The sequence below is a fragment of the Streptomyces sp. MMCC 100 genome (assembly GCF_041538145.2).
Taxonomy (GTDB): domain Bacteria; phylum Actinomycetota; class Actinomycetes; order Streptomycetales; family Streptomycetaceae; genus Streptomyces.
This window is the reverse complement of sequence record NZ_JBGORK020000001.1, coordinates 8,189,232-8,245,703: the sequence shown is the minus strand read 5'-3', so window position 1 is coordinate 8,245,703 and position 56,472 is coordinate 8,189,232. Positions and strand designations below refer to the sequence as shown.

Annotated in this window: 52 protein-coding genes and 2 pseudogenes (2 of these 54 running past the window's edge); 28 read left to right on the top strand and 26 right to left on the bottom strand. The window is 74.0% G+C overall.

From position 1 onward, the window contains the following. Both ABS735_RS38280 and ABS735_RS38275 read left to right on the top strand, forming a co-directional pair. Window positions 1-875 carry the 3' portion of a DEAD/DEAH box helicase gene (locus ABS735_RS38280; protein WP_373904847.1) on the top strand. It extends 712 nt beyond the left edge of the window, so only the last 875 of its 1,587 coding nucleotides appear in the window; the start codon falls outside the window, past its left edge; the stop codon is at window positions 873-875. A gap of 63 nt (window positions 876-938) precedes the next feature. Beyond that, a complete protein-coding gene (locus ABS735_RS38275) occupies window positions 939-1,268 on the top strand; it encodes an SCO5918 family protein (protein WP_373904846.1) in 330 nt (109 codons plus the stop codon). 2 nt (window positions 1,269-1,270) lie between these two features. Here ABS735_RS38275 and ABS735_RS38270 read toward each other — a convergent pair. From ABS735_RS38270 to ABS735_RS38250, 5 genes and pseudogenes are all read right to left on the bottom strand, one after another. After that, window positions 1,271-1,412: pseudogene (locus tag ABS735_RS38270) on the bottom strand (DUF952 domain-containing protein); the annotation flags it as partial. 302 nt (window positions 1,413-1,714) lie between these two features. Next, the gene (locus ABS735_RS38265; RefSeq protein WP_373904845.1) at window positions 1,715-2,266 is read right to left on the bottom strand and encodes a hypothetical protein; all 552 of its coding nucleotides are present in this window, start codon (window positions 2,264-2,266) and stop codon (window positions 1,715-1,717) included. Next, window positions 2,250-2,741, bottom strand: a complete 492-nt coding sequence (locus ABS735_RS38260) for an RNA polymerase sigma factor (protein ID WP_003975205.1) — start codon at window positions 2,739-2,741, stop codon at window positions 2,250-2,252. Before ABS735_RS38260 ends, ABS735_RS38265 begins: the two co-directional genes overlap by 17 nt. Before the next feature lie 53 nt (window positions 2,742-2,794). Then, complete coding sequence (locus ABS735_RS38255; RefSeq protein ID WP_373904844.1) at window positions 2,795-3,415, bottom strand: class F sortase; 621 nt, start codon at window positions 3,413-3,415, stop codon at window positions 2,795-2,797. Next, window positions 3,412-3,801 (bottom strand): LPXTG cell wall anchor domain-containing protein, encoded by a 390-nt coding sequence (locus ABS735_RS38250; RefSeq protein WP_373904843.1) that lies wholly within the window; start codon window positions 3,799-3,801, stop codon window positions 3,412-3,414. Before ABS735_RS38250 ends, ABS735_RS38255 begins: the two co-directional genes overlap by 4 nt. A gap of 203 nt (window positions 3,802-4,004) precedes the next feature. Between ABS735_RS38250 and ABS735_RS38245 the strand changes: the two genes are divergently transcribed. After that, the gene (locus ABS735_RS38245) at window positions 4,005-5,009 is read left to right on the top strand and encodes an NAD-dependent epimerase/dehydratase family protein (protein WP_373904842.1); all 1,005 of its coding nucleotides are present in this window, start codon (window positions 4,005-4,007) and stop codon (window positions 5,007-5,009) included. A 216-nt stretch (window positions 5,010-5,225) separates the two neighbouring features. Here the strand turns inward: ABS735_RS38245 and ABS735_RS38240 are convergent, their stop codons facing one another. Together ABS735_RS38240 and ABS735_RS38235 are read right to left on the bottom strand one after the other, a co-directional pair. Then, on the bottom strand, window positions 5,226-6,338 hold the full coding sequence (locus tag ABS735_RS38240; RefSeq protein ID WP_373904841.1) for a sensor histidine kinase: 1,113 nt from the start codon (window positions 6,336-6,338) through the stop codon (window positions 5,226-5,228). 2 nt (window positions 6,339-6,340) lie between these two features. Next, on the bottom strand, window positions 6,341-7,021 hold the full coding sequence (locus ABS735_RS38235; RefSeq protein ID WP_373905151.1) for a response regulator transcription factor: 681 nt from the start codon (window positions 7,019-7,021) through the stop codon (window positions 6,341-6,343). A gap of 522 nt (window positions 7,022-7,543) precedes the next feature. Here ABS735_RS38235 and ABS735_RS38230 point away from each other — a divergent pair. From ABS735_RS38230 to ABS735_RS38220, 3 genes are read left to right on the top strand one after another with little or no spacing between them, the layout of a single operon-like run. Further along, window positions 7,544-8,266, top strand: coding sequence for a glycosyltransferase family 2 protein (locus ABS735_RS38230; protein ID WP_373904840.1), 723 nt, complete (start codon window positions 7,544-7,546; stop codon window positions 8,264-8,266). Then, window positions 8,263-8,901 (top strand): TIGR04282 family arsenosugar biosynthesis glycosyltransferase, encoded by a 639-nt coding sequence (locus ABS735_RS38225; RefSeq protein ID WP_373904839.1) that lies wholly within the window; start codon window positions 8,263-8,265, stop codon window positions 8,899-8,901. The genes ABS735_RS38230 and ABS735_RS38225 overlap by 4 nt, the downstream gene beginning before the upstream one ends. Continuing rightward, complete coding sequence (locus tag ABS735_RS38220; RefSeq protein WP_373904838.1) at window positions 8,898-9,686, top strand: class I SAM-dependent methyltransferase; 789 nt, start codon at window positions 8,898-8,900, stop codon at window positions 9,684-9,686. The genes ABS735_RS38225 and ABS735_RS38220 overlap by 4 nt, the downstream gene beginning before the upstream one ends. A 334-nt stretch (window positions 9,687-10,020) precedes the next feature. Here the strand turns inward: ABS735_RS38220 and ABS735_RS38215 are convergent, their stop codons facing one another. Then, entirely contained in the window at window positions 10,021-11,274 is a 1,254-nt protein-coding gene (locus ABS735_RS38215) for a molybdopterin-dependent oxidoreductase (RefSeq protein ID WP_373904837.1), read from the bottom strand. Between the two features lie 113 nt (window positions 11,275-11,387). On the opposite strand from ABS735_RS38215, the gene ABS735_RS38210 reads away from it, so the two are divergent. Then, entirely contained in the window at window positions 11,388-12,854 is a 1,467-nt protein-coding gene (locus ABS735_RS38210) for a hypothetical protein (protein WP_373904836.1), read from the top strand. A gap of 29 nt (window positions 12,855-12,883) precedes the next feature. On the opposite strand, the gene ABS735_RS38205 is transcribed toward ABS735_RS38210, so the two are convergent. Then, window positions 12,884-14,134 carry a sensor histidine kinase gene (locus ABS735_RS38205; protein ID WP_373904835.1) on the bottom strand — a complete coding sequence of 417 codons (1,251 nt, stop codon included), beginning with the start codon at window positions 14,132-14,134 and terminating at the stop codon, window positions 12,884-12,886. 207 nt (window positions 14,135-14,341) lie between these two features. Here ABS735_RS38205 and ABS735_RS38200 point away from each other — a divergent pair, with 207 nt between their 5' ends. Genes ABS735_RS38200 through ABS735_RS38190 form a run of 3 tightly spaced genes read left to right on the top strand, consistent with a single transcriptional unit; the run spans window position 14,342 to window position 17,897 of the window. Next, window positions 14,342-14,608 carry a hypothetical protein gene (locus tag ABS735_RS38200; protein WP_373904834.1) on the top strand — a complete coding sequence of 89 codons (267 nt, stop codon included), beginning with the start codon at window positions 14,342-14,344 and terminating at the stop codon, window positions 14,606-14,608. Next, entirely contained in the window at window positions 14,605-15,360 is a 756-nt protein-coding gene (locus ABS735_RS38195) for an ABC transporter ATP-binding protein (RefSeq protein ID WP_373904833.1), read from the top strand. Before ABS735_RS38200 ends, ABS735_RS38195 begins: the two co-directional genes overlap by 4 nt. A 2-nt stretch (window positions 15,361-15,362) precedes the next feature. Beyond that, the gene (locus ABS735_RS38190; protein ID WP_373904832.1) at window positions 15,363-17,897 is read left to right on the top strand and encodes an FtsX-like permease family protein; all 2,535 of its coding nucleotides are present in this window, start codon (window positions 15,363-15,365) and stop codon (window positions 17,895-17,897) included. Between the two features lie 22 nt (window positions 17,898-17,919). Here ABS735_RS38190 and ABS735_RS38185 read toward each other — a convergent pair. From ABS735_RS38185 to ABS735_RS38155, 7 genes and pseudogenes are all read right to left on the bottom strand, one after another. Next, a pseudogene (locus tag ABS735_RS38185) lies at window positions 17,920-18,357 on the bottom strand (ABC transporter permease); the annotation flags it as partial. Next, a complete protein-coding gene (locus ABS735_RS38180; protein ID WP_373904831.1) occupies window positions 18,354-19,250 on the bottom strand; it encodes an ABC transporter ATP-binding protein in 897 nt (298 codons plus the stop codon). The pseudogene ABS735_RS38185 and the gene ABS735_RS38180, both read right to left, overlap by 4 nt. A 151-nt stretch (window positions 19,251-19,401) precedes the next feature. Beyond that, window positions 19,402-20,109, bottom strand: a complete 708-nt coding sequence (locus tag ABS735_RS38175) for a response regulator (protein ID WP_373904830.1) — start codon at window positions 20,107-20,109, stop codon at window positions 19,402-19,404. Next, complete coding sequence (locus tag ABS735_RS38170; protein ID WP_373904829.1) at window positions 20,106-21,347, bottom strand: sensor histidine kinase; 1,242 nt, start codon at window positions 21,345-21,347, stop codon at window positions 20,106-20,108. Before ABS735_RS38170 ends, ABS735_RS38175 begins: the two co-directional genes overlap by 4 nt. 141 nt (window positions 21,348-21,488) lie before the next feature. Next, window positions 21,489-21,722, bottom strand: coding sequence for a hypothetical protein (locus ABS735_RS38165; RefSeq protein ID WP_373904828.1), 234 nt, complete (start codon window positions 21,720-21,722; stop codon window positions 21,489-21,491). Between the two features lie 152 nt (window positions 21,723-21,874). After that, on the bottom strand, window positions 21,875-22,900 hold the full coding sequence (locus ABS735_RS38160; RefSeq protein WP_373904827.1) for a hemolysin family protein: 1,026 nt from the start codon (window positions 22,898-22,900) through the stop codon (window positions 21,875-21,877). Next, on the bottom strand, window positions 22,897-24,288 hold the full coding sequence (locus ABS735_RS38155; protein WP_373904826.1) for a hemolysin family protein: 1,392 nt from the start codon (window positions 24,286-24,288) through the stop codon (window positions 22,897-22,899). The genes ABS735_RS38160 and ABS735_RS38155 overlap by 4 nt, the downstream gene beginning before the upstream one ends. 312 nt (window positions 24,289-24,600) lie before the next feature. Between ABS735_RS38155 and ABS735_RS38150 the strand changes: the two genes are divergently transcribed. The 3 genes from ABS735_RS38150 to ABS735_RS38140 all read left to right on the top strand — a co-directional run bounded on the left by ABS735_RS38150 (window position 24,601) and on the right by ABS735_RS38140 (window position 26,486). Beyond that, window positions 24,601-25,629: a sporulation protein gene (locus ABS735_RS38150; RefSeq protein ID WP_373904825.1), complete on the top strand. Its 1,029-nt coding sequence runs from the start codon at window positions 24,601-24,603 to the stop codon at window positions 25,627-25,629. A 72-nt stretch (window positions 25,630-25,701) separates the two neighbouring features. Then, window positions 25,702-26,157 carry a tellurite resistance TerB family protein gene (locus ABS735_RS38145; protein WP_153178834.1) on the top strand — a complete coding sequence of 152 codons (456 nt, stop codon included), beginning with the start codon at window positions 25,702-25,704 and terminating at the stop codon, window positions 26,155-26,157. Window positions 26,158-26,255: 98 nt separating this feature from the next. Beyond that, a complete protein-coding gene (locus tag ABS735_RS38140) occupies window positions 26,256-26,486 on the top strand; it encodes a twin-arginine translocase TatA/TatE family subunit (protein WP_373904824.1) in 231 nt (76 codons plus the stop codon). Between the two features lie 18 nt (window positions 26,487-26,504). On the opposite strand, the gene ABS735_RS38135 is transcribed toward ABS735_RS38140, so the two are convergent. Together ABS735_RS38135 and ABS735_RS38130 are read right to left on the bottom strand one after the other, a co-directional pair. Next, window positions 26,505-28,142, bottom strand: coding sequence for a penicillin-binding transpeptidase domain-containing protein (locus ABS735_RS38135; RefSeq protein WP_373904823.1), 1,638 nt, complete (start codon window positions 28,140-28,142; stop codon window positions 26,505-26,507). Between the two features lie 66 nt (window positions 28,143-28,208). Further along, entirely contained in the window at window positions 28,209-29,264 is a 1,056-nt protein-coding gene (locus tag ABS735_RS38130) for a CE1 family esterase (RefSeq protein WP_373904822.1), read from the bottom strand. A gap of 623 nt (window positions 29,265-29,887) precedes the next feature. Between ABS735_RS38130 and ABS735_RS38125 the strand changes: the two genes are divergently transcribed. Further along, entirely contained in the window at window positions 29,888-31,111 is a 1,224-nt protein-coding gene (locus ABS735_RS38125; protein ID WP_373904821.1) for an RNA-guided endonuclease InsQ/TnpB family protein, read from the top strand. 282 nt (window positions 31,112-31,393) lie between these two features. On the opposite strand, the gene ABS735_RS38120 is transcribed toward ABS735_RS38125, so the two are convergent. Beyond that, on the bottom strand, window positions 31,394-33,244 hold the full coding sequence (locus tag ABS735_RS38120; protein WP_476755874.1) for a right-handed parallel beta-helix repeat-containing protein: 1,851 nt from the start codon (window positions 33,242-33,244) through the stop codon (window positions 31,394-31,396). A gap of 180 nt (window positions 33,245-33,424) precedes the next feature. Between ABS735_RS38120 and ABS735_RS38115 the strand changes: the two genes are divergently transcribed. The 5 genes from ABS735_RS38115 to ABS735_RS38095 all read left to right on the top strand — a co-directional run bounded on the left by ABS735_RS38115 (window position 33,425) and on the right by ABS735_RS38095 (window position 39,311). After that, entirely contained in the window at window positions 33,425-33,796 is a 372-nt protein-coding gene (locus ABS735_RS38115) for a DUF6479 family protein (RefSeq protein WP_373904819.1), read from the top strand. Window positions 33,797-34,071: 275 nt separating this feature from the next. After that, window positions 34,072-35,148: a M24 family metallopeptidase gene (locus ABS735_RS38110; RefSeq protein WP_373905150.1), complete on the top strand. Its 1,077-nt coding sequence runs from the start codon at window positions 34,072-34,074 to the stop codon at window positions 35,146-35,148. Between the two features lie 288 nt (window positions 35,149-35,436). Then, entirely contained in the window at window positions 35,437-36,417 is a 981-nt protein-coding gene (locus tag ABS735_RS38105) for a nucleoside hydrolase (RefSeq protein WP_373904818.1), read from the top strand. A gap of 216 nt (window positions 36,418-36,633) precedes the next feature. Continuing rightward, window positions 36,634-38,304: a glycoside hydrolase family 13 protein gene (locus ABS735_RS38100; protein ID WP_373904817.1), complete on the top strand. Its 1,671-nt coding sequence runs from the start codon at window positions 36,634-36,636 to the stop codon at window positions 38,302-38,304. A 137-nt stretch (window positions 38,305-38,441) separates the two neighbouring features. Next, window positions 38,442-39,311, top strand: coding sequence for a hypothetical protein (locus tag ABS735_RS38095; protein WP_373904816.1), 870 nt, complete (start codon window positions 38,442-38,444; stop codon window positions 39,309-39,311). A 28-nt stretch (window positions 39,312-39,339) separates the two neighbouring features. Here the strand turns inward: ABS735_RS38095 and ABS735_RS38090 are convergent, their stop codons facing one another. Continuing rightward, window positions 39,340-40,689 (bottom strand): helix-turn-helix domain-containing protein, encoded by a 1,350-nt coding sequence (locus ABS735_RS38090; RefSeq protein WP_373904815.1) that lies wholly within the window; start codon window positions 40,687-40,689, stop codon window positions 39,340-39,342. Window positions 40,690-40,801: 112 nt separating this feature from the next. Here ABS735_RS38090 and ABS735_RS38085 point away from each other — a divergent pair, with 112 nt between their 5' ends. Beyond that, window positions 40,802-41,011, top strand: a complete 210-nt coding sequence (locus tag ABS735_RS38085) for a hypothetical protein (protein ID WP_373904814.1) — start codon at window positions 40,802-40,804, stop codon at window positions 41,009-41,011. 211 nt (window positions 41,012-41,222) lie between these two features. Here the strand turns inward: ABS735_RS38085 and ABS735_RS38080 are convergent, their stop codons facing one another. Both ABS735_RS38080 and ABS735_RS38075 read right to left on the bottom strand, forming a co-directional pair. Then, window positions 41,223-42,302, bottom strand: coding sequence for a hypothetical protein (locus tag ABS735_RS38080; RefSeq protein ID WP_373904813.1), 1,080 nt, complete (start codon window positions 42,300-42,302; stop codon window positions 41,223-41,225). Between the two features lie 94 nt (window positions 42,303-42,396). Beyond that, complete coding sequence (locus tag ABS735_RS38075; protein WP_373905149.1) at window positions 42,397-43,593, bottom strand: PP2C family protein-serine/threonine phosphatase; 1,197 nt, start codon at window positions 43,591-43,593, stop codon at window positions 42,397-42,399. A gap of 140 nt (window positions 43,594-43,733) precedes the next feature. On the opposite strand from ABS735_RS38075, the gene ABS735_RS38070 reads away from it, so the two are divergent. From ABS735_RS38070 to ABS735_RS38060, 3 genes are all read left to right on the top strand, one after another. Then, window positions 43,734-44,219, top strand: coding sequence for a hypothetical protein (locus ABS735_RS38070; protein WP_373904812.1), 486 nt, complete (start codon window positions 43,734-43,736; stop codon window positions 44,217-44,219). A gap of 72 nt (window positions 44,220-44,291) precedes the next feature. Continuing rightward, window positions 44,292-45,212, top strand: coding sequence for a hypothetical protein (locus ABS735_RS38065; RefSeq protein WP_373904811.1), 921 nt, complete (start codon window positions 44,292-44,294; stop codon window positions 45,210-45,212). A 45-nt stretch (window positions 45,213-45,257) separates the two neighbouring features. Further along, window positions 45,258-45,635: an ADP-ribosylation/crystallin J1 gene (locus ABS735_RS38060; protein WP_373904810.1), complete on the top strand. Its 378-nt coding sequence runs from the start codon at window positions 45,258-45,260 to the stop codon at window positions 45,633-45,635. 70 nt (window positions 45,636-45,705) lie between these two features. On the opposite strand, the gene ABS735_RS38055 is transcribed toward ABS735_RS38060, so the two are convergent. Then, the gene (locus ABS735_RS38055; protein WP_373904809.1) at window positions 45,706-47,784 is read right to left on the bottom strand and encodes a PhoX family protein; all 2,079 of its coding nucleotides are present in this window, start codon (window positions 47,782-47,784) and stop codon (window positions 45,706-45,708) included. A gap of 263 nt (window positions 47,785-48,047) precedes the next feature. On the opposite strand from ABS735_RS38055, the gene ABS735_RS38050 reads away from it, so the two are divergent. From ABS735_RS38050 to ABS735_RS38040, 3 genes are all read left to right on the top strand, one after another. Further along, window positions 48,048-49,469 (top strand): VWA domain-containing protein, encoded by a 1,422-nt coding sequence (locus ABS735_RS38050; RefSeq protein WP_373904808.1) that lies wholly within the window; start codon window positions 48,048-48,050, stop codon window positions 49,467-49,469. Window positions 49,470-49,584: 115 nt separating this feature from the next. Beyond that, window positions 49,585-51,201 (top strand): methionine--tRNA ligase, encoded by a 1,617-nt coding sequence (gene metG, locus ABS735_RS38045; RefSeq protein ID WP_373904807.1) that lies wholly within the window; start codon window positions 49,585-49,587, stop codon window positions 51,199-51,201. A 102-nt stretch (window positions 51,202-51,303) separates the two neighbouring features. Continuing rightward, window positions 51,304-51,669: a PH domain-containing protein gene (locus ABS735_RS38040; protein ID WP_373904806.1), complete on the top strand. Its 366-nt coding sequence runs from the start codon at window positions 51,304-51,306 to the stop codon at window positions 51,667-51,669. Between the two features lie 15 nt (window positions 51,670-51,684). On the opposite strand, the gene ABS735_RS38035 is transcribed toward ABS735_RS38040, so the two are convergent. Further along, window positions 51,685-51,897 (bottom strand): DUF397 domain-containing protein, encoded by a 213-nt coding sequence (locus tag ABS735_RS38035; protein WP_373904805.1) that lies wholly within the window; start codon window positions 51,895-51,897, stop codon window positions 51,685-51,687. Further along, window positions 51,894-52,769 (bottom strand): helix-turn-helix domain-containing protein, encoded by an 876-nt coding sequence (locus ABS735_RS38030; RefSeq protein ID WP_373904804.1) that lies wholly within the window; start codon window positions 52,767-52,769, stop codon window positions 51,894-51,896. The genes ABS735_RS38035 and ABS735_RS38030 overlap by 4 nt, the downstream gene beginning before the upstream one ends. A gap of 354 nt (window positions 52,770-53,123) precedes the next feature. On the opposite strand from ABS735_RS38030, the gene ABS735_RS38025 reads away from it, so the two are divergent. Both ABS735_RS38025 and ABS735_RS38020 read left to right on the top strand, forming a co-directional pair. After that, a complete protein-coding gene (locus ABS735_RS38025; protein ID WP_373904803.1) occupies window positions 53,124-53,999 on the top strand; it encodes a helix-turn-helix domain-containing protein in 876 nt (291 codons plus the stop codon). 58 nt (window positions 54,000-54,057) lie between these two features. Then, window positions 54,058-54,663 carry a Uma2 family endonuclease gene (locus tag ABS735_RS38020; RefSeq protein ID WP_373904802.1) on the top strand — a complete coding sequence of 202 codons (606 nt, stop codon included), beginning with the start codon at window positions 54,058-54,060 and terminating at the stop codon, window positions 54,661-54,663. Window positions 54,664-54,729: 66 nt separating this feature from the next. Here the strand turns inward: ABS735_RS38020 and aspS are convergent, their stop codons facing one another. Continuing rightward, window positions 54,730-56,472, bottom strand: partial view of an aspartate--tRNA ligase gene (aspS, locus tag ABS735_RS38015; RefSeq protein ID WP_373904801.1) — the 3' portion only. Its footprint extends 21 nt past the window's final position; 1,743 of the gene's 1,764 nt are visible here — the last part of the coding sequence; the start codon falls outside the window, past its right edge — the gene reads right to left on this strand; the stop codon is at window positions 54,730-54,732.

Here is a 56,472-nt window from a genome sequence, read left to right as displayed (position 1 = left end):
CGGCCACCCTGGACCGCAACGTCGACCGGCTGGTCCGCCGCTACCTGACGGACCCGGTGGTGCACTCCGTCGACCCGTCGGCCGGTGCCGTCACCACGATGGAGCACCACGTGCTGCACGTGCAGGACGAGGACAAGCAGCGCGCGACCGTCGAGATCGCCGCGCGCGACGGCCGGGTCATCATGTTCCTGGACACCAAGCACCGGGTGGACCGGCTGGTGAAGCAGCTGCTGAAGAGCGGCGTGCGCGCCGCCGGGCTGCACGGCGGCAAGTCCCAGCCGCAGCGCACCCGGACCCTCGCCCAGTTCAAGGACGGGCAGGTGACGGCGCTGGTGGCGACCAACGTCGCGGCCCGCGGCATCCACGTCGACAACCTCGACCTGGTCGTCAACGTGGACCCGCCCGGCGACCACAAGGACTACCTGCACCGGGGCGGCCGTACCGCCCGCGCCGGCGAGTCCGGCAGCGTCGTCACCCTGGTGACGCCGGACCAGCGGCGCGAGATGACCCGGCTGATGTCCTTGGCCGGTATCACCCCGCAGGTCACCCCGATCCGCTCGGGCGAGGCGGAGCTGGCCCGCATCACCGGTGCGCAGGCCCCCTCCGGAGTCCCCGTCGTCATCGCCGTACCGGTGGTGGAGCGCCCCCGTCGTGCCGCCTCCGGCGCGGGCTCCGCGTCCCGCGGCCGCCGCGGCCGTTCCTCGGGACGCGGCGGCGGGCAGGGTACCGGCGCGTCGAGCCGCACCGGCGCCGCACAGCCCCGCACCGGCCAGGGGCGCGCCGCCCAGGGCCGGCCCGCCGGTGAGGCACCGCGCCGCCGACCGCGCCGCCAGTCCGCCGGCGGCTCGACCGGCGCGACCGGTTCGGCGGCCTAGGACACCCCTGCGACACCCCCCGGGAACGGACCCCACCCGCCCCAACCCCCTTGTGGAGGCATCATGCGCTGTGTCATCGCCCGGTACCCGTTCGACCTCACCAAGGGTGGGGTGCTGGACTCGATGAAGGGCGTCACGCCCGAGCCCGTCACGGGTGAGTCCGTGACGATCGGCCGTCGCCGCTACCCCGTCAAGCAGGTGGGTGAGGTCATCACCCGGCAGGACCGCCGCGACTTCTCCGGCGGCGAGGTGACCCGGGCGATGGCCCGCCTCGGCTTCACCTGCCACCCCGCCCCGGGCGCCGAACCCACGCCGTCGGCGCCCGCGGCCACTCCGGTCGAGACGGCGTCAGCGCTGCTCGGCGGCGCCACCGCCACGCGCCAGGACGTCTGAGGTCAGAGCAGGCCCGTGGCCCGGCCCCCGTCGTCCCAGCGAACCTCCAGCACGCTGGACGGCCTCGCGGTCGAGGGGGCCGAACACGTGGGGGAACGGGGTGCCCGCGGCCATGCCGGGGGGTGGGACGGGTGCGGCCGCCTCCTACCGGCACCTCACGGTGAGCCGGTGGGAGGCGACCGAGCAACGCCACCGAGTGATAGATCATCGCCCTGTTTTGACATCCTCGTCTGCGTCAACGCAGGCGATTCCGGTCCGCACCGCTACACGGTGCCACCGCGGGTTCCTGCTTCATCGACCTCTGCCGCCCCGTGAGGGGTGGTCTTACATGGTCTCCACAGGCTTGACGTCCCGCCTGTCCGGCGGTAGGTCCGACGACTCCGTTGTCAGACAAGGCGATCCTGTCATGAATCCGCGCCCCTCCGGGCCGCCACGGCAAGGAAGCCCTATACCTCCGCCCTGAAGGGTGGAGCGCTGGACAAGCGTTCGATAGCAGCTGTGCCGGGCACGCTCGACGGTGCCTGCCGCACGGGCGGGTCGCTCGGCTCGGCCGACGGCTGGGACGGCGACGGCGTGGCGGCGGACGGGCCCGATTCCTCGGTCGGCAGTGCGGGGCCGGGGCCCGGCGCCCGCGTGGAGTCGCTCGGCGCCTCCAAGCTCGGCGTGGCCTGCGGGGTGGGATCGACGAGGGCCGGGGCCATGGGCGGCGCCGGTCGCGTGGGCGTGGCGGGGGATGACATGTGCAGCGGCAGCGCGATCAGGGCGGCGGCGGCAGCGGTCGCGGCGGCCCCGGCGGCGGCACGCAGCAGGCGCCGCCGGGACGCCGCCCGCCGGATCGCCTCGTAGCGGCCCGGGGGCGGGCCGAGGAAGCCGGCGTCCGGACGCAGGACGACCAGCAGCGGATCGTCGTCGTCCCGCACGAACCCCGGCTCGTCCCGGTCGTCCCGGTCGTCCCGGTCGTCCCGGTCGTCCTGGCCGTCCTCAAGGCGTGTGGTCAAGGCTTCTCCTCAGGTGGACGCGGAGCAGTTCGCGGGCCGCGTGCAGATCGGCCTTGACGGTTCCTTCCTTGCGCCCGGTCAGCACGGACACCTCCCGGATCGGCATGTCGGCGTAGTAGTGCAGCAGGATCGGCACGCGCAGCCGCTCCGGCAGGGACTGTACGAGCAGCCGCACCGACGGGTCGGCCTGTTCGGGGTGCGGACGTACGGCGACCTCCGCGGTGACCCGGCGCACCGCCCGGCGCTCGCGCTCCAGCTTGCGCCAGTGGTCCCGGACGAGGTTGGCGGCGGTGACGTAGAGGAAACCGCGGGGCTCCTCCACGGACGTCCAGCGGGCCCAGAGCCGGGTGAACGCCTCCGAGGCGATCTCGTGGGCCGTCTCGTCGTCGTCGACGAGCCGACGGCACCAGCCGGCGAGGCGCGGATACAGGGCGGCGAACAACTCGGACGCCGCCCTGTCACGGGACCGTTTCAACGCTCTCCATGGTCGTGAGGGTATGCGGTGCGCAGGGCGTGGGGCGCGGGGCGCTACGCGCCCTTGGTGGCGCTCAGTTCGGCGAAGACGATCACGTTGTCCCGGTACTCCTCACCGTCGCGCGGGCCGCCGCAGGTGATGAGCCGCAACTCCGGTCCCGCCACGTCCCCGTAGACGTCGTCCGTCGGGAAGTCGGCCTTGGCCACCGTCCGTACGGCCGTGACCGTGAACTGTGCCGCCGTGCCGTTCTCCAGGCGGGCCTCGATCCGGTCGCCGCGGTGCAGCCGCGCGAGGTGCCGGAAGACCCCGTCGCCGTACCTGCCCACCGTGACGTGCCCCAGGAGGACCGACGGCCCCGCCTGGCCCGGGGTCGGCGAGTGCCGGTACCAGCCGGCGCGGTCGTCGTCCGTGACAGGCGGGACCTCCACCGTGCCGTCCGATGCCAGCCCCAGGCCCATCACCGGGGTGTCGACCCCGATGGCGGGGATGCGCAGCCCCACCGGGACCGAACGCGCCAGGGGCCGTACCGACTTGGCCGGTGCCTGCGCGTGCGGCGCCGTGCTCGTCGCGGTCGCCGAGGGGGCGGCGTCGCCGCCCCCTTGGCCGCCGCCGCAGCCGACGAGCAGCGCGGCCAGCGCGGCGATGGCGAGGACGCGACCGGGGCGCGGGGTCATGCGCCGGTCGCCGCCGCCCGTCGACGGCGTACGACGAAGAGGACCGCGCCGCCCGCGAGGAGCACCCCGCCGGCACCGGCGCCGACGAGCCCCTGGTCGGTCCCCGACGTGTCCGCGGGACCCGCCACCCCAGTATCGGCCGCACCCTCGGGTACGACGGAGACCTGGCCGTCGGCGGGCGCGGGGGCCGGTGCCTGGGTCGGCTCCTCCGCCGGGACGCTGACGGACGGCACGGGGGTCGCCTCGGTCGGTTCGGCGCCGGGGCTCGGGGCGCTCTCGGCGGGGGCGGAGGGGACCGGGGTCGGGTCGTCGGCGAATGCGGGCGCGGTGCCCGCCAGTACGGCGGTGCAGGCCAGGGCCACGGCACTGAGGATGGTTCGGCGCATCGGGTCGCTCTCTCTCGTCGTCGGCGCGTCGGCGCACCGCGTGGGTGCGGGACGGATCGGACGGAGAGACGAGGCGGGGGCCGAGCGGGTTGTAAAGGAACGGCAAAGCCGCCTGGGGCCGCGACCGCCACGCCTCTTACGAACCCGTGACGTGCCGGTCGGGGCGCCCGGTCCGGCGCCCTCGCGGGCCTAGCGTGTGGCGCATGCGCGTACTGGTCACCGGCAGTGCCGGTTTCATCGGGTCCCACGTCGTGGAGTCCCTGCGGGAGCACGGGCACGAGCCCGTCGGCTACGACGTCCGCGAGGACCCCGGCGCCGACGTGCGCGACCCGGTGGCGGTCGCGCGGGCGCTGGCCGGCGTGGACGCCGTGTGCCACCAGGCGGCGATGGTCGGCCTCGGCAACGGCTTCGCCGACGCGGCGGAGTACGTCTCCCGCAACGACCTCGGCACCGCCGTCCTGCTCGCCGCGATGGCCGGGGCTGGCGTCCGGCGGCTGGTGCTGGCCGGGTCGATGGTCGTGTACGGGGAGGGGCGGTACGCGTGCCCCCGGCACGGGGTGATGCGGCCGGGGCCGCGCGCCGTCACCGACCTGGACGCGGGCCGGTTCGAGCCCGTGTGCCCGCGGTGCGGCGCGGATCTCTCCCCGGGGCTGGTCGGCGAGGACGCCCCGGCCGACCCGCGCAACGTGTACGCCACGACCAAGCTGGCCCAGGAGCACCTGGCCGCCGCCTGGGCCCGGACGACCGGCGCGACGGCGGTGTCGTTGCGCTACCACAACGTGTACGGCCCCCGGATGCCCCGCGACACCCCGTACGCCGGGGTCGCCTCCTTCTTCCGTTCCGCGCTGGCCCGCGGCGAGGCCCCGCGCGTCTTCGAGGACGGCCGCCAGCGCCGGGACTTCGTGCACGTGCGGGACGTGGCCGCGGCGAACGTCGCCGCGCTGGAGGCCGCCCGGCCGCCGGAGGGCGGCCTCAGCGCCTACAACACCGGCAGCGGTGAGCCCCACACGGTGGGCGAGATGGCCACCGCCCTGGCCGCCGCCCACGGCGGACCCGAGCCCGTCGTCACCGGCGAGTACCGTCTCGGCGACGTCCGCCACATCACCGCCGACTCCGCACGCCTGCGGACCGAACTGGGCTGGCGGCCACGGGTGGGGTTCGCGGAGGGCATGCGGGAGTTCGCCCGGGCGGGTCTGCGGGGGGAGTGACCCGCCGGGGACTCCCGTCCGGCGACCGCTTCGGCCGCACGGTGCACCTCGCGCGCCAGGGTGACGAAGCGATGCACCTTCTCGTCGACATCCCGCAGGTCGGGGTGGTCGGGGCCGTCCGCCTTCAGCACGTCAAGAGGGCATTCTGCCGTCGCCTCACCGGGGGGCGTGCCGGGGCAGCAGACACGCGGCGCCCGGCGCACCCACCGTCCCCGGTCAGGCGTCCGCCAGCGGCAGGGTCACCTCGAAGCGGCAGCCGCCGGGGATGTTGCGGACCGAGGCCCGGCCGCGGTGGGCCTCGACGATGCCCCGGACGATGGCGAGGCCGAGGCCCGCTCCGGCCGGAGGCGTACGGGCGTGGGTGCCGCGCCAGCCGGTGTCGAAGACCCGCGGCAGGTCCTCCTCGGGGATGCCGCCGCAGCCGTCCGTCACGGAGACCACCACGCCGTCGGCGGACCGCTCGGCGGCGACCGCGACCGTGCCGTCGGCGGGGGTGCGGCGGATCGCGTTGACCAGCAGGTTGCCCAGGACCCGGCTCATCTCCTTGCCGTCCACCTCGACCGGCACGGCCGCCACGGCGTCGCCGACCAGCCGTACGCCCTGCTCGCGCGCGAGCGGGTCCGCGCCCGCGAGGGCGTCGCCGACCAGGTCGTAGAGCGAGATGCGGGCCGGGGTGAGGGCGAGCGTGCCGGCGTGGATGCGGGAGAGTTCGAAGAGGTCGCCGACCATGTCGTTGAGGCGTTCCACCTCGGCGCGGATCTGCCGCAGGTAGCGGTCGGGGTCGGCGGCGACGCCGTCCTCCAGCGCCTCGGACATGGCCCGCAGACCGGCCAGCGGGGTACGCAGGTCGTGCGAGATCCAGGCGACCAGCTCGCGCCGGGAGGTCTCCAGGGCGCGTTCCCGCTCCCGGGACTGAGCGAGCCGGGCGCTGGTGGCCGCCAACTCGCGGCTGAGCGCGTCCAGTTCGGCGGTCGCCGGGGTGGTGGGGGCCGCGTAGCCGCCGTCGTCGCCGAACGACCGTGCAGCGGCGGCCAGTTCGCGGCTGCGGGCGACCACCCAGCGGCCCAGCAGCAGCGCGGTGGCCAGGGAGACGACGGCCGCCATCGCCACGACGGTCGTGACGACGGACAGGTCGTGCGGGGACAGGAACATCGCCCACGCGACGGCCAGCGTGCCCGCGAGCATCGCGAGGACGGCGACCGCCGCCACCACGGCGAGCGACGCCGTCAGCGAGCGACGCCGGATCAGCCGCAGCACGGACGCGCCGGCCAGTCCGGTGGCGGCGGCGCCGGCGAAGGCGTACAGGGCGATGAGGAGGGTGTCGTGCACGGTCAGTCCGCCTCCCGGCCGGCGGGGTCGAAGCGGTAGCCCACGCCCCACACCGTCTGGATCAGCCGGGGCCGGGCCGGATCGTCCTCGACCTTGCCGCGCAGCCGCCGGACGTGGACGGTCACCGTGGACAGGTCGCCGAAGTCCCAGCCCCACACCTCGCGCATCAGTTCCTCCCGGGAGAACGCCCGCCCCGGGTGCCGCAGGAAGAAGGCCAGGAGATCGAACTCACGGAGGGTCAACGCCAGTTCGGTGCCGTCCTTGGTGGCCCTGCGGGCGGCCGGGTCGACGGTGAGACCGGCGGCGGACGGCGGGCGCGGCGCCGGGGCCGGCCGGGTGCGGCGCAGGACGGACTCCACCCGCAGCACCAGCTCCCGCGGGCTGAACGGCTTGGTCACGTAGTCGTCGGCACCGACCTCCAGGCCGAGAACCCGGTCGTCCTCGTCGCCCCGGGCGGTCAGCATGATGACCGGCACGGGCCCCTGTCCGCGCAGCCGCCGGCACACCTCCAGGCCGTCCATGCCGGGCAGCATGAGGTCGAGCACCACCAGGTCGGGACGGTGCACGGCCGCCCGGGCGAGCGCGGCCGGACCGTCGCCGGCCCGGTCGACGCGGTAACCGGCGCGGTCGAGGTACCCGGCCACGACCTCCGCGACGGTGGGGTCGTCGTCGACGACGAGGATCCGGGCGGGGGCCGACGTGGGCTCGACCGCCGGTCCGGCTGGAGGCTCGGTCGTGGGACTGGCCGCCGGACCGGCTGGAAGCTCGGTCGTGGGCTCGGCCGCCGGACCGGCTGGAAGCTCGGTCGCGGCACTGGCCGCCGGACCGGCTGGAAGCTCAGCCACCGGCCCGGCCGCCACCTCGGCCACGGGCTCGGTCGTGGGCTCGGCCGCCCGCTCAGCCACGGATTCAGCCGTGGGCTCGGTCGTGACCTCGGCCGCAGGTTCGGCCGCAGGCTCGGTCGTGACCTCGGCCGCAGGTTCGGCCGCGGGCTCGGCCGGGGGCCCGCCGGGGGACGGTGCGGGGGATCCGCCCGGGGTCCCGCCCGGGGACACGTCCGCCGGGGCGGGCTCGTAGGGCTGCTGGTGCATGCCCCCACCCTCGCACCGCCCTGTCGCCGGCGTCCTTCCGCAGCGCGTCCGGGCCCGCGACGTCCGTGTTTCGTAAGGAGTGAAAGCCCGATTCGTCCGGTTCCGGTTCGTAGGGTGAAGGCCGTGACCACCTCGCCCGCTCCGGACGTCGACGTCGTACTCCCCTGCCTGAACGAGGCCGCGGCCCTCCCCTGGGTCCTGTCCCGCGTCCCGGCCGGCTGGCGTGCGCTCGTCGTCGACAACGGCTCCACCGACGGCTCGGCGGACCTCGCCCGCTCGCTCGGCGCCACGGTCGTGACCGAGCCGCGCCGCGGTTTCGGCGCCGCCTGCCACGCCGGGCTGAGAGCCGCGACCGCCGACGTCGTCTGCTTCTGCGACTGCGACGCCTCCCTCGACCCGGGCCTGCTGACGCCCTTCGTGCGCGAGATCCGCGCAGGCACCTCCGACCTGGTGCTCGGCCGCCGACGACCGCAGGCCAGGGGCGCGTGGCCGGTGCACGCCCGCGCGGGCAACCTCGCCCTCGCCCGGATGCTGCGCCGCCGCACCGGCCTGCGGCTGCACGACCTCGGCCCGCTGCGCGCCGCCCGCCGCGAGCGGCTGCTCTCCCTCGGCCTCACCGACCGGCGCAGCGGCTACCCGCTGCAGATGGTGGTGCGGGCCGCCGACGCGGGCTGGCGGGTCACCGAGCACGACGTCCCGTACCTGCCCCGCACCGGTGCCTCGAAGGTGACGGGGACCTGGCGCGGCACCTGGCACGCGGTACGGGACATGCGCCGCGTCCTGGCCGAGCCACCGGCCGTCCGCGCAGGGAACAGTGAGAGGAGCGGCACCCGGTGACCGCCACGACCACCCTCCTCGTCATCGCCAAGGAGCCGCGCCCCGGCCGGGTCAAGACCCGGCTCACCCCGCCCTTCACCCCCGTCGAGGCGGCCGCGCTGGCCGAGGCGGCCCTCGCCGACACCCTGAGCGCCGTGGCCGCGACGCCCGCGCGGCGCCGGGTCCTGGTGCTCGACGGTGCACCAGGGCCCTGGCTGCCGCCCGGCTTCGACGTCGTCCCGCAGTGCGCGGGCGGCCTCGACGCCCGGCTCGCGGACGCGTTCGGCGGGTGCGCGGGTCCGGCCCTGCTGATCGGCATGGACACCCCGCAGGTCACGCCCGACCTGCTCGACGTGGACTTCCGCGACTGCGACGCGTACTTCGGCCCGGCCGAGGACGGCGGCTTCTGGGCCCTGGGCCTGGCCCGGCCCGAACCCGCCCTGCTGCGGGGCGTGCCCATGTCGACGCCGGTGACCGGGGCCGTGCAGCGCGAGCGGCTCCTGACGGCGGGACTGCGGGTGCGGGACCTGCCGCCGCTGCGTGACGTCGACACCGCCGCCGACGCCCGCGCCGTGGCCGCCCTGGCCCCGCAGGGCCGGTTCGCCGCCCGGCTGGCGGCCTGCGCACCGGCCGCGGACCGGCGGGCGAGCCGGTGAAGGGGGCCGCGCGTCTCGCCCCCGGCCTGCCGTCCGCCGCCGCCCGTGCCTGGGAGGCCTCCGACCCCTACGCCGCCGCCCTGCGCTCGGGACGCGGGCCGCTGTTCCTGCGCCGCACCGACGGATGGCTCCTGCCGCTGGACGTGGAGCGCTGGTGCGCGCGGGCCGACGCGGTCGACCTGGAGGTGCTCGACCGGTGCGAGGGCGCCGTGCTCGACGTGGGCTGCGGACCGGGACGGCTGGTGGCGGAACTCGTCTCCCGTGGGCGGACCGTCCTCGGCATCGACGTCAGCGAGGCCGCCGTGACCCGCACCGTGGGGCTCGGGGGCCAGTCGCTGCGGCGCTCCGTCTTCGAGCCGCTGCCCGGCGAGGGGCGCTGGGACACCGTGCTCCTCATGGACGGCAACGTCGGCATCGGCGGCGACCCCCACGCCCTGCTCACCCGCGTCGCCGCCCTGCTCGCCCCCGGCGGCCTCCTGATCGCCGAGACGGCCCCGGTCGAGGTCGACGAACGCGCCCACGTACAGGTCGTCGACGTCACCGAGGGCCACGCGGCCGGCAGCCCCTTCCCCTGGGCACGGATCGGCACCCGCGCCCTGCTGCGCCGCGCGGGCGCCACCGGCTGGCGGAGCGCCGGTCAGTGGACGTCGGGGGAGCGCCGTTTCGTCGCGCTGCGCAGCAGCCGCCAGGCGAGCAGCAGCGCCGAGCCGCCGAACAGCACCGCCGTGATCAGCAGCCAGCGGGTGAGGAAGCCCTCCGGCGACAGCGCGGCCACCGACCGGTAACTCGCGTCCACCCGCCCGCCGATCAGCGGGAACCACACCAGCAGAAGCAGCCCGGAGAAAGCGGCCGGGACACGGACGTACAGGGCCCACCCGCGGTGGCGCACCGCCCCCAGCCCGCGTACGACGACCCGGTCGGCCACCGCGTACAGCGGCAGCAGCACGAAGTCGTGCACCAGCGCCGCCCCCACGAACCACAGCACCACGCCGAACCAGTCACCGGCGAGCAGCCGCACCCCCGCGTACCCCGCCGGCGCGAACGAGCAGACGAGCAGCAGGATCTGGAACGGGCTGCCCATCACGGGCCGAGGCGACAGCCGCAGCTTGCGTACGCGGTTCATCCCAGGTCTCCGAACGTCATCCGGGCCACCCACTTGGTGTTCAGCACGCCGGGCGCGGCGGGCACGATGATCCGCGCCGGACGGCCGTGGTCCGGGCTCAGCGCCTCCCCATTGACGTACAGGGCGAGCAGGGAGCGCGGGTCGGCCACCTGGTTGGCGCGCAGGGCCCCGCGGCGGAAGGCGCCGCGCCGCTGGAGGGACTCGACGAGGACGTCCGGCGGGTCGCCCTCGAAGCCCACGAGCGCGGCGAGGTCCCGCAGCCGCACCCCGCGCCACCACTGATCGGAGGTCGACCAGCCCTCGACGCAGGCGATGGGCAGCGCGGCGCTGTGCAGCGGCAGCCGGAGCAGGTCGGCACGGCCGAGGCGGACCGTTCCGGTGCGGCCCACGACCACGAGCCGCCACGCGTCCTCGCGTGTCTCGGCCACGTCGATGCCGGCGTAGGCGGCGGTCTTGTTGACCTGGAAGCCGCCCGGGCCACCGCCCGGTTCGGCCCCGCCGTGCGGCGCGAGCAGGGCCGTGGCCCGGGCCGGCCCGTCGAAGGAACGCCCGGCGCTGGTCGCGAACAGGAGCAGCGAGCCCCCGCCGACCGTCCACAGCGCCCCGCGCCGCGACACGGTCGGCGCGTCGGGCCGCGGCGACCGCAGGCCGTCGTCCGGCTCCCGTACGGTCCCCGCGCGCATGCGCCGTACGTTGCGCAGCGCGGCGGGCGCCTTCAGCGCGGCGTGCGCGACGAACGCGGCGAAGAAGACCCACGCGCCGTAGAAGTGCAGCGGGTAGAAGGAGCCGGGGAAGAGGTAGTCCAGCTGGATGTTGAGCACGCCGGTGACGAACTCGAACAGCGCGCCCCCGACCAGCAGCAGCAGCGAGAGCCGCTCCAGCGCGTGGGCGAGCGAGCGGGCCGGCGGCAGCGTGAACAGCCTCGGCACCACCGACCACAGCTTGGCCAGCAGCACCGGGATCAGAACCAGCCCGAGGGTGACGTGGACGCCCTGCGTGAGGCGGTACAGCCAGGGCGGGTCGGTCGGCCACGCGAAGAGGTAGAAACCGAGGATCCCCTTGTCCGGGGTCTTGTCGTTGACCGGCGCCAGATCCGGGTTGTAGGCGGCGTACGACAGCAGCCCGGTCACGAACAGCACGGTGATGCCGACGAGCAGGACGAGGCCGAGCACCGACGTGAACCAGGGCCCGCGCAGCGGGCTGCGCCAGAAACCCGGGGAGGAGGGAAGCCGTGGGGCGAGGTCGCGCATGACCCGACCGTAGGCCCGGGCCGGCCGCCGGAACGGTCCGCGACCCATGACGAAACGCTGACGTCCGCCGTGCGCACCACCCGCCGCGTGATCTCCCGGCCTACGGTGCCGAGGTGACCGAGAACCGCCCGCACCCCGTCCCCCGCGACCTGTACGCCGTAGCGGCCGCCGTGCTGCTCGTGACGGCCGCCGTCCTGGTCGGCCGGTACCGGTACACCTACGACGACCTGATCGTCGGCTGGCCGCCCCTGCTGGGCCGCTGGGACCCGCACCTGGGCCCCGGCACCCCGGCGGCCGTCCTGGTGGCGGTGGCCACCGTGGCGTACGGCCCGGCCGTCGCCGCCCGGCTGCGGTGGCGGGCGCTGCTGCCCGCGGCCTGGGGCGCGGCCCTGGCCTGGATCTGGTCGCTGGCCCTGATCGACGGCTGGCGGCGGGGCGTCGCCGGCCGGCTCACCACCCGTCAGGAGTACCTGTCGGTCGTCGACCGCTGGCACGACGTTCCCGCGACGCTGCGGGACTTCACCGGGCACATCCTCCTGCACTCCCGCGACAACTGGCCCGCCCACGTCGCCGGTCATCCCCCGGCGTCCACGCTCACCTACGTGCTGCTCGACCGGATCGGGCTCGGCGGCGGGGGCTGGGCCGGGGCGTTCACCATCACCGTGGGCGCGACGGCGGGCGTGGCGGTGCTGGTGGCGGTGCGGGCGCTGGCGGGCGAGCGGCTCGCCCGGCGGGCGGCACCCTTCCTGGTCCTGGCACCGGCCGCGGTGTGGACGGGCACGTCCGCCGACGGCTACTTCGCGGCGGTCGCCGCGTGGGCGGTGGCGCTGCTGGCCCTCGCGGTCACCGGGCGCTCGCTGTGGTGGGCGGCGGGCTCGGGGCTGCTGTTCGGGCTGGCCTGCTACCTCTCGTACGGCCTGACGCTGTTCGCGGTGGTCGCGGCGGCGGTGCTGCTGCTCGGCCGGCACGGGGTGCGGGAGCGGCCGGTGCTGTTCGTGCCGCTGCTGGTGGGGGCGGCAGTGGTGCCGGTGGCGTTCACGGTGACGGGATTCGACTGGTGGGAGGCGTACCGCCTGCTGGTCACCCGCTACTACGAGGGCGCGGCCGGTGTCCGCCCCTACGGCTACTGGGTATGGGCCAACCTCGCCTGCACGGTGCTCATCACGGGCCTGGCGACGGCGGCCGGCCTGCGCCGGGCCGGGGTCGTGCTGGTCCGGCGGCGCGCCGGGAGCGGGCGCGCCGGGAGCGGGAGGGCGCAGGACGTGCGGGCGCAGGACGTGCGGGCGCAGGACGTGCGGGCGCAGGACGTGCGGGCGCAGGACGTCCGGGTGGAGGACGTCCGGGTGGAGGACGTCCGGGTGGAGGACGTCCGTCTGGCGTTCCTCGTGGCCGCCGGGCTGCTCGCCCTGCTGGTCGCCGACCTGTCCGGCATGAGCAAGGCGGAGACCGAACGCATCTGGCTGCCCTTCGCGCTGTGGCTCCTTCCGGCCTGCGCGTTCCTCAGCCGTCCGCGCGGTTGGCTGACGGCGCAGGCGGTGCTGGCCCTCCTCCTCAACCATCTCCTGGCGACGGGCTGGTGAGTGCGCGGACAGCGTGAACAGCCGGCCGGTCAGCCCCCGCAGGGCAGGTCCGCCTCCAGGGTGGTCGGGCCGCCGGGCGGGCTGATCAGGCGGAGGGTGCCGTCCAGCGCCGCCACGCGGCGGCGGATGCCGGTCAGGCCCGAACCGCCGTCCTCGTCGGCGCCGCCCCTGCCGTCGTCCTCGACCAGCAGCCGCAGCCGGCCGCCCCTGGCCCGTGCCGTGACCGAGGCCCGTCCGGCACCGCTGTGCTTGGCGATGTTGGTGAGCGCCTCGGCGACCACGAAGTACGCCGTCGCCTCGACCGAGGCCGCACACCGCTCCGGCACGTCCGCCTCGACGCGGCACGGCACCCCGCAGTCCGCCGCGAGGCCCGACAACGCGCCGGCCAGCCCGCGGTCGGCCAGGACCGGCGGCAGGATGCCCCGCGCCACCGCACGCAGCTCCGCCAGCGCCTGCTCGGCCGCCGACTGGGCCCGCTCCAGCAACTCGTCCGCACCGGCCGGGTCCCGCGCCGCCATCCGCCGCGCGGCACCCAGCAGCACCGTGACCGACACGAGCCGGTTCTGTGCGCCGTCGTGCAGGGAGCGTTCGATCCGGCGCAGCTCCGTGGCGTGCGCGTCCAGTGCGGCGGCCCGGGTCGCGGTCAGTTCCGCCACCCGCAACGACAGGTCCGTGTCCGGGCCCGCCGCGAGCAGCCGCCGGGCCGGGGCTGCCTGGAGCCGCGCCATGCCCGGGCCCAGGCCCAGGAGGATCGCGGTCCAGCCCACACCCAGCAGCATCGCCGCGACCGCGTCCAGCCAGGTGTGCGCGGTGCCGATGCCGACGGACGTGGTCGTCGCCTCCTCGGGCACGAGCCACCACCACAGCGGGAAACTGGTGTCCCGGACGGCGCAGAGCGGCAACAGGAGACCGAGCAGGCCCAGCAGCAACCCCAGGGTGCTGTGCCGCACCAGCCAGCCCAGTTCCCGCCGGGTGGTGGGGTCGGCCGGCCCGGACCGCAGCCGGGCGGGCGGCGGGTCGGGCGGCACGATGTCGACGCCCCGGCGGGCGAGGCGTGCGCGTTCCCGGCGGGCCAGCGCGTGCAGGGCGCGCAGCACGAGCGGCGCGAGCAGCAGCCCCACCCCGGCCGGTGCGGTCACGGCGGCCACGGCCGACAGCAGCAGCACGCCCAGCCCCAGGAACGCCGTCCCGAGCCCGCCGACGAGCTGCCCCGTCGCCGCACCGGCGGCGCGCAGGGTCCGTACGGCGGTCTCCCGCACGGACGTGGCCCGGACCGTCATCCGCCTGCCTCCCTCCGGGCCGTACGCCCCACTCGGGCGTGCTCGGCGTGCCCGACCCTATGCCGCCGGACGGGCCGGCGGCGGGTGCGGAGCCGGAAAGTACAGCCTGCTGTACCTCGGACCGGGCGGCCCGCGGGATCGGCCGCCGGGGGTCTTGCTCCATAGCGTCGAGGACGACCGAGAGCGACGCCGACGGAGGCCGCAGCCATGACGCACCAGGACCACCAGGACCCGTACCACCTGGGGACACCCCAGGCCGCCCCCACCGCCCCCGCTCCCGGCGGCGGCCCGGACGCCGTCTCCCGCGGGGACGTCCTGCGTACGCTGCTGTGGGCCGTCGTGGTGCTCAGCGCGGTCGCCAACATGGCCCTCTCCTTCGCCGGTGCCGCCGCCCCGCTCCACCTGGCCAGCGGCGTGGTCACCGTGCTCGCCGCCGGTGCCCTCGTCGTACGCGGTCTGCGGGGGCGGCGATGAGCACCGCCGCCCTCACGGCCGTCACCGCGCGCAGGGCACCCGCCATCGCGCTGGACCGCGTCGCCCGGGCCTACCCGGGTGGCGTCCGGGCCCTCGACGACGTGTCGCTGACCGTGGAGCACGGCACGTTCCTCGCGGTGATGGGGCCCTCGGGCTCCGGCAAGAGCACCCTGATGCACTGCGCCGCCGGGCTGGACTCCCCCACGTCGGGCAGTGTCCGCGTCGACGGGCAGGAGATCTCCGGCCTGAACGAGACCCGCCGCACCGAACTGCGCCGCGAGCGCGTCGGTTTCGTGTTCCAGGCGTACAACCTGATCCCCTCGCTCAGCGTCGAGGACAACATCACGCTGCCGCTGCGCCTGGCCGGGCGGCGCCCGGACCGGGACTGGCTGCGCACGCTGACCGAGCGGGTCGGGCTGGCCGACCGGCTGTCGCACCGCCCCGCCGAACTGTCCGGCGGCCAGCAGCAACGGGCCGCCGTCGTACGGGCGCTGGCGGCGAAGCCCGCCGTCGTCTTCGCGGACGAGCCCACCGGCGCGCTGGACCTGCGCAGCGCCCACCAGGTCCTCGACCTGCTGCGCGCACTCGTCGACGACCTCGGCCAGACGGTGGTCATGGTCACCCACGACCCGGCCGCCGCGGCCCGCGCCCACCGGGCCCTGGTGATGGCCGACGGCCGGGTGGTCGAGGCCCTGGAACGGCCGACCGCGCCGCAACTGGCCGAGCGCCTCGTCGCGTTGGGGGAGCGGTAGACATGCTGCACCTCGCCCTGCGGGTGGCCGCGCACCGGATCACCGCACTGCTCGCCGTGGCGTGCGCGGTGCTGGGCGGCGCGGCCCTGATCACCACCACCGGCGTACTCGCCGAGTCCGGGCTGCGTTCGCAGCTGCCGCCCGGACGGCTCGGCGGCGCGGACGTCGTCGTCGCCGCCGACCAGGAGTTCCACCCGAGCGGGGACCTGCCCCTCGCGCTGCCCGAACGCGCGACGGTCCCGGCCCGGCTCGTCGGCCGGCTGGGCGCCCTGCCCGGCGTCAGCGCGGCCGTCGGCGACATCGGCTTCCCGGCCGCGCTGGTCGACGCCCGCGGAGGGATCACCCCCGTCGCGGAGGACCCGAAGACCGCGGGACACGGCTGGTCCTCGACCGAACTGCTGGCACACCCGCGGGTGGAGGGGCGGGCGCCGTCCGGCGCGCACGAGGTCGCCGTGGACGCGGGTACGGGTCTGGCCGTCGGCGAGCGGGTCGAGGTCGTGGCCAACGGGCGCCCCTCGGCGGCCTACCGGGTCTCCGGCCTGGTCGACGCCCCGGGCGCGGGTGTCTACTTCGCGGACGGTACGGCCGCCGGGCTGGCCGCACGCGCGGCGGGAGGCGAGGGCCCGCGTGCCGGGAGCGTGGACCTGATCGGCCTGCGGGCCGACGACGGTGCCGAGCAGCGGGTCGCCGCCGCCGTCCGCGAGGCGGTGGAAGGCACGGGCCTCGAGGTGACCACCGGTGCGGACCGGGGCGAGGCGGTGGCGCCCGGCGTGGGGTCGGCGCGCTCGCTGCTGATCCTGCTCGCCGGTTCGCTCGGCGGGATCGTGCTGCTGATCACCGGGTTCGTCGTCGCGGGCGCGCTGGGCGTGACCATCGCCGGGCAGCGCCGCGACCTGGCGCTGATGCGGGCCGTCGGCGCGACGCCGAAACAGATCCGCCGCCTGGCCGCCGCGCAGTCGACGGTCGTCGCCGCGGTCGCCCTGGTACCGGGCGTGGCCGCCGGCTACCTGCTGGCGGGCCGCTTCCGGGAACTGCTGGCCGACCGCGACGTGCTCCCGGCCGAACTCCCCCTCACCGTCAGCCCCTTGCCCGCGATCGCCACACTGCTCCTGGTGGTGGCGGCCGTACGGCTCTCGGCCCGGTGCGCGGCCTGGAGCACCTCCCGCATGCCGGCCACCGAGGCGGTCGCCGAGTCCCGCAGCGAGCCGCGCACACCGTCGCGGGTGCGGACCCGGGCCGGTCTGTTGCTGATCCTCGGCGCGTGCGCGCTCTCGGTGGTGCCGCTGCTGTCCCGGACGGTCCTCGGGGCCTCGGTCACGTCCATCGCGGGCATCCTCGCCGCGATCGGCCTGGCGCTGTCCGGCCCGGCGCTGGTCAGGAGCGCGGGCGAGGCCGTCGTACGGCGGCTGCGGCCCGGGGTGGCGGCCCCGACGTGGCTCGCGCTGTCCAACGTACGGGCCTACGCCCTGCGCCTGGCGGGTGTGGTCAGCCCGCTGGCCATGGGCATCGTCTTCGTCCTGACCTACACCCTCACCCAGACCACGGTGCTGGCCGCCACCTCCGACGACACCCGCACCGGCACGCTCGCCCAGTACGCGCTGACGGCACCGGCCCTGGGCGGGCTGCCCGGCGGCACTCTGTCCGCCGTACGGGACGTGCCCGGCGTACGGGCGGCGGCACCGGCCGGGACGACGACGGTGGTGTGGGAGTACGAGGAGCTCGGCGACCCCGTGGCCGAGTCGGCCTCGGCGACGATCCTCGCGCCGGACGCGGGGAACGTCCTCGACCTCGGTGTGACGGAGGGCGGCCTGGACCGGCTGACCGGGGCGACGGTCGCCGTGAGCGGCGAGGCCGCCCGCACGCGCGACGCCGGGCTCGGGAAGCGGGTGCGCCTGGTGCTCGGCGACGGGGCGCGCGTCGACGCCCGGGTCGTCGCCGTGTACGACCGGGGGCTGGGCTTCGGCCCGGTCGTCCTCTCCCGCGAACTGGCCGCCGGACACACCACGACCGACCTCGACCAGCGGGTCCTGGTCCGCACCGACGGCACGGAGGAGGCAGGGCGGGAGCTCGCCACCCTGGCCGCCGGCCGTCCCGGCCTCACCCTCGCGAGCACCGCTCCGGACGCAGGCGGCGCGGACACGCCGCCCGAGGTGTGGATCAACCTGGTGGTGGTCGTGGTGCTCCTCGGCTACCTGCTGCTGAGCATCGCCAACAAGCTGGTCGCCGCCACCGCGCAGCGCCGGACCGAGATCGCCGCGCTGCGTCTGGTCGGTACGACCCCGCGGCAGATCCGCGCGATGATGCGCCGCGAGGCCGCGGTGATCGCCGCCGCGTCCCTGCTCTGCGGCCTCCTGCTGTCCGCCGTCCCCCTGGCCCTCCTCGGCCAGGGCTTCCTCGGCCGCCCCTGGCCGGCCGGCCCCGCCTGGCTCCTCCCGGCGGTGGCGGCGACGGTGGCGCTGACGTCGTACCTCACGACCGAACTCCCCACCCGCCACGCCCTGCGAACACCTCCGACGGACGGCCTGCGAACGGGCTGACCCGGCCCCCGAGCAAGCCCCCCGGCGCGGCGCCCTGGGACAGCTCGGTGCCGGTGAAGGCGTGCGAACCCCAGCCGTGCCCGGTGAGCGCGTCCGACGGGGCGGCGCCGCCGTGCACCGGGAAGGTGAAGTCCGGTACGGCGGCGGCCGCACCCGGCGCCTCGGCGGCCTCCGCCACCAGTCCCACATCCACGCGGGCGGTGTCCGGCAGCGGGAACGCGGTCTCCTCGGGACCGTCGACGGTGTCGGCGACGACCCGCGCGGACTGGTCGGCCGCCGCGACGACCGGCGCGTTCGCGTACCGCTCCGCCGGCACCGAGGCGCGGATACCGGTCTCCAGCAGGACACCGCAGGCGGCGACGATCAGCGCCGACATCATCAGCGCGACGAACGTGCCCACGAACGAGGCGGGCTTGAAACGCACGGCCGCGCGAGCGAGACCGTTGGGCTTGAAGCTCATGCCGCCACCCCCGCCCCGGTCCCGGTCCCGGCACCGGCACCGGCACCGGCACCGGCCATCGTCCGCGCACGACCGGTCAGCGCGGTCATCCGCGCCGCGATCTGCTCCGCCGAACCCCGTTCGAGACGGTCGGCGAAGGCGCCCTCGGCGAGGAACAGCACGCGGTCGGCCCAGGCGGCCGCGGCCGGGTCGTGGGTGACCATGACGACGGTGGCGCCGAGGGTGTCCACCGCGTGCCGGAGCAGCCCGAGGACCTCGGCGGCGGTACCGGTGTCGAGGGCGCCGGTGGGCTCGTCCGCGAAGATCACGTCGGGGGCGGTGACCAGGGCGCGGGCGACGGCCACCCGCTGCTGCTGGCCGCCGGACAGCTCGCCGGGCCGGCGCCGCGCCTTCTCGGCGAGCCCGACCTGCGCGAGCACCTCGGCCGCCCGGCCGCGGTCCTGGCGCTGCCCGGCCAGGCGCATGGGCAGCAGGACGTTCTGCTCCACGGTCAGCGAGGGCAGCAGGTTGAACGCCTGGAAGACGAAGCCGAGGCGGCTGCGGCGCAGCTCGGTGAGCTCGTTCTCGCTCATGCCGGTGATCTCCGTACCGCCGAGCCGGACCGATCCCGCCGACGGCCGGTCGAGCCCGGCGGCGCACTGCAGGAAGGTGGACTTGCCCGACCCGGACGGTCCCATGACGGCGGTGAAGGTGCCGCGGGGGAGGGCGAGGTCGACGCCCGCCAGCGCGTGCACGGCGCCGGCACCGCGGCCGTACTGCCGCCGCACTCCGCGCAGCTCGACGGCGAGGCCGGGCGTGGCGGCCGGAGCCTCGGCGCGGTTGTCCGTCCCCGGCCGGTCGTCCGTCCCCGGCCGGTTGCCGGCCTTCTGCCTCTTGCCCCTGCGTAGCCTCATGGTCCCGTCTCCCTCATCCGTACGTCGTGCGTCTCGTGACGGGGTGAAGAGTGCGGGGCCGACTGGGCGCCGGGCGTCATACCCGGGAGCCAATGCGCGACTGATACCCCCGTAGGGGAGGGGGCAGGCGGGGAGCGGCCGGGGGACCGGGCTACTCCCCCGGGGCCACGAGCCCCGACTCGTACGCGAAGACCACCGCCTGGGCGCGGTCGCGCAGGTCGAGCTTGGTGAGGACGCGGCTCACGTGCGTCTTCACGGTCTGCTCGGCCAGCACCAGGGCCTGGGCGATCTCCGAGTTGGACCGGCCGCGGGCCACGAGGGTGAGGACCTCGGTCTCGCGTTCCGTCAGGCCCTTGAGCCGCAGCGCGGGCTTGCCCCGTGCCACGGGGCGCTGCTTGGCGAAGTCCGCGATGAGGCGGCGCGTCACGGAGGGGGCGAGCAGCGCGTCGCCCGAGGCCACGACCCGTACCGCGGCGATGAGGTCGGCGGGCGGCGCGTCCTTCAGCAGGAAACCGCTCGCGCCCGCCCGCAGCGCCTCGTAGACGTAGTCGTCGACGTCGAACGTGGTGAGCATCAGGACCCGCGGCCGGTGCTCCCCCACTGCCTGAAGGGCGTGGGAGGTGCCCCCGCCCCCGGGTGGCGGCGCGAGCAGCCGGCGCGCGGCCTCCAGACCGTCCATCTCGGGCATCCGCACGTCCATCAGCACGACGTCCGGATGAGTACGCCGGCTCAGCTCGACGCCCTGCGCGCCGTCGGGGGCCTCGCCCACCACGTCGATGTCGCTCTGGGCGGCCAGCAGCGCGGCGAAGCCGGCCCGCACCATGGCCTGGTCGTCGACGATGATGACGCGCGTCGTCACATGAAGTCCTTTTCGCTCAGGGGAAGTTGTGCGGCGACCCGGAAGCCTCCGTCCGGCAGCGGCCCCACGTCGAGGGCGCCGCCGACGAGCCGCACCCGCTCGCGCATGCCGACGAGGCCGTGCCCGGTGCCGCCCACTTCGAGCGGCCCGGCGGGGGGCTCGGGCGGCGGGTCGTTGACGACCAGGACGGTGAGCCGTGCACCGCCCTCGTCGTCCACGGGCTCCGACACCGACAGCGACACGTGCGTCCGGGCACCCGGCGCGTGCCGTACGACGTTCGCGAGGGCCTCCTGGACGATCCGGTACGCCGAGAGCCCCACCGCCTCGGGCGCCTCGACGTCGCAGGGGGTGAAGTCCACCGGCCCACCCGTCCTCGCCGTCGCCTCCACCAGCTGCCCGATCTGCCCGAGGCCAGGCTGGGGCACGAGCTCGCCCTGCGCCTCCTCGTTGCGCAGTACGCCGAGGAGCCGCCGCATCTCGCCGAGCGACTCCCGGGCGGTCGACGCGATGGACGTGAACTCCTGCCGCACGTCCGGCGGCAGCGTCGTGAGGCGGTACTCCGCGGTGTCCGCCTGGACCGTGATGACGGACATGTGGTGCGCCACCACGTCGTGCAGCTCGCGCGCGATGCGGGCGCGTTCCTCCAGCAGCGTCCGCCTGCTCCGCTCCGCCTCGCTGATCGTCTCCTGCTCGACCAGCCTGCGCTGCACCTCGTACCGCTCGCGCAGCGCCCCGCCCAGCAGGAGCGCGATGCCCCCGAGGATGGTGAACAGCAGGCCCTTGGCGCCGGTGTCGTGGGGCGCGACGAATCCCAGGCCGACGTTGGCGCCCGCCGACGCCAGCCACACCAGCACCAGCGTCCGGCGCCGCTCGCGCAGGCCGAGCGCGAGGCAGAGGGCGACGTACCCGACGAGCTCCATCGGCGGGAAGGGCCACAGGAGCCGCTCCTGGAAGTCGACGGTGAGCAGGACGAGCGCCCCGGCCACGTCCGCGACGAAGACCACGTACCAGGCGTGCAGCGGGCGTACGACGGCGAGCAGCAGCGGTGCCGCCTGCGCGACGGCCAGCGCGCTCGCGAGGCCGTCGTTCAGGCCGTAGTCGGCGGTGAGGACCACGATGGTGGTGGGCAGCAGTGCGACACACAGCACGAACGCCACGGCCCACGGCAGCATCCGCACCCACCGCCGCGAAGCCCCCGCGAGCAGCGCGCGCGGGCGCTCCTCCTCCACTGAGGTCATGGGCACCAGACTAGGTGCCCGGCGAAGCCACGCCGTCACCCTGGAGAACCAAGCCGGGGTGATACCCCGGTAGGGGGTCGGGCCCCGGGGTGGGGATCGGTGGGTGGAGCCGACCCGGCACCGCCGGAGCGCGGCAACCGGTCAGACGGAGGCCGCCGTCCACTCCCGCAGGAGCGCCACGCGCTGGTCCTTGGTGGGGGCGACGTCCGCGGGCTCGTCCCGGCGCCGGCCGAGCAGTTCCCCGACGGTGGTGGTGCCGTCGGCGAGGCGGGCGAGAAGGGTGCGGGAGAGGGCGTACTCGTCCGGGGTGTGGATGCCACCGGTGACGGCGGCCATGGCGTCCGCCTCGACCGTGCCGTCGTCCTCCGTCTCCACTCGCACCGTGAAGAGACGCCGAAGCGGGACCAGGATGAACCACCGGCTTGCGTGCGGTGCCCCGGCCGACCGTGCCGCCGGGGCCCCTCACCATCACTCGGTCATCACCGGCGCGCGGCCGGCCGGAGGTGCGCCGGCCGCGTCGCGTCGTGTTACGGCGCCACCGGCGTCGTCGGGCCCACCAGTTCCGTCAGGACGTCCTCCATCGTCACGAAGCCCAGGACCGCGCCCGTCTCGCCGGTGACGGCGGCCAGGTGGCTGTCCTCGGTGCGCAGGGCGGTGAGGGTGTCGTCCAAGGGGGTGTCGATGCGGACGCGGGTGACGCGGTGCAGGGCCGTGCGCGGGAAGGGGCTCTCGCGGTCGGTCAGGCCCAGGGTGTCCTTGATGTGCAGGTAGCCGAGGACGGTGCCGCCGGGGCCGGTGACCGGGAAGCGGGAGTAGCCCGCGTCGGCGGCCATGCGTTCCAGCTCGGACGGGGTGACCGTGTGGGGGACCGTGCGCATCCTCTGGGCCGGGACCAGGATCTCGCCGACCGGGCGGGTGCCCAGTTCCAGCGCGTCGCGCAGGCGCTCGCCGTCGGCCGGGGTGAGCAGTCCGGCCTCGCTGGCGTCGACCACCATGCGGGCCAGCTGGTCGTCGGTGAAGACGGCCTCGACCTCGTCCTTCGGCTCCACCCGCAGCAGCTTGAGGAGCGTGTTGGCGAAGGCGTTGATGCCGAACACGACCGGCTTCAGGGCGCGGGTGAGGGCGACCAGCGGCGGGCCGAGGAGCAGCGCGGTGGTCGCCGGGGCGGCCAGCGCGATGTTCTTCGGGATCATCTCGCCGATCAGCATGTGGAGATACGTCGCCAGGGCCAGGGCGATCGCGAAGGCGACCGGGTGGACCAGGGCGTGCGGCATCCGGACCGCCTCGAACACCGGCTCCATCAGGTGTGCGATGGCCGGCTCCGCGACCGCGCCGAGCACCAGGGAGGAGACGGTGATGCCGAGCTGGGCCGTGGCCATCATCTGGGAGATGTGCTGCAGGCCCCACAGGGTCATCCGGGCGCGCTTGTCGCCCGTCTTCGCGCGCGGCTCGATCTGGCTGCGGCGCACCGAGATCATGGCGAACTCGGCGCCCACGAAGAACGCGTTGGTCAGCAGCGTCAGCGCGCCGATGAAGAGCTGTACGACGGTCATCGGGCCAGCTCCCGCTCTTCGTGCGCCGACCGCTCGCGCGCCGACCGCTCGCGCGCCGACCGCTCGTGCGCCGGCGAGTCGCCGTCCGCCGCGGGGGCCGTGACGCGGAGGCGGTCGGCGCGGTGGTGGTCGACGTCGAGGACGTCGATGCGCCAGCCGTCCAGCGCGACCACGTCGCCCTTGGCGGGGATGCGCGTCAGGTGGGTGGCGACCAGGCCGGCCAGGGTCTCGTACGGACCCTCCGGCGCGGTCAGGCCGATGCGCTCCAGGTGGTCCAGGCGCAGCGAGCCGTCGGCCTCCCAGGCCGCGCGGCCGTCCGCGTCGGCGGGGGCGGGCAGCAGGTCCGGTATCTCGACCGGGTCGTGCTCGTCGCGCACCTCGCCGACGACCTCCTCCACGATGTCCTCGACGGTCGCCACACCCGCCGTACCGCCGTACTCGTCGATGACGACGGCCATGGTGCGGCCGGCGCGCATGCGCTCCAGGAGGCGGTCGGCGGGCAGGCTGTCCGGCACCAGGAGGGGCGCGGTGGCCAGCTCGGTGACGGGGGTGGCCCGGCGCCTGTCCGGCTCCAGGGCCAGCACGTCGCGGATGTGGACCGTGCCGACGACCTCGTCCAGGCTGTCCCGGTAGACCGGGAAGCGGGACAGGCCGGTGGCGTGCGAGAGGTTCGCGGCGTCGGCGGCGGTGGCGTGGGCCTCCAGGGCCTTGACGTCCACACGCGGGGTCATGACGTTCTCCGCGGTCAGCTCGCTCAGGTGCAGGGTGCGCACGAACAGCTCGGCCGAGTCCGCCTCCAGGGCGCCCTCGGCGGCCGAGTGCTGGGCGAGGGCGACCAGCTCCTCGGCGCTGCGGGCGGACGCCAGCTCCTCGGCCGGTTCCAGGCCGAAGCGGCGCACGAAGCGGTTCGCCGTGTTGTTCAGGTGCCGGATGAAGGGGCCGAAGGCGGTGGTGAAGCCGCGCTGCGGATCCGCGACGACCTTCGCGACGGCCAGCGGGCGGGAGATCGCCCAGTTCTTGGGGACCAGCTCGCCGACGACCATCAGGACGACGGTGGAAACGATCACGCCGAGCACGGTCGCCACCGTCGACGCCGCGCCGCCCAGGCCGATCGCCGTCAGCGGGCCGCGCAGCAGCACCGCGATCGACGGCTCGGCCAGCATGCCGATGACCAGCGAGGTCACGGTGATGCCCAGCTGGGCGCCGGACAGCTGGAGGGTCAGGGAGCGTACGGCCTTCAGGGCGCCGTCGGCGCCGCGCTCACCGGACTCGGCGGCCCGCTCCAGGTCACCGCGCTCGACGGTGGTGAGGGAGAACTCGGCCGCGACGAAGAGTGCGCAGGTGAGGGTGAGCAGGAGGGCCAGCAGGAGCAGCAGGACCTCGGTCACCGTGCCACCCCGCTTCCCTCACGCACAGACGGGGGAACTGGCGGGCAGGCCGTGGCACGGCCGGTACTAGGGGGCTCCATTACGGAACGGGACTCCTTAACGGGGTCGGTGGGCGCCGGTGCCGGCCGGGCGCCCGAGGGTTCTCCCTCATGGTAAAGGACGAGCAAAGAGATCGGGAGCCCTGAGCCCCCTATGCTTCTACTCGCCTGTAGAGAACGGCCGGACGGTTCCGGTTTGTTCCCCACGGGTGTTTCTCACATGGAGTTCCCGCACGGATGTTCCCCGCACGAACGTGAAGGAGTGAACGCCTCGATGGTGTTCAAGCGGCTGCTCGGTTCCCTCGGCGTGGGCGGGCCCACGGTGGACACGGTCCTCGACCCGGGCGCCGCCCGGCCGGGAGGCACGCTGTCGGGCCGGGTCCACCTGGTCGGCGGCACCGCCGACCACGACGTCGAGCACGTCGCGCTGGAGCTGGTGGCCCGCGTGGAGACCGAACACGGGGAGACCGCCGAAGAAGGTGACGGCGAGGGGATCGTCGTCTTCGACCGGCACACCGTCGGCGGCGCCTTCCGGCTCGCGGCGGGCGAGGAGACGAGCATCCCGTTCGCGGTGACGCTGCCCTGGGAGACCCCGGCCACCGAGCTGCACGGGCAGCCGCTGGGCATCGTGCTCGGCGTGCGCACCGAGCTGGCGGTCGCCGGCGCCCGGGACAAGGGCGACCTGGACCCGCTGACCGTGGCACCGCTCCCGGCCCAGGAGGCCGTCCTGGAGGCCCTCGGACAGCTCGGCTTCGGCTTCCGCTCCGCCGACCTGGAGTACGGCCGCATCGGCGGCACCGGGCAGCAGCTGCCCTTCTACCAGGAGATCGAGCTGACCCCGCCGCCGCGCTACGCCCACCAGGTCAACGAGATCGAGCTGACCTTCCTGGCCGTACCCGGCGCGCTCGAAGTGGTGCTGGAGGCGGACAAGCGCGGCGGCCCGTTCTCCGACGGCCACGACGCGCTCAGCCGCTTCACCGTCCCGCACGAGGGCCCGTCCGGGCCGCAGGACTGGAACACCCTCGTCGACGGCTGGATCCAGGAGCTGGTCGAGCACCGTGCGTCGTACGGCTCCCACGCGGTGTACGGCCACGAGTCCGGGTACGCCGGCCACGAGTCCGGGTACGCCGGCCACGAGTCCGGGTACGCCGGCCACGGGTCGGGGCGTTCGGGCGGCGGGCCCGGGGTCGGTGCCGCCCTCGTCGCGGGCGCGGCGGGGATCGCCGGGGGAATGGTGGCGGCCGAAGTCGTCGACGAGGTGGGGGACTTCTTCGAGGGCGACTCCGAGGACGAGGAAGACTGATAACTTCTACAGTGCTGTAGAGGGTCAGGATCACCCCTTTCCCTTCCGACCGGTACGGAGTACGGAGTTCTCATGGCCCTGTGGGACCGCTTCAAGGAGTCCGCGTCGCAGATGCAGACGCAGCTCGTGGCGAAGAAGAACGACCTCAAGAGCGGTGCCTTCCGCGACGCGAGCATGGCGATGTGCGCGCTGGTCGCCGCGGCCGACGGCACCGTCGACCCCTCGGAGCGGCAGCGGGTCGCCCAGCTGATCTCGACCAACGAGGTGCTGCAGAACTTTCCCGCCGACGACCTGCGCCGCCGGTTCGAGGACAACCTGAACAAGCTGACCGCCGACTTCGCCTTCGGCAAGGTCGGCATCCTCCAGGAGATCGCCAAGGCGAAGAAGAAGCCCGCCGAGGCACGCGCCGTGGTGCAGATCGGCATCGTGATCGGCGGCGCCGACGGCGACTTCGACAAGGACGAGCGGGCCGTGGTCCGCGAGGCCTGCTACGCCCTCGACCTGCCGCCGCACGAGTTCGATCTCTGAGGCCCCGGGCCGCGACGCCGGGCCCGCCGGCCTTGCCGTAGATTCCGTGTGCGGGCCCGTGCCGCGGGCCCGCACCGTACGTCCACCAGGGGAGCACCGTGTTCGGACTCAGCGAACTCGCGATCATTCTCATCGTCGTCGCGGTCGTCCTGGCCGTGAAGAAGCTCCCCGAGCTGACCCGCTCGGCGGGCAAGTCGGCCCGCATCCTCAAGGCCGAGGCCCGCGCGGCGAGGGACGCGGACGAGCCGGGGACACCGCGTGTCATCCAGGGGGAGACGGTCGAGCGCGAGGACCCCGGCACCGGCACCCGGGGCACGACCCGGGCCTGATCCGCCTGCCCGGCTGGGTCAGGACGGGTCCTCCGGCACCGCCGACAGCAGGCTGTGCACGATCGGGCCCGCCGAGCCGCCACCGGTGACGCCCTCCTCGACCACGACGGCGACGGCGACGTTGCCGCGGTGGGCGACGAGCCAGCCGTTGTTGTCCTGGTCGTCGGAGACCTCGGCGGTGCCGGTCTTGGCGCCGACCTCACCGGGCAGGTCGGCCAGGACGCGTGCGGTGCCGTCGGTGACGGTGGCCCGCGTCAGCTCGCGCAGCTGGGTGACGACCGCGTCGGGGAGCGGTTCGGTGCGGGTCTCGTTCTCGTTGCCCGCGGTGACGGACGGCTGGTGGAACTCGCCCGACACCGCGGTGGCCGTCACCGAGGCCATGATCAGGGGGTTGGCCTGGACGCGGCCCTGCCCGATCATCGACGCGGCCTTCTCCGTCTCGTCCTTGGGCGCCGGCACCGAGCCGTCGTACGTCGGGATGCCGACGTGCCACTCCTGGCCGACCCCGAAGTAGGTGCGCGCGACCTTGCCCAGCTCCCCGTCGTCGAGCTTGCCGCGCAGGCCGATGAAGGCGGTGTTGCAGGACTCGGTGAAGTCCTTGCGGAAGGTGGCGCCGGGGTGTTCGGACGTCTCCACGTTGTGGAACTCCTTGCCCACTGTCAGGTACTTGGGGCAGTCCACGACGTCGTCGGGCGCGACCGCGCCCTTGAGCAGCAGGGCGCTGCTGGTGACGATCTTCCAGGTGGAGCCGGGCGCGTAGGTGCCGGAGGCGGCCCGGTTGAAGCCTGAGGAGGGCGAGTTGGCGAGGGCGAGGACCTCGCCGTTGTCGACGCGCAGGGCGACGAGGGAGGCGTTCTTGCCGTCGGCCTCCCCGAGGGCCTTCTCCGCGGCGGACTGCCAGGTGGCGTCCAGGGTGGTGCGCACGGGCCGGTCCGCCGTCGCCGGGTCGGGCTTCTTGCCGAAGGACGCCTCGGTGCGCACGGTCTCGCCGCTGGCCCGGTCGACCAGCTCGACCGCACCGCGCGGACCGCCGCCGCCCGCGTCGCCGGCGAGCCGGCCCAGGAGCGGGGCCAGGGACGGGTACGCGCCGTCCACGAGCGAGACACCTTCGCGGTCCGTGACCTTCGGCGGGGCGGTCTCCTCGCGTTCCAGGCGGAACTTCTCCGTGTCGCTCAGCCGCGGGTGCACCAGGGACAGCCGCCAGTCCACCTTCCAGCTGCCGTCGTCCTGCTCGCGCAACGGCAGCCGCGACCGGTACGTCCAGGTGCCGAGGCCGGTGACCGGCATCCTGGCGGTGAACGGAACGCCGAGGGTGCCGTCCTCTTCCTCCTTCGCCCCGTCCGCCGCCGTCAGCTTCGGCTTCTCGATGTCGAGCCCCGCGGTGAAGCTCTGCAGCACCTCCTGCGCCTTGCCGGGCTCGGTGGTGCGGCCGGCCGCGCTCGGCAGGCGCCCGGCGGCCCAGTCGGCGAGGAAGGCGCGTGCCTGTTTCATCGCGGCGGGGTCGGGTCCGTCGTCGCCGCGCGCGAAAGGGCCGAACCCGGCGGCGTACGAGCCGCCCACGGCGATCGCGAGCACGACACCCACGGCGGCGACGGCCCGCACACCGTTGCGGGGCCTGCGGGGGCGGGGAGAGGTGAGGTAGGGGGAGTCGGGCATGGGAAGTCCTTGTCGGGTCGGCTGGGTGGGGCGAGTCGTCGGGGCGCCGACGGGGCGAGTCGTCGGTCAGCTGCCGGGGCGGGCGAAGAAGTCGAGGATCGTGTCGGTGGCGTTCAGGGCCTTGCTGACGGGGCCGAACCCCTCGGGCGGGGGCACGGTCGAACCCGGCCAGGTGTGGCCCGCGTCGTGGACGACGAGGAGCCGCACGGTGCCGTGGGGCCGGTCGTCGTCGTCCGGGGCGTCGTTCCCGAGCCGCCACACCGTCCGGTCGTAGCCCTTCTCCTCCCGCGTGACCGGCTCGCCCGCGCCCCCGGCCGCCGCGAACGCCGCCGCGGTGTCCCGGGCCGACCGGGTCGGCAGGATCGGCTCCCGGGGGTCCGGCGGCGGGGAGGGCAGACCCGCGAGGGGCCGTACGGGGTCGTCGGCGCCGTAGACGACCATGACGGGGACGGGCCCGGTGGGCTCCGCCGCGGCGTCGCCGGTGGGCAGCTGGCCGGAGACCGAGGCGGCGCCCGCCAGCAGGTCGGGGCGCTCGGCGGCCATGCGCAGGGCCATCGAGCCGCCGTTGGAGAACCCGGCGACGTAGACCCGCTCGGGGTCGGCCCGCTCGGTGCGGACCAGGTGCTCGATCAGCGCCTCGGTGAACCGCACGTCCAGGTCGGGATCCGGGCGCTGCTTCGTCGCCCGGGTGCCCGCGCCCCAGCCGTGGCCGAGGCCCTCGGGGAAGGCGACGAGCATGCCGCGCGCGGTCGCGGCCTTCTCCAGCCGGGTCTTCGCGCGCAGCTCGGCGGCGTCGGCACCACGGCCATGGAAGGCGACGACGAGGGGCCTCGAGCCGTCGGCGGCGGAGGCGGAGGCGGGCCGGTGCAGGAGGTACTGGCGGACGTCACCGTCCACCCGGAGCTGTTCGCGGATTCCGGGTGCCGGGGTGGCCGTACCGGTGCCGGTGCCTGACGGGACGCTCGCCGACGGCGTCGTGTCCGGGCGGTTGGCGCGGGACTCGGAGCCGGAGTCGGAGTCGGTGGCACAGCCGGCAAGGGGCAGGACGAGGGCGAGGGCGAGCACGCCGGGCCACCGGCGCGCATGGAGCACGAGGTCACGGATGGCGAGATCACGAAACACGGGGCCACGGAAGGAGCGCATGGCCCGAGCAGAGCAATCCCGCCGAGCCCTTGTCCAAGACCGATATGGATGTCGGATCGAGCAATCACCGATATGACTACTGGTCGTGGACTTGGTACGGCACCTGGAGTGCTTTGTGGCTGTTGCAGAAGAGTCACACTTCGCGTGCCGCCGCCCGGGCCAGCCGGCGCCGGGGCGCTGACCGACCCACACCTCATCACCCGATCGCGTGCCCTGAAACCGGCCCGCACCAACCGCGACATGACCCGCCCGCTCGGCGCCCTCTGGCGGGACGAGGCCTGCCCGCCCGGGTACGGCGCCGCGATGCGCCGCATCGTGGACCTCCGGGTCTGGCCGGCGCTTGGCCTCGGGCTTCCCCTTCGAAGACGTGCACGCGCAACGAGATCGGCGTCGTCGAATACCCCGACGGCGGCTGCTACCGAGGTTCCTTCACACTGCATCGGGCTTCAGCCCGGTGGTGAAGCGAATCTCGGGACTGCGGCGCGGAGCCCCACAGCGGGGTTCCGGCGAAGCCGGGCAAGTCAAGGCTGCCATCGGTGGGGTGAGACAGGGAACGGATGTTCCGGGTTACGGCTGGGGTGGCTTGTTCGTACGGTCTTCGCATGCAGCTTCGGTACGCGTTTCGGGTGTACCCGGATGCCGGTCAGCGGGTCGCGTTGGCGAGGGCGTTCGGGTGTGCCCGGGTCGTGTTCAACGACGCGGTCCGTGCTCGTGAGGAGGCTCGCAGGGTGGGTCGGCCGTTCCCGACGGTGGCTGTGCTGTCGCGGAAGCTGATCACCGACGCGAAGCGGACAGCCGAGCGGTCCTGGCTGGGGGAGGTGTCCGCGGTGGTGCTCCAGCAGTCCCTTCGCGACGCCGAGACCGCGTACCGCACCTTCTTCGCCTCCCTCAAGGGCACCCGCAAGGGACCGAAGGTGCGTGCGCCCCGTTTCAAGTCGCGGAAGGATGCGCGGCAGTCGGTGCGGTTCACCGCCAATGCGCGCTGGAGCATCACCGACGGAGGTCGGCTGTGCCTGCCGAAGATCGGTGCGGTGAAGGTGAAGTGGTCCCGCATCCTGCCCGCCACTCCGTCGTCCGTCACTGTGGTCAAGGACGCGACAGGCAGGTACTTCGCGTCCTTCGTCGTCGACACCGATCCTGCCGCCGATCGGGCACGGATGCCCGCAACCGACCGCACCGTCGGCATCGACCTCGGCCTCACCCACTTTGCCGTCCTATCCGACGGTACGAAGATCGACTCCCCGCGTTTCCTGCGGCGCGCGGAGAAGAAGCTGAAGAAGGCCCAGCGGGAGCTGTCCCGCAAACAGAAGGGATCGAAGAACCGTGACAAGGCCCGCCTGAAGGTCGCCCGCGCCCACGCCAAGGTCGCCGACGCGCGCCGCGAGTTCCACCACCAGCTCTCCACGAAGCCGATCTTCGAGAACCAAGGAATCGCCGTGGAAGACCTGTCAGTGGCGGGACTGGCCCGCACACGGCTGGCCAAGTCCGTGCACGACGCCGGATGGTCCTCCTTCGTCGGCATGCTGAAGTACAAAGCGGAGCGGTACGGCCGCACACTGGTCACGATCGGCCGATTCGACCCGACCTCCCAGACCTGCTCCACCTGCGGCGTCAAGGACGGGCCCAAACCCCTCAACATCCGGGAATGGACCTGCACCACCTGCGGCACCGTCCACGACCGGGACCACAACGCCGCGATCAACATCCAACAGGCCGCCGGACTGGCGGTATCAGCCTGCGGAGCGTCGATAAGACCGGGAGCAGTCCCGGCACAGCGCGAAGAAACAGGAAGCCACGGACTCCCGACCGAACCCCGTGCCGCGTAGCGGCACAGCACCAGGTCGAGAAGGCCAGAATCCTCGGGCTACAGCCCGAGGAGCAAGTCAAGCCGTGGCCGTCTTCACACGGCGGCGCGTGCACCGCCCGCCCACACCGCGGCGGTGCTCCCGGCCGCGGACGCGGTGATCGGCACCGCGGCCCGGATCGCGGTGGACGCCCTGCGGGCACCCTGACGCCGAGTCCGACGGAGCCGACCGGCGTCAGCCCGGATGGGCCGCGTCCAGCCCGCCGCCGCCCGGTCGGCCCGCGTCAGCCCGGATCGGCCCACGTCAGCCCGCGTTGTCGCGCCAGCGCCCGCCGCTCGGCGCCGAGTCGAAGCGGGTCGACGCCGAGGCGTTGCCGCTGAAGTCGTTGCCGGAGACCCGGCCGCCCGTCCAGGTGGCCTCGGGCGCGATCCACATGGCGTGGATCTGGGTGCGGGGGCGCCCGTCGTCCCGGATCCGGTTGCCGTGCACGTACGGGTGGGTCACGGCGGCGGCCGCGGTGAGACCGGCGCGCGGGGCCGGGCAGTCCGGGAGGCGGTAGGAGGTGCCGGGGCCCGGGGTGCCGTCGGGCCAGGCGGTGTCGGCGCCCGGGCGCACGGGGGCGAGGGTCAGCTCGGTGGCGGTGTTGTCGACGACCACGGCGGTGACCTCGGCGGCCGCCTCGGCGGAGTCGTCCGCAGCGCTGCCGCCGGAGCCGTCGCCGCCGCTGCCGCCGGAGCCGCCGGCAGCGCCGCGGTCCGAGCCGTCGCCGCCGCTGCCGGCGGAGCCGTCGGCGGTCGCCTCCCCCGGCGTTCCGGCGCCCCGGCCGCCGACGGTCAGCTCCTTGCCCCGGTGGCCGCCCGGGAGCCAGTCGGCCCGCTCGTCGGTCAGGGACAGCGGCCCGCAGTGGACGCCCTCGCCGCCCCCTCGCGTCTGAGGCGCGGCCCGGCGGCCGTTGCCGCGGACCCGGTTGCCGAAGATCGCGGGCTCGTGCAGCGGGGCGTCGACGCGGATGCCGTCCAGCGCGTTGTCGTGGATGTCGTTGGACTCCAGGACGATGTCCGTGGCGGGCTCCTGGTCGCCGCCGGACAGGTTGTGCTCCCAGTAGCCGTACCGCCCGTTGTTGCTGACGCGGTTGCCGTGGAAGCCGTACGGCCCGGGGGTGTTGCCGAGCGCGATCCCGTCCCCGGCGTTGCCGTCGATCACGCACCCGGTGACGATGCCGCCGCGGCCGCCGACGTTCGTCGTGCCCTGTGCCGACACGTCGAACCCGGCGACGTGGTTGCCGAGCATGGCGCACCCGGTGACGAGCAGGCCGTCGGCGCCCCAGTCGGAGATGCCGTAGCGGTTGTCCTCGGTGTGGCAGGCGGTGATGCGGATGCCGCGGGGCGGGACCCATTCCTCCTGCTGGAGTTCGAGGAAGATGCCGTTGGTGCCGTTGCCGCGCGCCGTGCAGTCCGTCACCGCCAGCCGTTCGACCGGCCCCCACCCGCCGACCCCGATCCCGATGCCCGCGCCGCCCATCTTCTCGCCGGGGTCCTGCCGCCCGCACCGCTCGGCCAGCACCCCCTCCACCACGGTGTCCTGGAGGAAGTCGCACCCGAAGCCGGTGGCGGCGGTGTCGTGGATGTACAGGTCGGTGAAGCGTCCGCGCAGCACGTACTGCAGGCCCAGCCCCTTGGCCAGGACCTCGTACTCCTCGGTCTCCACCGCCAGTCCGTCGATCTCGAAGTGGGCGAAGGTGACGTCGGCGATGTGGCGGTCCCATCCCGCGCCGTGCTGCGCGGTGGTGAACCAGGCCAGGGGCACCGGCTGCGTGGGGGCGCCCGGGTTGGCGAGGGCGAAGCACGTGGCGCCCCGTCCGGCGCCGACCAGCGAGACCCCGCTGCGCCAGAGCACCGGCCGGTCCCGGATCACGTACCGCCCGGCGGGCACGCGCACGGTGCGCGGGCGGCCGTCCGCGGCGGTGGCGTCGCCCAGCGCGTCCACCAGCTTCTGCAGGGCCGGCCGGTCGTCGGCGACGCCGTCCCCGACCAGACCGTACTCATGGGCGTCAGCCGTCAGCGGCGCGGTCATGGGGTGCTCCTTCCACCGGTGACGCGGCAGGGACGGAGGCTCGAGGCCGACACCGCCCCGTGCCGCCCGGGTACCAGCCACCGGCCCGTCCCAATCACGAGGACCCTCGCGAGGACACGCACGAAGACACGCACGGGGACACGCACGGGGACACAAACGAAGACACGCACGGGGACATACCCCAGGACGTACGCGAGGGGATGAGGAGACAGCGCGGACATATTAGGCGCTTTATCTCATTTGGGGGTACATAATCAGAACATGAGTACGGCAACGTATGTACTGCTGGCCGCGCCCACGGGCGGGCTGAGAGTGACGGTGGTCTTCATCATCGGGCTGGTGATCGCCGGCGCGTTGATCTGGGCCGTACGGACGGGCATGCGGGTCATGGACCGGGAGCCCGACCGCCCCCGTGCCGACGAACAGCCGCACCTCCCGGACACCGGTGCCGTCCGCGAGGAGCGGGAGATGCGCGAACCGGACGAGATCCCGCTGAACGAGGACGGGAGCCCACGGCTCATGCCCTACCAGCTGCACCACTCGGGCAGCCGCCGGGGCGACGACCAGCACCGCCGCCGCTGGTCGCCGGGGTCGAGCGGCGCCTTCGGCAGCGGTGGGCCGGGGCACGTCTGAGTCACCCGTCCGGCGGTACACCGGAGGGCGTGACGGTGCCCTCCGGCCTTCACTGGAGGAGACCCGCGTTTGCCCGCGCGGGAGATGCCCCACCAGGTCCCTGGAGGCGACGACATGGCCGGTCCCGGAAGGCCCGCACACGCCGTGCGTCACCGTCGGCCGTGAACGACCCGCGCGAGGCGGGTGAGGCACACGTGACCGGCGCGACCGGTGAGACTCCCGTGCCGGGCGCCGGCGCCCCCGCCGCCTTCACGGACGAGGTCTACGCGGCCCGCATGGACCGCACCGCCTATGAGGCCGCCGCCCTCGGGCTCGCCGGCGTACTGGTCACCCCCGGCCCCGACCTGGTGTGGCTGTGCGGCTACCGGCCCACCGCCACCACCGAACGCCTCACCCTCCTCGTCCTCACCGCCAACTCCCAGCCCCGGCTGCTGGTACCGGCGATCGACCGCCCGACCGCCGAGGCGGCACCCGGCGCGGGCGCGGTACGCGTCTCCGACTGGTGGGAGGGCCAGGACGCCTACGCCGCCGCGGCCGGGCTGCTGCGTCCGCACGGCCGCTACGCCGTCTCCGACGCGACCTGGGCACTGCACCTGCTCTGCCTCCAGAAGTCCCTGCCGCTCGCCACCTACCAGCCGCTGTCCGTCGTCCTGCCCATGCGGCGCGCGGTCAAGGACGAGCACGAGGTGGCCCGGCTGGCGGCCGCGGCAGCGGCGGCGGACGCCGCGTACGAGGAGGTCCTCGGGCTGCGCTTCGGCGGGCGCAGTGAACGCGAGCTGGCCGCCGACCTGGCCGGGCTGCTGCGCGAGCACGGCCACAACCGGGTCGACTTCACGGTGGTCGGCGCCGGACCCCACGGGGCCGACCCGCACCACCGGCCCGGTGACCGGGTCATCGGGGACGGTGACATGGTCGTCCTGGACTTCGGCGGCGTGCGGGACGGCTACGGCTTCGACACCGCCCGCACCGTCCACGTCGGGGCGCCGACGGACGAGGAGCGCCGGGTCCACGAGACCGTACGTGCCGCGCAGCGGGCGGCCTTCGAGGCGGTGCGGCCCGGGGTGTCGTGCCAGGAGGTCGACCGGGCGGCCCGCGCGGTGCTCGAGGAGGCCGGCCACGCCGGGCACGGCGCGCACCGCACCGGCCACGGTGTCGGTGTCACCACCCACGAGCCGCCCTATCTGGTGGAGGGCGAGGAGCAGCCGCTCGAACCCGGCATGTGCTTCTCCATCGAGCCCGGCATCCACCTCCCGGACCGCTTCGGCGTCCGCATCGAGGACGTCGTGACCTGCACGGAGGAAGGTGGCCGGCGGCTCAACACCACCTCGCACGAGCTGGTGATCGTCCACTGACATCGTGCACCGACGGGGCAACCCCGCTCGCCTCCGCGCCCGTCCCCCACGCCGTGCGCACCCGCCCACCCGCGCAGAAGGCGCGCCGCACGGCCTCTGGGGCCGGGAAGGGAAGCCGCATCCTGCCCCCGGGCCGGGAAGCGAAGCCGCATCGTGCCAGCCCGGCCGGGCAGCGCAGCCGCATCGTGCCGCCCGCCGAAGCCGGCCCGCGCGGCCCCGAGCCGTGGGTGTCGCACCGAGCCCGCGTAGGGTCACCGGCGCCCGCACGCATCGTAAGGAGCCCCCGCCGTGACGACCCCCTCCGACCAGCAGCAGCCCATCCCGGTGATCATCGACTGCGACACCGGCATCGACGACGCCCTGGCCCTGCTGCTGGCGGTCCGCCACCCGCGCCTCGACCTGCGCGCGGTCACCTGCGTGGCCGGGAACACGGACGTGGCGGGGGTCGTACGGAACACGCTGACCGTGCTGGAGCGGGCAGGCGCGCCGGACGTCCCCGTCGCCCGGGGCGCCGAGCGGCCGCTGATCGAGGGCGTGCGCACCGCGCGGCACGTGCACGGGGCCGACGGCATGGGCGACCTCGGGCTGCCCGCCCCCACCCGCGCCCCCGCCGACGTGGACGCGGTGACGCTGCTGCGCCGGGAGATCCTCGCCTCCCCGCGTCCGGTCACGCTGATCCCCACCGCACCGCTGACCAACATCGCGCTGCTGCTGCGCACCCATCCGGAGGTCACCGGCAACATCGAGCGGATCGTGTTCATGGGCGGCGCGGTGGCCACCGGGAACGCGACGCCGGTCGCCGAGTTCAACGTGTGGCACGATCCGGAGGCCGCCGCGATCCTGCTCACGGCCGGGGTGCCGATCACGATGTACGGGCTGGACGTGTTCGAGCGGGTGATCGTGCCCGGTGCGGACGTACGCCGGCTGCGCGCGAGCGCCGAGCCCGGCACCCGGCTCGCCGGGGAGCTGCTCGCCCACCGCGGCCCGGCCACCGACGCCACGGACCCCGGCGGCGGGCTCGGCGACGCGGGCGCGGTCTGCGCGGTGATCGACCCGGAGGGCCTGACCACGCGGCGGCTGCCCGTCGAGGTGTCCCTCGCCCCCGGTCCCGCGCGCGGCCAGACGCTCGTCGACCGCCGCCTGCGCGTCGGGGAGTCCGAGCTGCACGACGGCATGCGCGAACAGCCGCTGGTCGACGTGGCGTTGGACGTGGACGTGGCCCGTTACGTGGAGCTGTACCTCGGGGCGGTCGAGCGCACGGAGGCGTAGCCACCGGCGCGTCGCGGGCGCACGGGTTCGCTTTTCGGGTGATCTGGACAGACCTAACAGATCCGGCCCCGACAAAATCCCACCCGATACGACCCACGGATCCGAGACGAACGGACCCGACACGAACGGACCCGGCACGAACGGACCCGGCATGAACGGATCCGGGCCCGGCGGATCCGTTCGTGTCCGCCCGCACGCACCCGCGAAGGAGGCCGCGTGACCGTACGCAGCACCGCCGGCACACCCGACCTGTCGTCCAAGGACCCCAACTGGTGGCGGCAGGCCGTCATCTACCAGGTCTACCCCCGCAGCTTCGCCGACGCCGACGGCGACGGGCTCGGAGACCTGCGCGGCGTCACCCAGCGCCTGACCCACCTGGCCGCCCTCGGCGTCGACGCCCTGTGGCTGAGCCCCTTCTACCCCTCCGAACTCGCCGACGGCGGCTACGACGTCGACGACTACCGCGGCGTCGACCCGCGCCTGGGCACGCTGGACGACTTCGACGCGATGGCCGCCGAGGCCCACCGGCTGGGCCTGAAGGTGATCGTCGACCTGGTCCCCAACCACACCTCGCACCGCCACGCGTGGTTCCGCGAGGCCCTGGACGCCGGTCCCGGGTCGGCCGCCCGCGACCGGTACGTCTTCCGCGACGGCCGCGGCACGCACGGCGAACTGCCGCCCACCGACTGGCAGTCCGTGTTCGGCGGCAGCGCCTGGAAGCGGGTGCCCGACGGACAGTGGTACCTGCACCTCTTCGCACCCCAGCAGCCCGACCTGAACTGGGAGAACGAGCAGGTCCGCGCCGACTTCCGCACCACGCTGAGGTTCTGGTGCGACCGGGGCGTCGACGGCTTCCGCGTCGACGTCGCGCACGCGCTGGTCAAGGACCTGACCGAGCCGCTGCGCGACCTCGGCGCCCCCGAACTGAGCGGCGAGGCGGCCCTGACGGAGTTCGCGCCGGGCACCCACCCCTTCTACGACCGCGACGACGTCCACGAGGTCTACCGCGACTGGCGCAAGATCCTCGACTCCTACACCCCGCCCCGCACGGCGGTCGCCGAGGCCTGGGTCCCGGGCGCCCGGCGCGTGCTGTACGCCCGCCCGGACGAACTCGGCCAGGCCTTCAACTTCGAGTACCTCCAGACCGGCTGGGACGCGGCCGAGCTGCGCGAGGTCATCACCGGCTCGCTGGCCGACGCGCGTGCCGCCGGCGCCTCGGCGACCTGGGTGCTGTCCAACCACGACGTCGTCCGCCACGCCACCCGCCTCGTGCTGCCGCCGGGCACGGACACCGACGCCTGGCTGCTGTCCGGCGGCCACGCGCCCGCCGTCGACGCGGCGGCCGGGTTGCGCCGGGCCCGCGCGGCGACGCTGCTGATGCTGGCGCTGCCCGGCTCGGCGTACCTCTACCAGGGCGAGGAGCTGGGACTGCCCGAGGTGGCCGACCTGCCCACGGAGGTCCTCCAGGACCCGATCTGGGAGCAGACCGGGCACGTCCGCAAGGGCCGCGACGGCTGCCGGGTACCGCTGCCGTGGACGACGGACGGGCCGTCGTACGGCTTCGGCGCGGGCGCGGCGTGGCTGCCCCAGCCGCCGGACTTCGCGTCGTACGCCGTCCAGGCCCAGGACGGGGTGGCGGGCTCGACGCTGGAGCTGTACCGCACCGCCCTGCGCCTGCGCCGCAAGCTGCTCGACGGCGAGGCGCTGACCTGGTCGGACGACGTCCCGGCGGGGGTGCTGCGGTTCGACCGCTCGGACGGCTGGCGCTGCGTCACCAACCTCTCCGTCCGGCCGGTCGACCTGCCGGCCGGAGAGGTCCTGCTGAGCAGCGCGCCGCTGGAGGACGGCCGGCTGGGCCCGGACACGACGGCGTGGCTGGGGCTGTAACCGGTCCGCCCGCGCCCCTGCCCGGCGCTCTCACCCGGACGGCCGCGCACGCTGGTGGCGGGGCGGGGACGGTGGTGCCGTGGAGGGGTGACCGATCCTGAACGGCGCCGGTCGCACCGGCCCTCCAGGAGGCACCGATGCAGCACGCCCCCGCCGCCCGCCCGTCACTCGCCCCCGCCGCCCGCCCGTCGCTCACCCCCGCCGCCCGTCCGCTGCTCGGCGCCGCGCTCTCGCTGGCGCTGGCACTGACGGCGACCGCCTGCGACGCCGGTGAGCGGGCGGCGGACCGGCCGGCCGGCACGGCACCGCCGACCGCGCAGTCCCCGGCCACGCTTCCGTCACCCGCCCTGCCGCCGGTGCTCACCCGGGGGCAGGCGCGGGCGGCCCTGGTCACGGCGGCCGACCTGGGGGAGGCGTGGGGGCCGACGCGGGGTGCCGCGACCTGGCGGGACGAGATGCTCAAGGCCACCGCGGAACGGACCGGGCGGGCCGACTGCCGACGGCTGCTCGACGTCCTCTACACCGAGGACCTCTTCGGCGGGAGCGCCGCCACCGCACCCCGGGCCGCGGCCGCCCTGGACGACGCGGACGGCGGGGCCCAGCTGCACTACCGGATCACCTCCTACCGCGCCGCCGACATCGACACGACACTGGCGTGGCTGGGGACGCTGCCGGACACGTGCGGGCGCTTCGAGGCCCGGGCCGCCACCGACGGCACCAACCGGGAGATCCGGGTCACCGCCCTGACGCCGCCGGAGGCGGGGGACGCCCGCGAGGGTCTGCGGGTGACGGTGAGCGGCGCGGCAGAAGGCACCGGGTCCACCCGGGCCGACTCCGAGGGCGAGGTCCTCACCGTGGACCTCGTCGCCGTCCGCGTCGGCGACGACGCGTTCAGCCTCACCAACGGCACCCTCGGCGAACCGGCCGACGACGCCACCCGGACCTGCGTCGAGGTGGGGACCGAGCGGCTGACGGAGGCCCGGCGGCAGGGCCGGGCCCAGGTGTGACGGCACGGCGGGAACGGCACCGCGCGGGCTACAACGGCGGCTGTGCGGGCGCCGGCCCCAGGGTGGTCGTGCCCGGCGCGGTGCGGTGGCCGAGGCCGGTGCGGTAGGCGTCCAGGGCCGCCTCGACGCGGCCGGTGCGGCGCAGCAGGTCGCCGAGGAGCCGGCACAGGTCGGCGAGGTCACCGGCCGCGCCGGCCCGCTCCAGCAGGCTCAGCGCACGGACGTAGTGCTCCTCGGCGGCCTCGGTGTCCCGGGCGTCCTCGGCGATGATGCCGAGCAGCCGGTGCGCGCCCGCGGAGTGCACGGCGCCGCGTTCCGAGGAGAGGTCGTCAAGGACGCCGCGCAGCAGCTCGGCGGCCTCCTCGGACTTGCCCCGCCGGTGCAGTACGTCGGCCAGCTCGACGGCGACCTGGCTGCTGTAGAGGGCGGCGCGGGTGGCCGACAGCATGCCGAGGGCCTCGCGCATCTCCTCCTCGGCGCGCGGGAGTTCGCCGTTCTGGGCGCAGACGTAGCCGCGCATCCAGTGGCAGTTGGCCAGTTCGGTACGGAGTTGCAGCGTGCGGTACAGCTCGGCCGCCTTGGCCAGCGAGGCGTCGGCCTCGGCGAGGCGGCCCTCGGCGAGCAGGGTGCGGGCGACGGAGCGGTGCATGCGGGCCACCAGCGCGGGGTCGCCGGCGCTGGGCGCGAGGGAGAGGGCGAGTTCGGCGGCCTGGGCGGCGCGGGCGTGGGCGCCCATGTCCATGTACGGGCCGATGGCGCTGGCGTAGAGCAGCAGCAGCGCGTCGGGGTCGTGCAGGCCGCCGCGGTTCAGCTCGTCGAGGGTGGATTCCAGCAGGTAGACGGCGTACCGCAGTTCACCCGCGAGGTAGTGGGAGAGAGCGCGACCGCGTACGGCGGGGACGCGGGCGGGCAGCGGGGCGTCGGCGTCGGCGAGGCACTGCTCGGCGCGCTCGAAGTACTGCCGTCCGGCGGCCAGTTCGCCGGTCTCCACGGCGCACTCCCCGAGTCCGAGCAGTGCCGCGGCCTGCTCCTCGGCCAGCTCGTACGCCTCTGCCTCGGCGAGCAGCTCGGTGTACTGGCCGGCCGCCTGTTCGGCGCCTTCGGTGGCGAGGGCGCGCTGCGCCTCGGTGAGCCTGAGGCGCAGGTCGGTGGCGAGGCGGGCGGGGCGTCCGGTGGCCAGCTCCTCGTAGCCGACGCCGAGCCGCTCGGCGAGGTGCCGCAGCGCCTCCTCGGAGGGGCGGACGCGGCCGGCCTCCAGGGTGGAGATGTAGGCGGGTGTGTAGGCCGGCTCCGCCAGCTGGCGCTGGGTCATCCCGCGTTCGGCGCGCAGTCGCTGCACCCGGCGTCCGACGGCGTTTCGGTCGTCACGGTCCCCCACTGCCAACTCCCCATGTGGCTCTTGCCGTTCGGCTCGGACGGCTCTAGGTTAAACGGCGTATTAAGCGCGCTTAACCGCGCTTGACACAATCCCTGATCCCGCAGAGGACACCGTGCCCGTACGCACCCGCACCGCCGAACGTTACGCCAGAGCCCTCGCCGCCGCCGTCGCCGCCGTGGCCTGCCTGCTGTTGGCCGCGAACGCGGGCCCCGTGGACCCGGTACCCCGCTCCTCGCCCCCGGCACCGGCACCGGCACCGGCACCGGCACCGGCATCCGACACCGAGCGCGCCCCGGACGACCTGGCCGCCGTGACCCGCTAGGACGACCCCGTCCCGACAACCACCGAGCCCACGCCCCGGGGCCCGTCCAACCGGCAGCACCCCAGCAGGCCGCCACCCCGCTGCCCGTCGGCCCGTCGGCCCGGCCTCCCGTCGGCCCCGGCGCCACACCGTCTCGGCGGCCCGAACCTGCCCGCCCCGGTGCCCAGGTGGCCCGGTGCCCAGGTGCCGACTGCCGCGCCGGGTGCTGCGCTCACCCCTGGGTCTGGAGTCGGCTCAGTTCGCGTTGGACGTGGTCCAGGGCGCCCTCGCGGCGGCCCGGCACGCGGCCGCGCAACGCCGCGAGGGGTGGTCCCAGTTCGCGGGCGCGTCCGGCGTCGCGGATCCGCCCCCACTGGTGGTGGGCCCGGTCGACGGCCGCCTCCACGGCGGGCGCCTGCGGGGGCTGCCCGGCGCCGAGCCGGGCCTCGGCCACCGTCAGCCAGGCCCGGCAGCTGCGCACCGGGTCCCCCGCGAACATCGCCAGGTCGGCCCGGACCTCCGTCCAGTGCAGCGCGTCCTCGGAGGCGGGCCCGTGCGCGTGGGCCGCGGCCCGCTCGTGCCGGGCGGCGAGCGCGTCGGCGTCCCCGTGCCGCCCGGAGCGCACGGCGGCGGCGATGACGGCGTGCGGGTCGCCCGCCACCGGCCCCGGCGCCGTCAGCACCAGGTCCGCACCGGTCGCCGCGCCACTGCCCGTGCCGTCGGCCGCGGCCCGGGCCAGCGCCTGCTGGTGCAGCTCGTCCGGCGGCGGCCGGTGCCCGCTGCGCAGGATCGTCGCGACGCCCCGCATGTACGACGGGACGGCCACCGTCCGCCGTGCGGGCGGCGGCGCGACGCGACCGTAAACGGCGTTGTTGCGCCCGGAGTCCAGCGGGCTGGTCCGCAGCCACTGCCAGGTCTCGTGGTCGGCGTGCAGATCGAGCAGCAGCGTCGTCGCCCCGCTCGGCCGCAGCCGCAGCTCCTCACGGATCCAGTGCCAGGGCAGGGCGGTGTAGCGGACGTTCGCCGGGGTCGTACGGGCCAGCGCCAGATGCGGCAGGCGCTGGCGCCGGTCCAGCTGGAGCTGCCCGGCGACGTAGACCGTGAGCGGTCCGGGGGCCGCCGCCGCGGCCCGCAGCCGGGTCAGGACCGCCTGCGGCTCCAACGGGTCGGCGAGTTCCACGACGTTCGCCGTGTCCGTGCCGGAGAGCACGGCGGGCGGCACGGCCGCGAGCACGGGGAGCACGGAGGCGGCGTCCACCAGGCACCCCCGGCCCACGGGCGACGCCGCGAGCAGCAGCACGGTTCCGGGCATGTCCCCTCCCCCTGTCGATCCCTGTCGATCCCTGTCGACCACCGTCGATCACGTACGGCAGCACCGTAACCGCTGCGGCTGCAAAGCGGGGCACTCACCCGTCGGCCGACTCCTCCCGGTCCGGTGTCCGCCGTACCGCGAAGACGGTGGTGTCGTCGGCCACCCGCCCCCGGCAGTGGCGCAGCGTGCCGTCCCGTACGAGGGACACCAGCCGCGCGGGTGCGGCGTTCCGCCCGTCGGCGGCGACGGCGCGGGCGATGTCGTCGGTCGGCCGGTAGAAGACCCCGGCGGGGTCGCGGGCCTCGGTCACCCCGTCGGTGACCAGCAGCAGCGTCTCGTCCGCGGCGAGAGGCAGCCGGTGCACCGGACGTGCCGCACCCGGCCGGCCCGGCAGGAGCTCGGCCATGCCCAGCGGCAGCCCGCCCGCGGCCGGCAGGGTACGCACGCCACCGGGCCCGACCGCCAGCGGAGGCTCGTGGCCGAAGACGACGGCGTCCACGGCGTCCGGCAGGCCGGGCGAGAAGCCGATCAGCACGGCGGTGGCGAACCGGTCGCCGTCGGACCGGCCGAGGCCCGCGGTGTGCGCACGGTGGCGCACCATGCGTGTCTCCAGGCGCTCGGCGACCGTCGCCAGGTCCGGCTCGTGGTAGCCGGCCTCGCGGAAGGTGCCGAGCAGCGCGGCGGCCGTCTCCACGGCGCCCAGCCCCTTGCCCTGCACGTCACCGACGAGGACCCGGGTGCCGTGCGGTCCGGGCTGGATGTCGTAGAAGTCGCCGCCGACGCGGGCCTCGCTGTCCGCGGAGAGGTAGACGGCGGCGTGGTCGAGGCCGCCGAAACCCACCGGGAGCGGGCGCAGCACGGTACGGCGGGTGGTGTCGGCGATGTCCCGCATGTGCAGCATGCGCCGCTCGCCGCCGACCCGGAACCCGGCGGCCGCCACGGCGATGGCACCGCCGAGGACGACGAGGACCAGACCGGGCAGCCCCGTCTCGTCGCGGTGCTGCCAGACGGTGTCGGCCATGACGTAGATGCCGAGCGCGAGCACGGCGAAGGCGGCCGTTCCCCACACCCCGCAGATCGCGGCGGCGACGCCCGGCACCAGCACCGTCCAGGAGATGATCTCGAAGGCGCCGGTGGTGATGTCGCCCGCGGCGATGCCGATGAGCAGGAGCAGCGGGAACACCCAGGCGACACTGCGGCCGCGCACACTGAGAAGCTCGTGCCGGGACACGGCGTCCCCCTGACCGGCGGCGTGCACGAGCCGGCCGAGCGGCCGCCACCGGGCGCGCACCGGCCTGCGGACACGACCCCTCACGGGCCCAGCGAAACACGGCCCCGGACGGCCCGCATCCCGACTTGCCGGCCGACGCGCCCAGGTGTGCCCTGGTAGACGGGGGCAGGGCAGACGGGGCGAGGCAGAGGAGTGCTCTCATGGCTCAGGCGGTACCCACACCCGCAACACCCACCGGCGCCCGCACCGGCGCGGGCCCGGGCACGCCGAGGCGCACGACGCCCGACGTCTTCGGCAAGAGGACCCACCTGCTGACGAAGTGGGCGATGCCCGTCGTGACCGCCCTGGTCTACGGCTACTGGGTCGCGTCCGTCCGCCGCCACGGCGGCCCCATCACCGGCTGGAACCTGCTGATCGGCTTCATGTCGGTGCTCGCGTTCGCCGTCCTCTACTTCGTGGTCCGCGCGGTGGCCCGACGACTGCCGCGCGAGGGTCACGCGGCGCTGTGGGGGGCGTTCGCGGGCAGCGCGCTGGGGTTCCTGTACTCGGGCAGCGGCGTCGCCATGTTCACGTGCATCCTCGCGTCCCTGCTGCTCGCGGGGGCGGTGACGGCCGCGCTCGTCTACCACTACTACACCCGCCGTGACGCACCCCCACAGGAGACCCGGGCGGACCGCACCACCTGACCGGCGCGTCCCGGGCGGCCATATGCAGTCACACCGGTCGCCCCGGGGCAGGGCGAGGGTTTCCCTGGGAGGGTGTTCCCACGCCTCAGGGGCGTCCTGTCGGCCGTCCTGATCGTCCTCGCCTGCCTGCTCGCACCGTGCGCGACGCTGGCGGGCTGGGCGATGCACGGGCCGGCCGACACCGGCCGGTACGTCGCGGCCATGGCGCCGCTCGCCGACGACCCGGACGTACGGGACGCGGCCGCCGACACCCTGGGCGCCGGATTCGCCGGAATCGTCGACGAGGTCACGGCCGGGCCCGTGAACGGCACCGTGCGGCTCTTCGTGCGGGACGCGGCCCGGTCGTTCACCCGGACCGAGGCCTTCCGCGACGGCTGGGACGCGGCCAACCGCACCGTCCACGCCGCCGTACTGCGTGCCCTGCGGGACGACGGGACGGCCGGACGCGCGGTCACCGTCGACCTGGCCCCCGTCACCGAACGCGTGCGGGACCGGCTCGCCGAGGACCACGTGCCCTTCGCCCGGCGCATCCCGGTCCGGCACACCGCGGTCACCGTGCTCACGGCCCACGAGGCGGACCGGCTCAGGAAGGGCTACCACGTGCTCGACGTCGCCGCCTTCTGGCTGCCGCTGGCGGCCGTCGTCTTCGCGGTCACCGGCATCGCCGTCGCCGCCTGCCGCCGCCGTGCCGTCACGGCCGCCGGGATCGGCACGGCCCTCGGCGGGGCGCTGCTCGCCCTCGCCGTCGTGGTCGGCCGCCGGCTCACCGTCGCCGAACTCCCCGGCCCGGTGGACGGCCCCGCCGCGGGCGCCGTCTACGACGCCCTCACCGAAACCCTGCGCACCGCCTCCTGGCTCCTGGTCGGCCTCGGCCTCACGGTCGCCCTGGCCTCCTGGCTCACGGGCCGGTACGGGCGCCTGCTGCGCCGCCGGTCCCCGGCGAAGCCCGTCACCGAGCCGACCCCGCCCCGGCCGACGCGCACCGGCCTCTGAAACCGCTTGGCGGGGCCCGTCCCCGGACGGCTGACGTCGTCGACCATGACCGAGACCGGGACCGGACCGAAGACCAGGACGACGACTCTGTGGCGCCCCACGGTCCCCGAGGAGCCGGCGCTCGTCGAGGCCTCCGGCCGGCCGGCCTGGCCCCCGCGCCTGCCCGAGCAGCCGATCTTCCACCCGGTCCTCAAGGAGGACTACGCCGTCCGCATCGCCCGCGACTGGAACGTGCCCGCCTCCGGCTCGGGCTACGTCACGCGCTTCCAGGTCGACGCGGACTTCCTGGAGCGCTACCCGGTGCGCCGGGCCGGCGGCGAGACGATCCTGGAGCTGTGGGTCCCGGCGGAGGAGCTGGCGGAGTTCAACCGCCACATCGTGGGCCGCATCGAGGTCGTACGGGAGTTCCACGCGCAGGCGTAGAGCGCCCGGGGGCAGCCTCCGCCCGGCCTGCGCGCGGCGGACGGCTGCCCCCTTGTCCGTCCGGGCCGGCTCAGACGCCGATGTCGCGGCCGTCCGCGCGCCACACCGCCACGACCGCCGGGCGCACGATCTTCCCCGGCCCGTCGGGCCAGGTGCTGGCCGGCTTCTCCACGGAGGCGCCGTCGACCTCCCCCGGGTGCTGCACCGCGACCAGCACCCGCCGGTCCTGGACGAGCGGACCGCAGGTCTCCGCACCGGTCGGCACGGTCAGGAACTGCTTCAGCTCACCGCGCCGGTCGCCCTTGGTCGCGACGCCGAAGAGCCCGTCGTGGCTGCCGAGCGCGCTGCCGTCGGTCGAGATCCACAGGTTGCCGTGGTCGTCGAAGGCGACGTTGTCCGGGCAGGAGATCGGGCTGACCCGGTCCTTGGGGAAGCCCGCGAAGTAGGTCGCCGGGTCCTCCGGGTCACCGGCGACGAGGAACAGCGACCAAGCGAAGGTGGTGGCGTCCGCCCGGTTCCGGCGCTCGGTCAGCTCCAGGACGTGGCCGTGCTTGTTGGCGTTGCGCGGATTGGCCTCGTCCGCCTCGGCGTTGGCGCCGACGCCGCGGTTGGTGTTGTTGGTGAGGGCGACGTACACCTTGCCGGTCGTCGGCGACGGCTCGATGTCCTCGGGCCGGTCCATCTTGGTCGCGCCGACCTTGTCCCCGGCCAGCCGCGTGAAGACGCACACCTCTTCGGCGCTCATCCCGTCGACGTGCGAGACGGCACCGTCCTCGGTGGCGGTGACCAGCGGGATCCACCGGCCACTCCCGTCGAACTCGCCGTCGCGCGGCAGCGTGCCCGTCCCGTCGATCTCGATCGCCGGGGAGTCGCCGCTGAGCTCGGCGACGTACAGGGTGCCCTCGTCGAGCAGCGAGAGGTTGTGCTCGCGCGCCCAACGGGAGTTCCCGTGCCGCATCCGCTTGCTGCCGACGAACTTGTAGAAGTAGTCGAACCGCTCGTCGTCGCCGGTGTAGACGACCGGACGCCCGTCGTCCGTCAGCCGCACGGTCGCGGCCTCGTGCTTGAAGCGGCCGAGCAGCGTGTGCTTGCGGGGCGTGGAGTCGGGGTCGTACGGGTCCAGTTCGACGACGTAGCCGAAGCGGTGCACCTCGTTCGGCTCCCGGGCCACGTCGAACCGCTTGTCGAACCGCTCCCACTTCCGCTCGGTGGCCCCGGTCCCGATCCCGTACCGCTTGTCGGTGTCCCGGCTGCTGTTGGCGAAGTACTGGTTGAAGTTCTCCTCGCCGTGCAGCGTCGTGCCCCACGGGGTGGTGCCGCCGGAGCAGTTGTTGAGGGTGCCGAGCACCTTGCGGCCGGTGCGGTCGGCGGAGGTCTTCACCAGGTCGGACCCGGCGGCGGGCCCGGTCAGCCGGAACTCGGTGGTGGCGGTGACCCGCCGGTTCAGCCGATGCCGCGACACAGGCGTCAGCCGCCCGCTCCTCCTCTCCTCCTCCACGGCGACGACCGACAGCCCGTGCGCGGCCCAGGCGATCTCGACCTGCTCGCGGGTCGGGTTCTCGGGGTCGTAGCCGCGGAACATGAGCACCTCGTCGGTGTACTCGTGGTTGGCGACGAGGAGCTGGCGGTCGTGCTCGCCCCGCAGCGGCAGCAGCGCGAGGAAGTCGTTGTTGTACCCGAACTGCCCGGCCTGCGCCTTGGCGCTCTGCTTCTCCGGGTCGAAGGCGGGCGCCCCACGGAGAATGGGTTCACCCCAACGGATGAAGACGTCCTGCCGGTACCCCTCCGGGACGGTCACGGCGTCGTCGGTGTTGGGCGCGACGGGCGTGAACCGCAGCCCGCGCGCACCCTGCGCCCCGGACGGCTTCCCGTGCCCCTTTCCGGCCGCGGGCGCGGCCTGCGCCGACGGCGCCCCCGCCACGCCCACGGCCCCGGCGCCCGCCGCGGCGACGGTCACGACGGCGGCGGCACGCATCATGGAACGGCGGCTGAGCGCTCCGGCGATGACGTCACCGACGTACTCGTTGGAGCTGGTGTTCGGCACCTCGTGGAAGCAGGCGTCACCGCACCGGAAACGGCAGGTCATCGCGGACCGGCCGCCGGGGTGCGAACCGGACGGCGTTCCGATCAACGGCAGGAGCTTGCGCACTGTGTTCTCCCCTTGAGAATCCCTGTATGCCCTGGTGTCAGCGCGACCGTAGGCGCACATACGTGCGGGAGCCGGGCGTCGCGGTGAACGACGGGTGAACCCGCGGAATCCTTGGGGGAATTACGGCGACGTCTCGATCCGGCCTTGACGCGTCGCCGCCCGCATGTCAGACCCTGCACAAGATCACAAGCCGGGACCGCTAACCTTACGTGTCCGTCCTGGCCAGGGATTGACGGCATCAACTCACCCGAAGGGTTGCGCATATGGGCATTCTCACTCTCCTGCGGAACGCGTTCGGCCGGTCACGCAAAGAACGGGCCGCCCAGGCGGAGGGTGCGACGCAGGAGACGGCACCGCCGGTCACCGCGCCGGAGCCGAAGCTCCCGTCCCAGCCCACCGCACCCCCGGAGCCGGCCGAGACCGCCCCGGCCGAGCCGGAGTCCTCCCAGATCCCCGAGCCCCGCTCGGAACCCGCCCCCGACGAGCACGACCTCGTCAAGGCCGCCTTCGCCAACATCACGGTCCCGAAGCCGACGGACCCGACAGAACCAACGGCCACCGAGCCCACCCCGGCCCCGGAGACCGCTCCGTCCTCGGAGGCGGAGGCGGCCCCCGAGCCGAAGCCGACGCCCGAGCCGAAGCCGACGCCCGAGCCGGAGGCCGAGCTGAAGCCGGAGGCGGAGCCGGAGGCCGAGCCGGAGCCGGAGGCCGAGCTGAAGCCGGAGGCGGAGCCGGAGGCCGAGCCGGAGCCGGAGGCCGAGCCGGAGCCGGAGGCCAAGGCAGAGCCAAAGCCCGAGCCCGTGCCAGCGCCGGAGGCCAAGGTAGAACCCGAGCCCGAGCGCGAGCCGGAGGCTGAGCAGAATCCCGAGCCGACCGAGCCGTCGGACACCCCGGACGCCCCGGAACCCGCAGCCGCCAACGGCGAGGACACCCCACAGGGGCCACCCGCACCCGAGAACGAAGGCAGCACGGGTGGTGCGGGTGGGAACACGGACGCCGAAGGCGAAGCCGAGGCGTCAAAACCCGCAACCCCCGCGGCGCGCCTCCGCTCCCGCGCCCCCGGCCTCACCACCGCCTACAAGGCCGCCGGCACCGCCCTCAAGAAGCACGACCTCACCGGCACCCGCGCCAAGGTCCACCTGGTCCTCGACCGCTCCGCCTCCATGCGCCCGTACTACAAGGACGGCTCCGCCCAGGCCCTCGCCGAGCAGACCCTCGCCCTCGCGGCACACCTCGACCCCGAGGCCACGGTCCACGTCACGTTCTTCTCCACGGAAGTGGACGGCACCGGCGAGCTGACCCTCACCGACCACGAGAACAAGATCGACGAGCTGCACGCAGCGCTCGGCCGCATGGGCCGCACCAGCTACCACGCAGCCGTCGAGGCCGTCCTCGCCCACCACACCGAGCACGCGCCCCCCGGCACCCCCGCCCTGGTGGTCTTCCAGACCGACGGCGCCCCCGACGCCAAGACCCCCGCCACCCAGTCCCTCACCGACGCGGCGGCGAACCACCCGAACGTCCACTTCTCCTTCGTCGCCTTCGGTGACCCGGAGAACAAGGCCTTCGACTACCTCCGCAAGCTCAAGACGGGCAACGCGTCCCACTTCCTCGCCGGCGAGACCCCCAAGGAGCTCACCGACAAGGAGCTCTACGAGGGCGTACTGGCCACCTGGCGCCCATAGCCGGGCACAGCAGCCGCACGATCAGCCCTTTCGGGGGGTGGACGAGGGGGAACCCCCGGTCCACCCCCCGAAACGCGTGTGAGTCGATCTCCACGGGCCCAGTAGGATTTCGACCATGGCGGCCACTGGAAACGAGAAGCAGGGGGCGAAGGCGTACTACGTCTCGACCCCCATCTACTACGTCAACGACGCTCCTCACCTGGGCCACGCCTATACGACCGTCGCAGGCGACGTGCTCACCCGCTGGCACCGCCAGCGCGGCGAGAAGGTGTGGTACCTCACCGGCACGGACGAGCACGGTCAGAAGATCATGCGTACGGCCGAGGCGAACGGGGTCACCCCGCAGGCCTGGGCCGACAAGCTCGTCACCGAGGCCTGGAAGCCCCTGTGGGAGCACCTCGACATCGCGAACGACGACTTCATCCGCACCACGCAGAAGCGGCACACCGACCGCGTCCAGGAGTTCGTGCAGGACCTGTACGACAAGGACGAGATCTACAAGGGCGGCTACGAGGGCCCGTACTGCGTGGGCTGCGAGGAGTACAAGCTCCCCGGCGAGCTGCTCGACGGCGAGGGCGAGTACGCGGGCCAGAAGCTGTGCCCGATCCACAAGAAGCCGGTGGAGATCCTCAGCGAGGAGAACTACTTCTTCAAGCTGAGCGAGTACAGCGAGAAGCTGCTCGCCCACTACGAGGCCAACCCGGGCTTCATCCAGCCCGAGTCCGCGCGCAACGAGGTCGTGAACTTCGTCCGCCAGGGCCTGCAGGACCTCTCGATCTCCCGCTCGACCTTCGACTGGGGCGTGCCGGTCCCGTGGGACGACAAGCACGTCATCTACGTGTGGGTCGACGCCCTGCTCAACTACGCCACGGCCGTCGGTTACAACGAGGACCCGGCAAGGTTCGAGTCGACGTTCCCGGCCGACGTGCACCTGGTCGGCAAGGACATCCTCCGCTTCCACGCGATCATCTGGCCGGCCATGCTGATGGCGCAGGGCCTGCCCCTGCCCGGAAAGATCGCAGCCAACGGCTGGCTGATGGTCGGCGGCGAGAAGATGTCGAAGTCCAACCTGACCGGCATCAAGCCGCAGGACCTGACCACGCACTTCGGCGTGGACGCGTACCGCTGGTACTTCCTGCGCGCGATCGCGTTCGGCCAGGACGGCTCGTTCTCCTGGGAGGACTTCTCCGCCCGCTACACCAGCGAGCTGGCCAACGACTACGGCAACCTCGCCTCCCGCGTCGCGGCCATGGTCGGCAAGTACTTCGGCGGCGCGCTGCCGGCCTCGGCGGCCGACGGCGACGCGGAGCAGGCCATCCACGACGGTCTGACCAAGGCGGTCGCGGAGGCGGACCGGAAGATCGGCGAGGAGCTGGACTTCCAGGGCGGCATCCTGGCCGTCTTCGACTTCGTGAAGCAGGTCAACGGCTACATCACCGAGCAGGAGCCCTGGAAGGTCGCGAAGGACGATTCGCCGGAGGGCAAGGCCCGCCTGGCGACGATCCTCTACACGGCCGCGGAGTCCCTGCGCGCGGTGGCGGTCCTCCTCAACCCGATCATGCCGGACACCTCTCAGAAGCTCTGGGACTCCCTGGGTGCCGAGGCGTCCCTGGGCGCCCTCGCGGACCAGCAGGTCCAGCACTCGGCGGACTGGGGCCGGCTGCCCGCCGGCGCCACGGTCACCAAGGGCGCGGTGCTCTTCCCCCGTCTCGAGGAGAAGCCGACCGCGTAACGCGCTCGCTACAGCACGGGGCCCGGGAGAGGCAGGAGCTTCTCCCGGGCCCCTCGCTTTGCGAAGATCGAACAGACAACCGGCTCACGTGGGGGGACATCCATGGCACTCTTCGGCAACGCGCACAGCATCGACCCGGCCCAGGCGCAGCAGGAGTACGCGCGTCTGCTCGGCCACGGCGAGCAGGTCCACGCGGCCTACCTGCTGATCCGCGACACCATCCTGTTCACCGACCGGCGGCTGATCCTGGTCGACAAGCAGGGCATCACCGGCAAGAAGACCGAGTACCACTCGGTCCCGTACCGCAGCATCACGCACTTCGCGGTCGAGACGGCCGGCCACTTCGACCTCGACGCCGAACTGAAGATCTGGCTGTCCGGTTCCCAGGCCCCCATCCAGAAGACCTTCACCAAGGGCGTCGACATCTACGAGGTCCAGGCGATCCTCACCCAGTTCGTGGCGCGGTAGGACTGCGGCCGGTCGTCAGCTCCCGGACGCGTACGCCACGAAGCCTGCCCACGCCTCCGGCGCCAACGCGAGGCGCGGGCCGGCGTCGCGGTACTTGGAGTCGCGGACGTGGACGGTGCCGGGGGTGGTGGCCACCTCGACGCAGGAGTCGCCTTCGTTGCCGTCGCTGTAGCTGCTCTTGAACCACGCCAGTTCGGAGGCATCCCCGGCGGAGGCCTTGCGGATCATGTTTCTCCCAGCAGTTGCTCGATGAAGGCCAGCGACTCCCCCGGCGGGAGGGCCTGCGCCCGGATGGTGCCATAGCGCAGCTCAAGGATGCGGAGGTGCCTGGGGTCGGAGATCGGCCGCCCGTTGAACGCACCATCAGAGCGTCCCACGGCCGTTCCGTCCTCGAACTTCAGCAACTCGATCTTGCCGTCCAGGCCCGGGTGGGTCTCGCGGTGCGTCGGCATCACCTGAAGGGCGACATTACGCATCCGCCCCACCTCCAACAGACGTTCGAGCTGCTGTCGCCACACCATTGTGCCTCCGAGAGGCCGCCGGAGCGGCGCCTCTTCCAGGACGAAGCTGATTGCAGGGGCAGGGTCCCGATCGAAGATCGACTGCCTGGCCATGCGAGCGGCGACCATCCTCTCGACTTCCTCTGCCGAGTACGGAGGTTGCCGTGACTCGAAAGCTGCCCTGGCATGGTCAGGGGTCTGCAACAGCCCACTGATGCTGTGGCACACATACACCCCGATCTCGACCGCTCGCGCCTCCATCTGCGCCAGGTCCCGAATCTTCTTCGGATACCGGACCTTCGCCACATCCTCCTTCATCGCGGCGAGCAGGCCACCCGCTCCCAACACCTCATCCGCCCGGTCGAGATACTCCGGCCGGGGAATCCGCTTCCCGCCCTCGATCTTGTAGACGAGATCCTCGCCGTACCCCACGGCCTCGCCGAACTCACCGGCCCGCAACCCCACGGCCTCCCGGCGCAGCTTCAACTGCCGCCCCACGGTAGCGACCACCGCCACGCCCCACTCGTCGTCCGGGTCCACCTCCCACCCCGGCTCGTCAGCCTCGGTCCTGAGCTGCCGAACCTCACCATCCACCGACATGCGCACCCCTCCGTCGTACCGCGTCGTACCAGCCACGCCCTACCCACACGCACCACCCGGACAGACCGGACACCACCGGACAACCACCGCGACCCGACGGGGCGGGTTCCGGTCGTACCTGCGCCCCCTATGAACCACTCACCGGAGAGAAAAGCACCCCACCAAGCCCCACCCCTCCCTCCCGTCGAGCGCAGTCACTCCCGCGAGTGAATATGCCAACTTGGCTGGATTCGGGGCGGGTTGCGTGCCCTACGCTCAGCGGCGACACGACCACCACCAGACATGCGACGGCCCCCGCCGGGAGTGGCTTCCCAATGCGAGGGCCTAACCGCCAAGGAAGCGAGACCTTCCCCGATGGATGCACAGCACCCTAACGCGCCCGTACCCGCCACGTCCCGAACCCCGGACGAAGACCACCCTCACGAGCCGCCGCTCGCGGGCGTCGTCCACGACAACGTCCGCCACACCGAGAGCTTCACGGTGGTCGGCAACCACCTCGTCCAGCACAAGGACCTGTCGCTGCTCGCCATCGGACTCGCCTGCTACATCCAGTCCGTGCGCCAGGGCACCTCCGTCGACATCAAGACCCTCGCCGCCCGCTTCCCCGAGGGCCCCACCCGCATCGCCGCCGGGCTGCGCGAGCTCGAGAAGCACGGCTACCTGCAACGCACGTGTACGCGCACGTCCACCGGCCGGATCGTCACCCGCACGGTCTCCCGCAACAGGCCCGGACACAGCAGCCGCGGTGCACGGGAGACGGCGTCCCGCCCCGCCGCCCGGCGCGCGACCCAGGAGAAGCCGCCGCCACGCAAGCGCCTCCCCGCCGTACCCCAGCCGTCGTACCCCGCCCCCGCCCTCCTCCAGGCAGCCGTCGACGTCCTCACCGGCCTGCGCCGCCGCGACCCCCGTCTCCTTCTCTCCGCCACCGACGCCGAACACCTCGTCCCGGGCGTCGCCGCCTGGCTGGAGCGCGAGGTCGCCCCCACCGCCGTACGTCACGCCCTGACGGACAACCTGCCCGACGAGCCCTTGATCCGGCCCGCCGCCTTCCTCGCCCACCGCCTGACCGCCCAGCTGCCGCCCCCGCCGCCCTTCCGGCCACCGGCCCCGTCGACCGCCCCCGAGCCCCGGCACCCCCTCCAGACCTGCGACGGCTGCGACCGCGCCTTCCGCGCCCCGACTCCTGGTCGCTGCCGCGACTGCCGAACCGATCACCCGGAGGACGCCTAGCATGAACTCGACGATCCTTGCCCGAGCCCGTGGGCACACACGACGAGGAGCGAGCGCCATGACCATCGCACCCGACAACGCGCAGCAGGGCGCCTCCCACCCCTACCGGGCCATGCGCGACTTTGTTCAGTCCTCGGACGACACACTGCCCGGCAAGTTCGAGATCACCAAGGAAGGGATCGTCCACGACATGATGTCGCCCAGCGGTCGGCACGAGCTGACCACACTGCGGCTCCGGAAGCGCCTGGAAAAGGTGATGCCGGAAGAGATCGTGGCGCACACCGGTGAGCCGGACGTGGAGGACGAGCCCGAAGGCGTCATGCGGCGGCCCGATCTGATGGTGATCGCCGAGGACGACATGGACATCGAGGGGTCGTTCGACCCCCGGTCGCTCATCGCTGCCGTCGAGGTCGTCTCCCGCTCCAACCCGGGCAACGACTGGGTGGGCAAAATGCGCGACTACCCCCTGCTCGGCATCCCCGTCTACGCGGTCTTCGACCCCCGCACAGGCACCGGCGCCGTTTTCACGGACATCCACGCCACCCCGGACGGCCCCCGCTACGCCACCCGCAAGGACTTCGTCTACGGCGAGGACGTCACCATTGCCGACTGGACCATCTCGACCCAGAACCTGCCGCTCTACCGGAGCGAGGGTCAGGTGTGACGACGGCGAAGGGCCCGGAACCTCTCTACGGTTCCGGGCCCTTCGCTGCGGCACTGCCGCCGCAGGTTACTTCGGCTGCGGCTTGCGCACCGTCAGGTGCAGTTCCCTCAGCCGGGTCTCGTCCAGCTCGGTCGGGGCGCCCATCATCAGGTCCTGGGCGTTGCCGTTGAGCGGGAAGGCGATCGTCTCGCGGATGTTGGGCTCGTCGGCCAGCAGCATGACGATGCGGTCGACGCCGGGGGCGATGCCGCCGTGCGGCGGGGCGCCGAAGCGGAACGCGCGCAGCATGCCGGCGAACTCGCGCTCGACGGTCTCCGCGTCGTAGCCCGCGATCTCGAAGGCCTTGAGCATGATCTCCGGCTCGTGGTTCCGGATCGCGCCGGAGGACAGCTCGACGCCGTTGCAGACGATGTCGTACTGCCAGGCCAGGATGTCCAGCGGGTCCTGGTTCTCCAGGGCGTCCATGCCGCCCTGCGGCATCGAGAAGGGGTTGTGGGAGAAGTCGATCTTCCCCGTCTCCTCGTCCTTCTCGTACATCGGGAAGTCGACGATCCAGCAGAACCGGAAGACGTTCTCCTCGAAGTGCCCGGCACGCTTGGCGGCCTCGACCCGCACCGCGCCCATGATCTTCGAGACCTCGTCGAACTCGCCCGCTCCGAAGAACACCGCGTGGCCGGGGGCCAGGGAGAGCCGCTTGGTCAGCTCCGCGACGTTGGCCTCGGTGAGGAACTTCGCGATCGGGCCGGACAGCTTGCCGTCCTCGCCGACGCGGACCCAGGCCAGGCCCTTGGCGCCCTGCGAGACCGCGTAGTCGCCGAGCTGGTCGAAGAACTTGCGGGGCTGGCCCGAGACGTCCGGGACGGGCAGCGCGCGCACGTGCTGGCCGGCGAAGGCCTTGAACTCCGAGCCCTCGAAGACGTCGGTGATGTCGACGAGCTCCAGCTGGGCGCGCAGGTCGGGCTTGTCGGAGCCGTACTTCAGCATCGCCTCGCGGAACGGGATCCGCGGGAACGGCGAGGTCACGTGGCGGCCGTTGCCGAACTCCTCGAACAGCTCCGTCATGAGCTGCTCGATCGGGCGGAAGACGTCCTCCTGCTCGACGAAGCTCATCTCGACGTCGAGCTGGTAGAACTCGCCCGGCGAGCGGTCGGCGCGGGCGTCCTCGTCGCGGAAGCAGGGCGCGATCTGGAAGTACCGGTCGAAGCCCGAGATCATCAGCAGCTGCTTGAACTGCTGCGGCGCCTGGGGGAGGGCGTAGAAGCGGCCCGCGTGCAGGCGGGAGGGAACCACGAAGTCGCGGGCACCCTCGGGGGAGGTGGCGGTGAGGATGGGCGTCGCCATCTCGTTGAAGCCGAGGGCGACCATCTTGCTGCGGATCGAGGAGATGACCGACGTGCGCAGCATGATGTTGCGGTGCATGCGCTCGCGGCGCAGGTCCAGGAAGCGGTACTCCAGCCGCCGCTCCTCGTTGACCCCGTCCTCGGTGTTGATGGTGAAGGGCAGCGGCTGGGCGGCGCCCAGCAGCTCCACCTCGCCCACCTCGACCTCGACCTCGCCGGTGGGCAGGTCGGGGTTGATGTTGTCGGCGCCGCGTGAGACGACCCGGCCGTCGACCCGAACGGTCGATTCCTTGGTCAGCTTGTCCAGCGCCTCGTAGGCCTCGGTGCCCGGACGGGCGACGAGCTGCGTGATGCCGTAGTGATCGCGCAGATCGATGAAGAGGATGCCGCCCAGGTCGCGCCGATTGTGCAGCCAGCCACTCAGTCGGACGTCGGTGCCGACGTCAGAGGAGCGGAGCTCGCCGCAGGT

Coding starts and splice junctions, on each gene's coding strand:
- ABS735_RS38095 (WP_373904816.1), top strand. CDS start 38,442: ATGCAGCACGCCCCCGCCGCCCGCCCGTCACTCGCCCCCGCCGCCCGC.
- ABS735_RS38040 (WP_373904806.1), top strand. CDS start 51,304: ATGGCACTCTTCGGCAACGCGCACAGCATCGACCCGGCCCAGGCGCAG.
- ABS735_RS38200 (WP_373904834.1), top strand. CDS start 14,342: ATGACGCACCAGGACCACCAGGACCCGTACCACCTGGGGACACCCCAG.
- ABS735_RS38110 (WP_373905150.1), top strand. CDS start 34,072: ATGGACCGCACCGCCTATGAGGCCGCCGCCCTCGGGCTCGCCGGCGTA.
- ABS735_RS38195 (WP_373904833.1), top strand. CDS start 14,605: ATGAGCACCGCCGCCCTCACGGCCGTCACCGCGCGCAGGGCACCCGCC.
- ABS735_RS38180 (WP_373904831.1), bottom strand. CDS start 19,250: ATGAGGCTACGCAGGGGCAAGAGGCAGAAGGCCGGCAACCGGCCGGGG.
- ABS735_RS38030 (WP_373904804.1), bottom strand. CDS start 52,769: ATGTCGGTGGATGGTGAGGTTCGGCAGCTCAGGACCGAGGCTGACGAG.
- ABS735_RS38250 (WP_373904843.1), bottom strand. CDS start 3,801: ATGCGCCGAACCATCCTCAGTGCCGTGGCCCTGGCCTGCACCGCCGTA.
- ABS735_RS38190 (WP_373904832.1), top strand. CDS start 15,363: ATGCTGCACCTCGCCCTGCGGGTGGCCGCGCACCGGATCACCGCACTG.
- ABS735_RS38245 (WP_373904842.1), top strand. CDS start 4,005: ATGCGCGTACTGGTCACCGGCAGTGCCGGTTTCATCGGGTCCCACGTC.
- ABS735_RS38025 (WP_373904803.1), top strand. CDS start 53,124: ATGGATGCACAGCACCCTAACGCGCCCGTACCCGCCACGTCCCGAACC.
- ABS735_RS38170 (WP_373904829.1), bottom strand. CDS start 21,347: ATGACCTCAGTGGAGGAGGAGCGCCCGCGCGCGCTGCTCGCGGGGGCT.
- ABS735_RS38205 (WP_373904835.1), bottom strand. CDS start 14,134: ATGACGGTCCGGGCCACGTCCGTGCGGGAGACCGCCGTACGGACCCTG.
- ABS735_RS38050 (WP_373904808.1), top strand. CDS start 48,048: ATGGGCATTCTCACTCTCCTGCGGAACGCGTTCGGCCGGTCACGCAAA.
- ABS735_RS38275 (WP_373904846.1), top strand. CDS start 939: ATGCGCTGTGTCATCGCCCGGTACCCGTTCGACCTCACCAAGGGTGGG.
- ABS735_RS38035 (WP_373904805.1), bottom strand. CDS start 51,897: ATGATCCGCAAGGCCTCCGCCGGGGATGCCTCCGAACTGGCGTGGTTC.
- ABS735_RS38080 (WP_373904813.1), bottom strand. CDS start 42,302: ATGCCCGGAACCGTGCTGCTGCTCGCGGCGTCGCCCGTGGGCCGGGGG.
- ABS735_RS38160 (WP_373904827.1), bottom strand. CDS start 22,900: ATGACCGTCGTACAGCTCTTCATCGGCGCGCTGACGCTGCTGACCAAC.
- ABS735_RS38060 (WP_373904810.1), top strand. CDS start 45,258: ATGACCGAGACCGGGACCGGACCGAAGACCAGGACGACGACTCTGTGG.
- ABS735_RS38070 (WP_373904812.1), top strand. CDS start 43,734: ATGGCTCAGGCGGTACCCACACCCGCAACACCCACCGGCGCCCGCACC.
- ABS735_RS38150 (WP_373904825.1), top strand. CDS start 24,601: ATGGTGTTCAAGCGGCTGCTCGGTTCCCTCGGCGTGGGCGGGCCCACG.
- ABS735_RS38255 (WP_373904844.1), bottom strand. CDS start 3,415: ATGACCCCGCGCCCCGGTCGCGTCCTCGCCATCGCCGCGCTGGCCGCG.
- ABS735_RS38125 (WP_373904821.1), top strand. CDS start 29,888: ATGCAGCTTCGGTACGCGTTTCGGGTGTACCCGGATGCCGGTCAGCGG.
- ABS735_RS38135 (WP_373904823.1), bottom strand. CDS start 28,142: ATGCCCGACTCCCCCTACCTCACCTCTCCCCGCCCCCGCAGGCCCCGC.
- ABS735_RS38145 (WP_153178834.1), top strand. CDS start 25,702: ATGGCCCTGTGGGACCGCTTCAAGGAGTCCGCGTCGCAGATGCAGACG.
- ABS735_RS38215 (WP_373904837.1), bottom strand. CDS start 11,274: ATGCGCGACCTCGCCCCACGGCTTCCCTCCTCCCCGGGTTTCTGGCGC.
- ABS735_RS38115 (WP_373904819.1), top strand. CDS start 33,425: ATGAGTACGGCAACGTATGTACTGCTGGCCGCGCCCACGGGCGGGCTG.
- ABS735_RS38020 (WP_373904802.1), top strand. CDS start 54,058: ATGACCATCGCACCCGACAACGCGCAGCAGGGCGCCTCCCACCCCTAC.
- metG (WP_373904807.1), top strand. CDS start 49,585: ATGGCGGCCACTGGAAACGAGAAGCAGGGGGCGAAGGCGTACTACGTC.